At 62.4% G+C, this 55,908-nt stretch carries 57 protein-coding genes and 2 tRNA genes (1 of these 59 cut by a window edge); 29 read left to right on the top strand and 30 right to left on the bottom strand.

The window, feature by feature from the left end:
• Window positions 1–1,647: 1,647 nt before the first annotated feature.
• The 4 genes from HD883_RS07105 to HD883_RS07090 all read right to left on the bottom strand — a co-directional run bounded on the left by HD883_RS07105 (window position 1,648) and on the right by HD883_RS07090 (window position 4,925).
• Window positions 1,648–2,148 (bottom strand): hypothetical protein, encoded by a 501-nt coding sequence (locus tag HD883_RS07105; RefSeq protein ID WP_179586943.1) that lies wholly within the window; start codon window positions 2,146–2,148, stop codon window positions 1,648–1,650.
• A gap of 560 nt (window positions 2,149–2,708) precedes the next feature.
• Window positions 2,709–2,897, bottom strand: a complete 189-nt coding sequence (locus tag HD883_RS07100) for a hypothetical protein (RefSeq protein ID WP_179586945.1) — start codon at window positions 2,895–2,897, stop codon at window positions 2,709–2,711.
• Between the two features lie 1,257 nt (window positions 2,898–4,154).
• Window positions 4,155–4,304 (bottom strand): hypothetical protein, encoded by a 150-nt coding sequence (locus HD883_RS07095; protein ID WP_179586946.1) that lies wholly within the window; start codon window positions 4,302–4,304, stop codon window positions 4,155–4,157.
• A 267-nt stretch (window positions 4,305–4,571) separates the two neighbouring features.
• The gene (locus HD883_RS07090; protein ID WP_257022020.1) at window positions 4,572–4,925 is read right to left on the bottom strand and encodes a type II toxin-antitoxin system HicB family antitoxin; all 354 of its coding nucleotides are present in this window, start codon (window positions 4,923–4,925) and stop codon (window positions 4,572–4,574) included.
• 320 nt (window positions 4,926–5,245) lie between these two features.
• Between HD883_RS07090 and HD883_RS07085 the strand changes: the two genes are divergently transcribed.
• Window positions 5,246–5,548 (top strand): YkvA family protein, encoded by a 303-nt coding sequence (locus tag HD883_RS07085; protein ID WP_179586951.1) that lies wholly within the window; start codon window positions 5,246–5,248, stop codon window positions 5,546–5,548.
• Window positions 5,549–5,732: 184 nt separating this feature from the next.
• On the opposite strand, the gene HD883_RS07080 is transcribed toward HD883_RS07085, so the two are convergent.
• The 5 genes from HD883_RS07080 to HD883_RS07060 form a co-directional block, all read right to left on the bottom strand.
• On the bottom strand, window positions 5,733–7,472 hold the full coding sequence (locus HD883_RS07080; protein ID WP_179586953.1) for a tannase/feruloyl esterase family alpha/beta hydrolase: 1,740 nt from the start codon (window positions 7,470–7,472) through the stop codon (window positions 5,733–5,735).
• Between the two features lie 171 nt (window positions 7,473–7,643).
• Window positions 7,644–7,931 carry a hypothetical protein gene (locus HD883_RS07075; protein WP_229828023.1) on the bottom strand — a complete coding sequence of 96 codons (288 nt, stop codon included), beginning with the start codon at window positions 7,929–7,931 and terminating at the stop codon, window positions 7,644–7,646.
• Between the two features lie 69 nt (window positions 7,932–8,000).
• Window positions 8,001–8,231: a hypothetical protein gene (locus HD883_RS07070; protein WP_179586955.1), complete on the bottom strand. Its 231-nt coding sequence runs from the start codon at window positions 8,229–8,231 to the stop codon at window positions 8,001–8,003.
• 159 nt (window positions 8,232–8,390) lie between these two features.
• Window positions 8,391–8,837 carry a hemerythrin domain-containing protein gene (locus tag HD883_RS07065; protein ID WP_179586957.1) on the bottom strand — a complete coding sequence of 149 codons (447 nt, stop codon included), beginning with the start codon at window positions 8,835–8,837 and terminating at the stop codon, window positions 8,391–8,393.
• A 172-nt stretch (window positions 8,838–9,009) separates the two neighbouring features.
• Window positions 9,010–9,654 carry a hypothetical protein gene (locus HD883_RS07060; RefSeq protein WP_179586959.1) on the bottom strand — a complete coding sequence of 215 codons (645 nt, stop codon included), beginning with the start codon at window positions 9,652–9,654 and terminating at the stop codon, window positions 9,010–9,012.
• Window positions 9,655–9,834: 180 nt separating this feature from the next.
• Here HD883_RS07060 and HD883_RS07055 point away from each other — a divergent pair, with 180 nt between their 5' ends.
• Window positions 9,835–10,167 (top strand): hypothetical protein, encoded by a 333-nt coding sequence (locus HD883_RS07055; RefSeq protein ID WP_179586961.1) that lies wholly within the window; start codon window positions 9,835–9,837, stop codon window positions 10,165–10,167.
• Between the two features lie 25 nt (window positions 10,168–10,192).
• Here HD883_RS07055 and HD883_RS07050 read toward each other — a convergent pair whose 3' ends face one another.
• Complete coding sequence (locus tag HD883_RS07050; protein WP_179586963.1) at window positions 10,193–11,098, bottom strand: manganese catalase family protein; 906 nt, start codon at window positions 11,096–11,098, stop codon at window positions 10,193–10,195.
• A gap of 257 nt (window positions 11,099–11,355) precedes the next feature.
• Here HD883_RS07050 and HD883_RS07045 point away from each other — a divergent pair, with 257 nt between their 5' ends.
• The 3 genes from HD883_RS07045 to HD883_RS07035 all read left to right on the top strand — a co-directional run bounded on the left by HD883_RS07045 (window position 11,356) and on the right by HD883_RS07035 (window position 14,365).
• On the top strand, window positions 11,356–11,682 hold the full coding sequence (locus HD883_RS07045) for a thioredoxin family protein (RefSeq protein WP_179586965.1): 327 nt from the start codon (window positions 11,356–11,358) through the stop codon (window positions 11,680–11,682).
• A gap of 146 nt (window positions 11,683–11,828) precedes the next feature.
• On the top strand, window positions 11,829–12,452 hold the full coding sequence (locus tag HD883_RS07040; RefSeq protein ID WP_179586967.1) for a DUF7822 domain-containing protein: 624 nt from the start codon (window positions 11,829–11,831) through the stop codon (window positions 12,450–12,452).
• A gap of 188 nt (window positions 12,453–12,640) precedes the next feature.
• Complete coding sequence (locus HD883_RS07035; protein ID WP_179586969.1) at window positions 12,641–14,365, top strand: phosphoethanolamine transferase; 1,725 nt, start codon at window positions 12,641–12,643, stop codon at window positions 14,363–14,365.
• Here the strand turns inward: HD883_RS07035 and HD883_RS07030 are convergent, their stop codons facing one another.
• Window positions 14,366–14,662: a DUF2513 domain-containing protein gene (locus HD883_RS07030; RefSeq protein ID WP_179586971.1), complete on the bottom strand. Its 297-nt coding sequence runs from the start codon at window positions 14,660–14,662 to the stop codon at window positions 14,366–14,368.
• A 155-nt stretch (window positions 14,663–14,817) separates the two neighbouring features.
• Here HD883_RS07030 and HD883_RS07025 point away from each other — a divergent pair, with 155 nt between their 5' ends.
• Entirely contained in the window at window positions 14,818–15,054 is a 237-nt protein-coding gene (locus tag HD883_RS07025; protein ID WP_179586973.1) for a hypothetical protein, read from the top strand.
• Window positions 15,055–15,215: 161 nt separating this feature from the next.
• Here HD883_RS07025 and HD883_RS07020 read toward each other — a convergent pair.
• Both HD883_RS07020 and HD883_RS07015 read right to left on the bottom strand, forming a co-directional pair.
• Window positions 15,216–15,300, bottom strand: a tRNA-Leu gene (locus HD883_RS07020).
• A 136-nt stretch (window positions 15,301–15,436) separates the two neighbouring features.
• Window positions 15,437–15,691, bottom strand: a complete 255-nt coding sequence (locus HD883_RS07015) for a hypothetical protein (RefSeq protein ID WP_179586975.1) — start codon at window positions 15,689–15,691, stop codon at window positions 15,437–15,439.
• A 153-nt stretch (window positions 15,692–15,844) separates the two neighbouring features.
• On the opposite strand from HD883_RS07015, the gene HD883_RS07010 reads away from it, so the two are divergent.
• The gene (locus tag HD883_RS07010; protein WP_179586977.1) at window positions 15,845–16,522 is read left to right on the top strand and encodes a DUF4142 domain-containing protein; all 678 of its coding nucleotides are present in this window, start codon (window positions 15,845–15,847) and stop codon (window positions 16,520–16,522) included.
• A 152-nt stretch (window positions 16,523–16,674) separates the two neighbouring features.
• Window positions 16,675–16,917: a DUF1488 family protein gene (locus HD883_RS07005; RefSeq protein ID WP_179586979.1), complete on the top strand. Its 243-nt coding sequence runs from the start codon at window positions 16,675–16,677 to the stop codon at window positions 16,915–16,917.
• Window positions 16,918–16,960: 43 nt separating this feature from the next.
• On the opposite strand, the gene ligD is transcribed toward HD883_RS07005, so the two are convergent.
• A complete protein-coding gene (ligD, locus tag HD883_RS07000; RefSeq protein ID WP_179586981.1) occupies window positions 16,961–19,831 on the bottom strand; it encodes a non-homologous end-joining DNA ligase in 2,871 nt (956 codons plus the stop codon).
• A gap of 6 nt (window positions 19,832–19,837) precedes the next feature.
• Window positions 19,838–20,908, bottom strand: a complete 1,071-nt coding sequence (gene ku / locus HD883_RS06995) for a non-homologous end joining protein Ku (RefSeq protein WP_179586983.1) — start codon at window positions 20,906–20,908, stop codon at window positions 19,838–19,840.
• Window positions 20,909–21,206: 298 nt separating this feature from the next.
• Here ku and HD883_RS06990 point away from each other — a divergent pair, with 298 nt between their 5' ends.
• From HD883_RS06990 to HD883_RS06975, 4 genes are all read left to right on the top strand, one after another.
• Window positions 21,207–22,289 carry a DUF3182 family protein gene (locus HD883_RS06990; RefSeq protein ID WP_218863213.1) on the top strand — a complete coding sequence of 361 codons (1,083 nt, stop codon included), beginning with the start codon at window positions 21,207–21,209 and terminating at the stop codon, window positions 22,287–22,289.
• Complete coding sequence (locus HD883_RS06985; RefSeq protein WP_179586987.1) at window positions 22,276–23,055, top strand: alpha/beta hydrolase family protein; 780 nt, start codon at window positions 22,276–22,278, stop codon at window positions 23,053–23,055. The genes HD883_RS06990 and HD883_RS06985 overlap by 14 nt, the downstream gene beginning before the upstream one ends.
• A gap of 285 nt (window positions 23,056–23,340) precedes the next feature.
• Window positions 23,341–23,733, top strand: a complete 393-nt coding sequence (locus HD883_RS06980; RefSeq protein WP_179586989.1) for a hypothetical protein — start codon at window positions 23,341–23,343, stop codon at window positions 23,731–23,733.
• 61 nt (window positions 23,734–23,794) lie between these two features.
• Window positions 23,795–24,157, top strand: coding sequence for a hypothetical protein (locus tag HD883_RS06975; protein ID WP_179586990.1), 363 nt, complete (start codon window positions 23,795–23,797; stop codon window positions 24,155–24,157).
• A 3-nt stretch (window positions 24,158–24,160) separates the two neighbouring features.
• On the opposite strand, the gene HD883_RS06970 is transcribed toward HD883_RS06975, so the two are convergent.
• Window positions 24,161–24,532 (bottom strand): hypothetical protein, encoded by a 372-nt coding sequence (locus tag HD883_RS06970; protein ID WP_179586992.1) that lies wholly within the window; start codon window positions 24,530–24,532, stop codon window positions 24,161–24,163.
• 141 nt (window positions 24,533–24,673) lie between these two features.
• Here HD883_RS06970 and rraA point away from each other — a divergent pair, with 141 nt between their 5' ends.
• Entirely contained in the window at window positions 24,674–25,159 is a 486-nt protein-coding gene (gene rraA / locus HD883_RS06965) for a ribonuclease E activity regulator RraA (protein ID WP_179586994.1), read from the top strand.
• Between the two features lie 6 nt (window positions 25,160–25,165).
• On the opposite strand, the gene HD883_RS06960 is transcribed toward rraA, so the two are convergent.
• From HD883_RS06960 to HD883_RS06950, 3 genes are read right to left on the bottom strand one after another with little or no spacing between them, the layout of a single operon-like run.
• Complete coding sequence (locus HD883_RS06960; protein WP_179586996.1) at window positions 25,166–26,164, bottom strand: Bug family tripartite tricarboxylate transporter substrate binding protein; 999 nt, start codon at window positions 26,162–26,164, stop codon at window positions 25,166–25,168.
• 56 nt (window positions 26,165–26,220) lie between these two features.
• Window positions 26,221–27,234, bottom strand: coding sequence for an amidohydrolase family protein (locus tag HD883_RS06955; protein WP_179586998.1), 1,014 nt, complete (start codon window positions 27,232–27,234; stop codon window positions 26,221–26,223).
• A gap of 17 nt (window positions 27,235–27,251) precedes the next feature.
• On the bottom strand, window positions 27,252–27,668 hold the full coding sequence (locus tag HD883_RS06950) for a RidA family protein (protein ID WP_179587000.1): 417 nt from the start codon (window positions 27,666–27,668) through the stop codon (window positions 27,252–27,254).
• Between the two features lie 427 nt (window positions 27,669–28,095).
• Here HD883_RS06950 and HD883_RS06945 point away from each other — a divergent pair, with 427 nt between their 5' ends.
• From HD883_RS06945 to HD883_RS06930, 4 genes are all read left to right on the top strand, one after another.
• Window positions 28,096–29,076, top strand: a complete 981-nt coding sequence (locus HD883_RS06945) for an NAD(P)H-quinone oxidoreductase (RefSeq protein WP_179587002.1) — start codon at window positions 28,096–28,098, stop codon at window positions 29,074–29,076.
• A gap of 103 nt (window positions 29,077–29,179) precedes the next feature.
• Window positions 29,180–29,962 (top strand): triose-phosphate isomerase, encoded by a 783-nt coding sequence (gene tpiA / locus HD883_RS06940; protein ID WP_179587004.1) that lies wholly within the window; start codon window positions 29,180–29,182, stop codon window positions 29,960–29,962.
• Entirely contained in the window at window positions 29,962–30,375 is a 414-nt protein-coding gene (secG, locus tag HD883_RS06935) for a preprotein translocase subunit SecG (RefSeq protein ID WP_179587006.1), read from the top strand. Before tpiA ends, secG begins: the two co-directional genes overlap by 1 nt.
• Window positions 30,376–30,439: 64 nt before the next feature.
• Window positions 30,440–30,524, top strand: a tRNA-Leu gene (locus tag HD883_RS06930).
• A 103-nt stretch (window positions 30,525–30,627) separates the two neighbouring features.
• Here the strand turns inward: HD883_RS06930 and HD883_RS06925 are convergent.
• The gene (locus HD883_RS06925; protein WP_179587008.1) at window positions 30,628–31,065 is read right to left on the bottom strand and encodes a hypothetical protein; all 438 of its coding nucleotides are present in this window, start codon (window positions 31,063–31,065) and stop codon (window positions 30,628–30,630) included.
• A gap of 279 nt (window positions 31,066–31,344) precedes the next feature.
• Here HD883_RS06925 and HD883_RS06920 point away from each other — a divergent pair, with 279 nt between their 5' ends.
• Window positions 31,345–32,853 carry an AMP nucleosidase gene (locus tag HD883_RS06920; protein ID WP_179587010.1) on the top strand — a complete coding sequence of 503 codons (1,509 nt, stop codon included), beginning with the start codon at window positions 31,345–31,347 and terminating at the stop codon, window positions 32,851–32,853.
• Window positions 32,854–32,995: 142 nt separating this feature from the next.
• Here HD883_RS06920 and HD883_RS06915 read toward each other — a convergent pair whose 3' ends face one another.
• Complete coding sequence (locus tag HD883_RS06915; RefSeq protein WP_179587012.1) at window positions 32,996–34,249, bottom strand: Hsp70 family protein; 1,254 nt, start codon at window positions 34,247–34,249, stop codon at window positions 32,996–32,998.
• Between the two features lie 134 nt (window positions 34,250–34,383).
• Here HD883_RS06915 and HD883_RS06910 point away from each other — a divergent pair, with 134 nt between their 5' ends.
• The gene (locus HD883_RS06910) at window positions 34,384–35,076 is read left to right on the top strand and encodes a hypothetical protein (RefSeq protein ID WP_179587014.1); all 693 of its coding nucleotides are present in this window, start codon (window positions 34,384–34,386) and stop codon (window positions 35,074–35,076) included.
• 164 nt (window positions 35,077–35,240) lie between these two features.
• On the opposite strand, the gene HD883_RS06905 is transcribed toward HD883_RS06910, so the two are convergent.
• From HD883_RS06905 to HD883_RS06865, 9 genes are all read right to left on the bottom strand, one after another.
• Window positions 35,241–35,621, bottom strand: a complete 381-nt coding sequence (locus tag HD883_RS06905) for a VOC family protein (RefSeq protein WP_179587016.1) — start codon at window positions 35,619–35,621, stop codon at window positions 35,241–35,243.
• 15 nt (window positions 35,622–35,636) lie between these two features.
• Entirely contained in the window at window positions 35,637–36,287 is a 651-nt protein-coding gene (locus tag HD883_RS06900) for a TetR family transcriptional regulator (RefSeq protein WP_179587018.1), read from the bottom strand.
• 109 nt (window positions 36,288–36,396) lie between these two features.
• Window positions 36,397–37,275 carry a sugar phosphate isomerase/epimerase family protein gene (locus tag HD883_RS06895; RefSeq protein WP_179587020.1) on the bottom strand — a complete coding sequence of 293 codons (879 nt, stop codon included), beginning with the start codon at window positions 37,273–37,275 and terminating at the stop codon, window positions 36,397–36,399.
• A 66-nt stretch (window positions 37,276–37,341) separates the two neighbouring features.
• Complete coding sequence (locus HD883_RS06890) at window positions 37,342–38,304, bottom strand: Bug family tripartite tricarboxylate transporter substrate binding protein (RefSeq protein WP_179587022.1); 963 nt, start codon at window positions 38,302–38,304, stop codon at window positions 37,342–37,344.
• A gap of 80 nt (window positions 38,305–38,384) precedes the next feature.
• A complete protein-coding gene (locus HD883_RS06885; protein ID WP_179587024.1) occupies window positions 38,385–39,404 on the bottom strand; it encodes an amidohydrolase family protein in 1,020 nt (339 codons plus the stop codon).
• Between the two features lie 22 nt (window positions 39,405–39,426).
• Window positions 39,427–40,614 (bottom strand): dihydrodipicolinate synthase family protein, encoded by a 1,188-nt coding sequence (locus tag HD883_RS06880; protein ID WP_179587026.1) that lies wholly within the window; start codon window positions 40,612–40,614, stop codon window positions 39,427–39,429.
• An 8-nt stretch (window positions 40,615–40,622) separates the two neighbouring features.
• Window positions 40,623–41,786: a Gfo/Idh/MocA family protein gene (locus HD883_RS06875; protein ID WP_179587028.1), complete on the bottom strand. Its 1,164-nt coding sequence runs from the start codon at window positions 41,784–41,786 to the stop codon at window positions 40,623–40,625.
• A gap of 330 nt (window positions 41,787–42,116) precedes the next feature.
• Window positions 42,117–43,970 (bottom strand): ABC transporter ATP-binding protein, encoded by a 1,854-nt coding sequence (locus tag HD883_RS06870; RefSeq protein WP_179587031.1) that lies wholly within the window; start codon window positions 43,968–43,970, stop codon window positions 42,117–42,119.
• An 83-nt stretch (window positions 43,971–44,053) separates the two neighbouring features.
• Window positions 44,054–44,965, bottom strand: a complete 912-nt coding sequence (locus tag HD883_RS06865) for an SMP-30/gluconolactonase/LRE family protein (RefSeq protein ID WP_179587033.1) — start codon at window positions 44,963–44,965, stop codon at window positions 44,054–44,056.
• Window positions 44,966–45,163: 198 nt separating this feature from the next.
• On the opposite strand from HD883_RS06865, the gene HD883_RS06860 reads away from it, so the two are divergent.
• The 10 genes from HD883_RS06860 to nuoI form a co-directional block, all read left to right on the top strand.
• Window positions 45,164–46,828, top strand: coding sequence for a methyl-accepting chemotaxis protein (locus tag HD883_RS06860; protein WP_179587035.1), 1,665 nt, complete (start codon window positions 45,164–45,166; stop codon window positions 46,826–46,828).
• Window positions 46,829–47,338: 510 nt separating this feature from the next.
• On the top strand, window positions 47,339–47,698 hold the full coding sequence (locus HD883_RS06855; RefSeq protein WP_179587037.1) for an NADH-quinone oxidoreductase subunit A: 360 nt from the start codon (window positions 47,339–47,341) through the stop codon (window positions 47,696–47,698).
• Between the two features lie 36 nt (window positions 47,699–47,734).
• Window positions 47,735–48,211, top strand: a complete 477-nt coding sequence (locus tag HD883_RS06850) for a NuoB/complex I 20 kDa subunit family protein (RefSeq protein WP_179587039.1) — start codon at window positions 47,735–47,737, stop codon at window positions 48,209–48,211.
• An 84-nt stretch (window positions 48,212–48,295) separates the two neighbouring features.
• Window positions 48,296–48,889, top strand: coding sequence for an NADH-quinone oxidoreductase subunit C (locus HD883_RS06845; protein ID WP_179587041.1), 594 nt, complete (start codon window positions 48,296–48,298; stop codon window positions 48,887–48,889).
• Between the two features lie 3 nt (window positions 48,890–48,892).
• Complete coding sequence (locus HD883_RS06840) at window positions 48,893–50,146, top strand: NADH-quinone oxidoreductase subunit D (RefSeq protein WP_179587043.1); 1,254 nt, start codon at window positions 48,893–48,895, stop codon at window positions 50,144–50,146.
• A gap of 35 nt (window positions 50,147–50,181) precedes the next feature.
• Complete coding sequence (gene nuoE / locus HD883_RS06835) at window positions 50,182–50,685, top strand: NADH-quinone oxidoreductase subunit NuoE (RefSeq protein ID WP_179587044.1); 504 nt, start codon at window positions 50,182–50,184, stop codon at window positions 50,683–50,685.
• A complete protein-coding gene (gene nuoF / locus HD883_RS06830; protein WP_179587046.1) occupies window positions 50,682–52,004 on the top strand; it encodes an NADH-quinone oxidoreductase subunit NuoF in 1,323 nt (440 codons plus the stop codon). Before nuoE ends, nuoF begins: the two co-directional genes overlap by 4 nt.
• 83 nt (window positions 52,005–52,087) lie before the next feature.
• Entirely contained in the window at window positions 52,088–54,430 is a 2,343-nt protein-coding gene (gene nuoG, locus HD883_RS06825; RefSeq protein ID WP_179587048.1) for an NADH-quinone oxidoreductase subunit NuoG, read from the top strand.
• Window positions 54,430–55,503 (top strand): NADH-quinone oxidoreductase subunit NuoH, encoded by a 1,074-nt coding sequence (gene nuoH / locus HD883_RS06820; protein WP_179587050.1) that lies wholly within the window; start codon window positions 54,430–54,432, stop codon window positions 55,501–55,503. The genes nuoG and nuoH overlap by 1 nt, the downstream gene beginning before the upstream one ends.
• Window positions 55,504–55,544: 41 nt before the next feature.
• On the top strand, window positions 55,545–55,908 hold the 5' portion of the coding sequence (gene nuoI / locus HD883_RS06815) for an NADH-quinone oxidoreductase subunit NuoI (RefSeq protein WP_179587052.1). It continues 125 nt past the right edge of the window; 364 of the gene's 489 nt are visible here — the first part of the coding sequence; its start codon is at window positions 55,545–55,547; its stop codon lies beyond the right edge, outside the window.

Here is a 55,908-nt window from a genome sequence, read left to right as displayed (position 1 = left end):
GTGTCAGCTTGACCATGATCTCGCCGCGGCAGTCTTGGTCAGTATGGCCGACGTCGTTAGCCAAGCGGACGCTGCTGTCGAATCCGTGCCCACTGCGGCTGTACACCTCGATCGAATAGCCTTCCTGCGGTACGAAGGCTAGGCATGTGCCAATGACAAGTGAGTCGCGGTATCAGACCGTTTGCCCTTCGCCTTCAGGCAAAATGACGTGCGGGTCGAAGCAGGATGCGCCGGCCGACTTGTACTGCAGGAGGATGGCCCGTGGCTCCACGCCTTACCTTGAAATAAACATTAGCGAGTGGGTTGATCGACATAGACGCCTCCGTCGTTCGCGCTGGGCGGCAGTTGGATGAAGTGGGGGCAGCCTTCGGCCCTCATGCCCCAGCTCGATGTGGAGTGGTACGGGCCGACGCAATCGCGGGCGTATGCGGCTTTGTTGAGCCACAGGTATGCGCAGCGAGCAAAGTGATAAGCGCGGTACAAACTTCGCTTGGCAATGTCAATCTGCGTACCCACCGGGATGTCCAACAGCCGCGTGAGCCCGCGAAAGGAGATGGCGGTGGCTCGTATCATGCTGCGACTTTCTGAATTGCTGCTTCCCAGGTGAGGTTGACACGGGTGAGCGCTTTGGACATGAATGGGCAGACGCTGTTGCCGCACATGTGCACCTGGGCGCTCTCGATGAGCGACAGGCCTTGTAACGGTCGTCGCCGATGCTGTAGGTGTCAGGGAAGCCCCGGGGCGGGGAACAACTCGCGTGGCATGAGCATGCGCAAGCCGATGTCCACGATCTGATAGTCCTGGCCGTGCACTGTCACAAGGCCGAAGCGGTCGCGCGCGGTCACCGTGCCAGCGGGCCGTGGATCTGTGGTGCTTGGCCTGTGCGGTAATACGCCATCAGGAAGGCACACACCTTGGCATGGTGATTGCCGCCTGCGCTGACGGTGTGGAACGGCGCGTCTACGGGCAGCCCGTCCGGCCTGGCGCCCAGCAATTCGGCAATGCGGCTAGTGACCAGCGCTGCTTTTCCGCCGCCCTCTGCCGTGACCTTGCCGAGTGCGTCATCTTGCCAAGTGGTCGATGCTGGCGCCCATGGCACACAGCAAATGTGCTGTCACTAGTGAGTGATGATCGATCGCGGTTACGGTCCCGATTGGGTCGTCCAAGTCCGTACCGACAATGCCGGTCTAGTGCCTTGGCAGGATGGCGCCGACCACGCCCATGGCGCCACCGGTACCGGCCGGTCACTGTTACCGCCGCTGGCGGTGATGGTGTGCACAGGCTGATAAGCCATGCTGCCAATGCTGTTCTGGCGGAATAGCTGACCACGACTTAAGGCTAAGGCGCCATCGCCTACGACCACTCGACTTCGGTATTGCCTCGTTAGAATGCGCGACTGCAGATACGCTTACCGAGGCTTGGCACAAAGTCCGGCTGTGAGCAAATAAGGGAAGAGTAAAGGCGTTGCTGTTCTAGATCGCAAATGGATCGGCTCGGTAGAATTCGACGTACTGCTAGAGCATTTGCGCAGCAGTGGAACTGCTTATAGCAGACCGTCCAGCGCATACGAGTTGGGGATGCTGTTATGTGTGAGCTTGAATTGGCGAAAAAATAGCCGAGGGAAATTGTCGTCTTCGTTGCTCGTCTTCAGACGTCGGCACTCTGCTTCGGGAAGTCGATATCTCTTTGCCCAAAGCCGAACTGTGCAGCCGTTCTCCGGCCCCAAGTAAAACGTTTCGGATCGACGGCTCTTCCTTCTGCTGCGTCTTGCTCGTCTTGGCACAACTGACTTAGCCCATGAAGGCTCGGTGGTTCATCACCTGAAACCTTGAAGAACTCGGTTCGCAACTCTGGGATGCTGTTGGCCACTGGAGTTTTAGCTAAGATGTCGCAGAATCTACCCGCCAGCTCTTTATGTTTGGCGGCAAGTCCCGAGCAATCGATCACGATGGTTGCGATCGTGAACCCGGCGCTCAGCATCGCAATACTCCATGTAAACCAATTAACGTCAAAACCAAGTGACGCTAGTGCCAGCAGCGATACCGCCTTCGAAAAGCCCTCTACGCAACGGAAGAAAAACTCACGCTTACGATGGTAGTTAATGCTAATACGAAGGTCATATTCAAGCTCGCTGGCTGGGTCTGACATCACTTTCCTTTGTTTGAAGGATCTTTTTTGTCTCCGCCTCCAGTTGGATCAGTTCTTCTGGGCTGGGTTCTGAAGATCGTGTTCGAATTAACGACGTGGCCATCGGTCGTATCCTTACGTTGGATTTTGTTTACAGTCACGTCCCCATGCTGGGACGGCTTCGGTCTTGTAGGCTTCGAGTTATCAGAATTGCTCATGTGTACCCCGTGTGAAGCTTATTGGTTTGAATGCAGCGTTTGAACGATCTGGAGTGTCAGCCTGAAGGTAAGACCACTTGATCAGTGTTAACGGCCAGTGTGGAGAACATAGTCGGCAAATATCGCTGCTGGTCGTCATTATCCGAGTACAGCTATCAATTTCCCAAGCGCTTTTTTAGCAGTTGATAGTAATCTCGCCTTCATGGTTAATCGCAAAGACTTCGTCAGCTTGCTGAGTTGTGTTATTTCTGCTGAATACGGTGATGTCCTCTTCCTACACTCGCAGCCACGTGCTCATACCTTGAGCAGCCGTGGCATAGTGCGCTTTCCAGCGGTAGCCGTGCTTCTGTACCCACTGTTTGGCTAGAAACTGACTGCCACCGATACCACATCGCGCTGTCGCACGGTATCAAATCCAGCAATGCAGGGCGCGATCTTGACGACAACCGTCCGGATCGCAATGTGGTCCGCATCGTTCGCGGCCGCTGCGCTGGCGTCGCAGACGACCTTGGCGGCCTTGGCGCGGGGGGCCGCCCCAGGCGGATCGGCCACGAGTACGTTCACCCCACCTAAGCAGTGGCCAGGGTCAAAGCTCTATCGATTGTTGTCCGATCGTCTTGCGACAGCGCGTGTACGTCTTCTTCACGTATCCGCGTGAACGGCCATCGACCTGTCCCTCCGGAGTGGTTGGTGGGAACTTCAAAGCTCTTCGCTTCTCGTGCCCGAGCGCTGGCAGGTGCCCCCCGGCAGAAGGGACGCAATTCGATTTATCTGCGCAGCGAAGTCAGGGCTGATATCCGAAGAGGCGCACCTAAAACTTCCGCGAATTTCGCAAGAACGCCGACATTCGGTTGCATCCCACCGTTGAGATACTAGGTAAGCGCGGCTCAAACCAGCGTCTACTACCGATTTTATTGGAGGCCAATTTCCCAAGCGATAGCGCCGAAATCATAACGATTCCCATCCGTGGGCGCTGGATGGATTCCGCTGCAACTAGTCAGAAATGCAAGATCAGCTGGCACGCCTTGCCAGCCTCGCATTGCGTCGTCTGCTACAGATGACTGGAGCAGGCTGAACTTATTTAATCTCACTTTCCTTAGATTCCCTTTGCTGATGCCATGGGTGAGACGTGCAGAAGTAAACGGGGACGCAGCTAAGACTGCGGCTAACTCCCGGTTGTTGCCGGCTAGTAGAAAGATGCACTTAGCACTTGGACTGTGGTGCTTGATAAGCGCCAACCGTACGAAGTCACGAAAGATTCTCGCAGCCGTGCAGTGGCTCGAACCAGCCCACTTCGTCTCAACTACCACCTCTGCGTCGCTAGATCCGAGGCCATTATTAGGCAGCACCAGCACAAAGTCGACAGACGGAGGCCGACCGCGATTCGAACTTCGAGGGAGCCCCGCATGCTTTGCGTCCGCGTAAACACGAGCCCCCTTGATATTCGCCGGCAAAGAGCTAATGACTTGGCCAACCGCCGATTTCAAGGCTGATTCGGAAAATAGTCCCGCGCGGTGGCAACAGAATTCGAAGTGCAGCCAACTTCCTACAGCCTCAGAAAGCCGTCGCGACAGGGACATCTGCATTGAACACTCCGTATAAGGTTGATAAGTTAGGCAGCGGTTCGCAGTGCTTCGCCGTAGAGAGAATTATGCATACTTTCTTTCCTCAGGAGAGTTGTAGCCTTGGCCGCATTAGAAAAGCTTCCCGACGGCCTTTACAAGGTCGGCGGGAGTAATGTGCCCACCCGCTGAGCACGGCTGGGATGTTGCTCATGCAGCTGTAACGGGACTATCCGATAATGACTAACTACTTGCTTTTGCCCTTCACTTTCTGCGTCAAAGCAGAGCCGGATGCCGTTTTCGCGTCTTTCGACGATTTTGGGTCTTTAAGCGTCTTCGATGCAGCAGTGGCTGCCTTTGCTGAGGTGGTTTCGTTGGACTTCTTGGTCGTTGCCATGCTTAATCCTTCAGTGAGGGTGCGGGAACGCGTTGCCCAAGCATGTTGTAGCAGCAAGGCTTACTACCCACCAGTGATTCCCGCGACGTAGCGGCGTCGCGACTTTGGAGGTGCCCGCTGACGCGATGATGTCAAGCTTCAGGCCAAGCCGATTCTTGATGAATACGTGACCACGGCATTGACCGCTGCTTATCGAAAAATGCCGCCACGGAAAAGGTAGGCTCTGTCGCGTGAACAGGTACGCTTTCAGACTGCGACGTTCTGCAGCTAGCTAGGTGATCCCAGCGCCACTTTCGTTAGATCGAGGTCTATGCACACCCAGGCTCCGCCCTTGTAGTCCGGATGTGTTTCCCATGCTGCGGGCTCGCTTGCGAGAGGTATGTCGGGCTCGCCATAACAATGGGCCTCCACCGCCTCCTGAGCTGCTGCTGTCAGGTCCGCCCGTTCGTCGGCCGCAGCGTAGCATCCCGGTAGGTCCGGAAATATCAAGCTATAGGCCGATTCGTTGTCTTGATGCAGATAAGCTGGGTAGAGCAAGTTGATCCTTTGTGACCTCAATCTTGTTTGGAAGACGCGAGTGCATTTGAACCGAAGTGACCAGAATCGCAAGCCTGTGGCCATGACGTGTGCCACGCATTGAATGGATATTCATCATGGAGTCGATGTCCTTCAAGATGCTGCGGTGATCGCGCTCCGATAAGGATCCGATGGACGACATACATAGCTCGGCATTACTTTAACGGGACGTTCTATGTGTTAACCCGTCAGAACGGCTACATTGCCCGTTCGCAACGGTTATCCCTTATTCGAATCCCGCCTGCGCCGATCACAAACTGCCGAACGCAAAATCTACTTTGCCACTCCTAGCCTCTCTCCGAACCTGGGCGCGCCGCATCAAACGCGACGCTGTCACCCTGTGGTTCGCGTCCCGCCACCCGGCCATGCCGTGGCTGCCGAAGGTCGTCGGCATCGTCGCCGTCGCCTATGCCTTGAGCCCGATCGACCTGATCCCCGACTTCATCCCTATCCTTGGCTACCTGGACGACGTGATCCTGCTGCCGGCGATGATCTGGCTGGCGGTGCGGCTGGCACCGGTCGACGTGATTGCCGCGAGTCGGATCGAGGCGGATCGTTGGATGACGGAGCAGGGCAAGAAGCCGCGCAGCCACACAGGTGCCGTGGTGATCGTGCTGCTATGGCTGGTGACGGCGTGGCTGGCATGGCGCTGGTGGGCCTTACGCTGACCTGCGCCGCCGTAGGCGAATGTCCCGTTGCCACTGGGGCGGCCAGTCCCTGTCCTGGCTGAAACACCGGACCGAACGAAGAACCGGACAAGTCAGAAAGCGCTATGAACAGACGACGCGTCCAATAAAAAAACGGCCCATAAAGGGCCGTTTTCCACATCAGCATGTCACGTCAGATCAACCCTCACTGACACACAAAACTCTCCGCCTTTTCCACATTCCCCGCCTTGTACACCGCCGTCTTCGGATAGGCGCACAGCGGCCGGGTGCGGTCGGCCGGGATCGCGGGCTTGACCGAGGTCAGGCCGCTGGCATTGGCCGCGCGGGCCTTGGCCACCATCTGCTCGGGGGCGACGCCTTTTTCCACCCAGTTCACGATCGCCGTCAGCGGGTCGAACGAATCGGTCGACGGGCCGCCCGAACAATGTGTCATGGCGGGGACCATGAACAGTCGCGCAAAGGCCTGGGTGGGCGTGAGGCCACCGTTCAACTGCACCAGCCGGTTGTAGTAGTTGATGGTGTTGGACACGCTGGGGCCGGGGTCGGAAATGCCGTGATAGAAGATCATCTTGCCGCCGCGCGCCTTGTAGGCGGAGATGTCGAGGCGGGTCGACAGCCACGGCGGGTCGATGGTCATGCGGTTGGGGTAGGTGTCCCAGTTGATGCCCAGGGGATCGAAGGTGGGGTCGGGCGGCGTGATGTGCAAGTAGGGCACCTGGACCGCGCCGAATGCAAAGTCGCCGGGCAAGGAGGTGGCCGTGCCGATCAGCCGGGACGGCTGGCCTGATGGCGTCATCCAGCCGGTGTCGACAACGTAGCCTTCGACAGGCGTTTCGCGCGGCAGAGAGTAGCCTGGCACGCGGACCGGCCCGCCGCTGGACGTGATCGGGCCGGCGACCGTGGCCTTAACGGCGGCGACCTGGGTGGGCGTCCAGCAGGTGTCGTTCTTGGCGCCGGTGCATTGCAGGACGGCGGGGTCGAAGCTGCACGCAAACGGGTTCTGGACCATGCCGTCGGCTACGCCGTCGGTGGCGTCGCAGGCCTTGACGTACGCGTCGGTGAACAGTTGCCGGTCGGCGGGCGAGAAGGATTGCGACCACACGATGCCGCCCGTGCTGTCGCGCGGGGCGGCCTTGGCGAACTGCTGCAGGCCCCAGATTTCGGCGGCGGTGATGCTGCCAAGGTCCATGACCGGCGCGCCGGCAACCACGCCATCGAAGGCATCGGGAAAGCGCTGGGTGAACATCATGCCCTGGCGTCCGCCGTTGGAGCAACCCAGGAAGTAGGACTTGTCGGGCGCGGCGCCGTAGCTTCCCTGGATGATGGATTTGGCGGTGACGGCGGTTTTGTCGATCGCGTTATAGCCCCAGTCGATGCGGGCCTGCGGGTCGGCGCCGAACGCGGCGGTGGTGGCTAGCGTGCTGTTCTGGTGACCGCCGTCGGTGGACACGACGGCATAGCCTTGCGACAGCGCCACGTTGTTGCCGCCGTCGGCGCTGTTGATGATGCCGGTGGCGGGCGAGACGGACCCGTCGGTGCCGCCGCCGCCCTGGAAGAAGAAGCGGCCGTTCCACGCGGCGGGCAGCCGCAGTTCGAATTGAATGCCGTAGGGCACGCCGCTTGCGCCGGTGCGCGGCGCGATGGTGCCCTGGACCACGCAGTGGGCGGGCAGGGCAGTCGTGGCCGTGGTGGCGGCCTTTTCGGCGCCGTCGGCAACCCAGCGGCTGGCGCCGAATACCGGGCTGTTCGTGTAGGTACGCGAACCGATGGCGGTACAGGATGCTTCGGACAGGGTGCGGGCACCGCCGGCCGGGGGCGGGGTGGGGGCGTCATCGTCGTCGCCGCCGCCAAAGCACGCGGCAAGCGACAACAGCAGGGCGCCGCCCGCCACCTTCGACATGTGGGACGGGAATCCGGTGTTCATGGGGGTCTCCTCCAGCGCCCGCCACTACATGGCGGCAGGCGTATTTTTATCGATCCGTTTTATTGATCAAGCTTAATTTTGACTATGCTCAATAATGAAAGCGATCCAATCATAGGCATGCCATCCTGAAGGGTCAAGCAGTCCCGGTGTCGCCGTTTGCGAGTCGCAGATTCAGTTGCGGGTGGTGGCCAGGAACCAGTCTGGCAGTTGGTGATACCACTGCAGCCACCACCCCTGGTAGTACCGCGCGCCGCTCAATTCTTCGAACCCGGTTATGACCATGCCTTTTTCGGAATTGAAAGTGAGCATGGCCGGGTCGAGCAGTTGCGGAATGGCCTGGCGGTAGTTGGGTTGGCCGGGATTGCCCTCGGCGGCCAGTTCCATAATGACGACCTGGCGCCGCAGGTCGGCCCGGTATTGCGAATACATATGGACCCGGCCCGAATAGGGGCCGTCCATGCGGCCGATCTCCAGAGGTTGACCCTGCCGGTGGGTACGTTGAACGATGCAATGCATGGCACACCCCGGCTATGGCTGGATGGGGTGCGCGGGCGTCGCGTTTTCGTCGATGAAAGCCTGGGCCCATCGCAGCGCGTGATCGGCGGCGCTGGCAGCCGTGGGCTGCGGTCCCAGGGGAGGGAAATAAATGGCGGCGCGGCGGGGGCGGGCGCCGCCACGGCGCAGGGCCAGGCGGGCGCAATACCCGCCGGCAGTGGCCGTGGTGCGGATGTCAACGGCGTAGTCCTTGTACTGTTCCATCAAAGAACCTCCTTTCAAATACTGTATGGATATACAGTATAGGCAGGCCTTTGCCGGAATGGGAAGCGTCTCGAAATCGCTTTAAGTTCTCGAGGTGTGGCGCGTATTGCACACCGCGCCACGGGCTTTTGGGGTACGCCAGCCCGTACTGATAGCGGGTCAGGCCGCCTTGGCCTTGTCGGCTTCGTAGTCCTTCAGGTAGGCCACGGCCAGCGCATCTTTCTGCTTGTCGGTCAGGATCTTGCCGGCGCTTTGAAAGAAACCATGCTCCTCTTCTTCCAGATGATGGTGCACCTTGTGCGCCAGCTTTTTCGCCAGCGGCAACCAGGCCGGGCTGGACGGCTCGGTCGCTTCCAGGTCTTCCACCATCTCGTCCATTTCATGATGTTCCGCGATGGCATGACGTGACAGGTCGATGCCCGAATCCTCGACCATGAGCGGGGCATAGAAATGCCGTTCTTCCGACAGCGCATGCGCCGCCAGCTCGGTCTTCAAGGACTTGAACAGCGTGGCGCGTTCAGGCGTGTCGCCACTGGTTTCGACCAGTTGGCGGGCAAGTTCGCGTTGCACGTCGTGGCTTTGGCGCAGGGCTTCGAAAATTTTCACGAGGGCAGATCCAGGTAAGGGAAAAAGAAGGGCGCGACAAGACCGCACCGCGGTCTGTGCATGCTCGACAGCATGACGGCCGATGTCGGCCGCTGCAACGCCAGGATGTAAGCCTTTGATGCCGTCGCCGCAACCTCGCAATCCGTGCAGCTGGCCGGCGACGCGTGTCCGGTCAGGACGACCGCGTGCTGCGCAGCCGTATCAGCAACTGCGCATATTCGTCTGGTGGCGACGTGTCGGCGGCGGCGCCGGGCAGGTCCACTTCGTTGTAGTCGGACACCCGCGAACAGATGATGAAGGTGGCGGCCTTGACGTACCGGGTGACGCGCCGCGTGCCGTGCGGAAACGGAATGCCTTCAAAGATGGCACGCTCCTGCAGTTCATCCAGGGGCTGGAAGGTGCCATCCCAACGCTGCGCCACGTCTTCGCGCAAAGGGCGCGCCGGATCGCCGCCAAAGTCCATGGGGCCGACCTGCAGCATGAAATAGGCAAGACGGGGCTTGTGGGCCGGGCAATGAAAGGCAATACGTTCGGGCCAGACCATGGTGACGGCGTCGGCTGCCGATACGCCCTTGGGGCCATCCTGCCGCCACTCCAGGGCACACAGATCGAACGGGGAACGGCGCATGTCCGTCAGGTGCTGGATCCCGCCGCCTGGCAGAAAGATGCGCGCGCAGCTGTTGCGCGCAATATGACGGAGCATGGTGTTGACCGGGCCGGCGCCGTCGCAGGACGCATGAACCGGGATGCCCGCTGGAAAGGTCAGGCGCAGGCTGTTGGCCCATCGAACGGCGCAATCGCGAGTGTCGTCGTCCATCACCGTCTCCTGGTCTGCCGACCTGTTTACGGATTAAATCACGAAATACTCACAACCAGTTGCGTAAAACGTGGCAGAACCGTTGGAGGTGTAGCGGCGCGTTTCTTGCATCCTTGTGCCGGCGCTCCCTCGGTTCTTCCCATCATTCAATGGCAGCACGTCATTCGCCAGGAAACATCCATGAAAAATCTACTCGGTCGCTGCACCGTCGCGCTTGCGCTGGCAAGTGCGCTCCTGATGCCCGCCATGGCGAACGGGCCCGTCCTGCTGGCTGCCGATACCCCGTCCGCCGGTAGCGCGGCATCGTCCCCATCGTCACCCGGTCCACGTCCGTTCTCGAGCTTTCGAACCGGTCCCGCATCCTGTGACGTCGACGCCTTTACCAAAGTGCAGGTCGGCCAGGTGCATACGTGGTGTCCGGGCGTGCAGACCGCGGGCGGCGGATGTTCCGCGCCCGTGATGTGCAAGCGATGCGACGCTGCCGGATCGTGGGGGCAGGAGTACCGCTGCTGACGGCACCCGCTGCAACACGTGCCGATCACACCGACGGCGGTGTGCCCAGACCGGTCTTGACGGTGGCGGACGCGCCCAGTTCAGCGCCTGTGGTGGGATTGACGGTGGGATCCGACATCGTCCGCTGCGCCATGGCTTCCACGGCTTCGCTTTCGTCCGGCGACAAGGTCGTCTCCGCGATGCCGCCGCCGTCGAAGCCGCCCTGATCTTCCCGATTGGATACCACGACAAAGTCATCCGGATTGTTCCAGGGGCCCGAGGCGTCGCCTTCCCCTTGCGACATGTTGAAGTACACGTTGGTGAAGCGTGCATCGCCCGGCAGCTTGCCCGGGGGATAATTCGGCGTCAGGCTGTACAAGGCCTTTTCGAACGACAGCTGGTGGGCCACTTCGCGTGTCATCAGGAAACCCAGCGCGTCCTTGACGCCAGGATCATCGGTCACGTTGATCAGGCGTTCATACACAATCTTGGCGCGCGCTTCGGCTGCGATGTTTGAGCGCAGGTCGGCCGTCGGATCGCCAATCGAATCGATATAGCCTGCGTTCCACAACTGGCCGCCCGAGTTGATATACGCCGGCCCGCCGCCGTACAGCACCTGCGTCACGTGCGACGAATTGCCGCCGCCGCTGATCGTGCGGTACATCTCGGCTTCTTCTTCGATGCCTTCGGACAGTCGGCCTTTGGCGCCCTTATTGAGCATGGCGATCAGATTGCCGATCACCTCCAGATGACTCAGTTCTTCGGTGGCGATGTCCATCAGCATGTCGCGACGGCCTGGATCGTCTTCGGCAATGGACTGGTTGAAGTACCGACACGCGGCGGCCAGTTCGCCTTGCGGGCCGCCAAATTGTTCCAGCAGCAGATTGGCCAGGCCCGGGTTGCTGCCCGAAACGCGAACGGTGTACTGCAATCGCTTGTTGTGCGCGAACATGATGCTTTCCTTTGAAGGGTGACCGCAGCACCCGCGCATCGTGTGTGCCTGACACCGCATGCTTGCGCTTGCCAGGAAACCGCAGGGCGCAGCGCAGCGGCGTGGTAGATCGCGCTCATCGGAAAGGGCCGACGTCCCCGGTCCTGCTCGTCCACGCGCAGGCTTCACGCAATCGGTTACGGCACGCGGTCCGCGGCTTGGCTATCGTTTGCTGATCGCCAGATCACTTGTCTTCAACCTTTTCCAGTGAGGTCAGCATGTCCCGAGTTCCCTATAGCGCAGCCGAGCCGTCCCGTGCCGATGTGGATGCCATGGCGGGTCCGGTCGTTCTGGACTTCGGCACCAACTGGTGCGGCTTCTGCCAGGCTGCCGCGCCGGTCATCGAACAAGGCCTGTCTGACGCAGCCGGCGTGCCGCATCTGAAGGTAGAAGATGGCAAGGGCCGGCCGCTGGGCCGCACCTTCAAGGTCAAGCTGTGGCCCACGCTGGTCTTCCTGAAAGATGGCGTGGAAGTCACCCGGCTGGTGCGCCCGGGCGACCCGGCCGACGTGCGCAACGCGCTGGCACAGATCGGCGCTGCCTGACGCCGTTTGCCGCCGCGATCTCGCAACCGGCGACAACAAACGTTTCAGTGCGTGTTTCACCCCGGCGAACGGGCGTCTGCTTGGTAAGGTGCAAGGACACCGCGCCGTCCGCCGCGCGGTGAACCGCCCGCACGCAAGGAGACGCCGTGGCCAATCGTAGCTATCTGTATTCGACGCATTGCCTGCCAGGAGAAGAGGGGTGCGAGACGGCTGCCCGCATCGGCCTGTCGGAATGGGCGTATGACATCCCGCTTGTGTACAAACTGCTGGTCTCCGGACAGCCGCGTGTGTGTCCGTCATCGATCTGGGAGTCGGACGAAGACATCGCCATCGCGGGCAACTACGCCGAAGGCGTGGCTCGACTGAAGCGATTTCTCGCGCGGATCGACGTGCCCTCGGCGCAGCCCGTGATCCAGCAAACGCTGGCGTTCCTGGATGACACGGCAAACGTCTCGACCTATATCGTGTTGGAAAGCCGGGAGATCTTTGAAATGCAGGGCGACGACCTGGGCGCCCAGAACCAGGACCTGCTGGTGGAGATCGCCGATGCCGGCGCCGAAGAGGACGACATCATTGCCGCGCTGCACGCGCCTGCCGCCGAACCGCACGGCCTGCTTGGCAAGCTGTTCGGCCCCAGCCATGACGACCTGTCGGGCGACCTGCATCCCGAAGTGCTGGACGATATCGGCCTGGGCGCCTGGAGCAACGATCTGTTTTTCGACCTGTCGATGACGGCCGAGCTTCCTGGCGACGACGACATCCGAACCTGACCCCTCCGCGAAATCGGCTAAACTTCGGCCACTTCGCCCAGGCCCTCAAGGCCTGCCGAGCGGCCGGCCCTGTGCCGGCCCTGGCCCCTGTCTTGCCCGTTGCAACCGCCACGTCTTCATTCCACGCGGCGTTTCGTGCCGCCGTCGCGGCTTGCTGCTGTGGGCAAGCCGCCAATGAGTAGACGTCGATGCGACAACATGCTCGCGCCCATGCAGCGCGACTGAATTCCCTTTTCTTTGCGCGTCCGCCTCGCCCCGAGGCCGACGGATCCCCTGACACTGCCCGCCTGACCGATGCCCGCATCGCGTTCGGCGTTGCGGCTTTGACCGTGCTGGCCTTCGTTGCGCTCGGACACGATGGCCGCCGCATTGCGCAATTGATGGCCCTCGCGCTGCCGGCGCTGGCCTGGCTGCTGTGGCCGGTTCGCTCGCGTGGCTGGCGGCGCGTGCGCGCCGCAACGGTGTGGACGCTGGGCATGAGTTTCGTGGTCGACGGCATTGCCCGCGCCTACCTGGCCGACAGCTATCAGGCCGCCGCCGACAGCGGCATGGTCATTGGCGCCGTGGCCAACACCAGTGCCAAGGAAAGCGCCGAATACCTGGCCATGTACTGGCGGCCAGCGGTCGCGTGGGCCGCGGCGCTGTTCGTCGCCGCCCTGTTGATGTGGCATGCCGTCGCGCGCGCCAGTGGCGTTCCGGCGCCCCGCCGTGCCGGCTACGGTCCTTCCATGCTGTCCCGCATTGGCGTCGGCGTGCTTGGCGTCGCGCTGCTGGTCAGCGCCGCGGGCTACGTCAGCAAGCCCTGGCGCCGGCTGCATCCGGTGCTGTTCTGGGCCGGCTGGAGCCAGTCTGTGCAGGAACTGCGCCATAGCTGGTCGCACCACGAAGCCGCGCGCGAACTCGCCTTGCAACGCGCCAGGGATGCCGAGCCGGTCATCGCGTCCGCCGCGCCGTCGACCGTGGTGCTCGTAATTTCCGAAAGCATCAACCGCGACAATCTGGGCATGTACGGGTACCCCCGTGCAACGACGCCCACCATGCGGGCGCGCCACGATGCGCTTGATGCCGAATTCGTTCTGCTCAAGAACGCCTGGTCGGTCGACGCAACGACCTTGCCGGGCCTGCGCAGCCTCATGCTGATGGACAACGCGCAAGGCCAGCCGCCGCAGCATCTGCTGGCCCTGGCCAAGGCCGCCGGCTATCGCGTCTGGTGGATCGGCAACCAGGACGACATCGCCATTGAAAACCTGCACGCCCGATTTGCCGATGAACTGCATCTGGTGAACCGGACGCCGGGGCGCGGCAGCCAGTCCCCGGACACGGCCGTGCTGGAACCGCTGCAGTCGGCCATGGCCGATCCGCATCCGCACAAGCTGATCGTGGTGCACCTGATGGGCGCGCATCCACATTACCGCCTGCGCTTTCCCGACAAGGCCAATCCGTTTGACGATTATTCCGACGGGGTGGACCAGGGCATGCAGCACGCTGGCCGCCCGGGATGGCTGCGCCGTGCGCGGGACGAATACGATTCGGCGCTGCTGACGCAGGACGCCGTCATGTCCAGCCTGCTCGACATGACCCGGAAGGGCGCGGCATCCAACGAATACCGTGCATGGATGTTCGTGTCCGATCATGGACAGGAAGTCGGCCATCAGATCAATCATGCCGGCCATAGCCAGACGACCGCGGCGGGCTATCGCATTCCCGCCATGATCTGGCAGTCCGCGCCGCGCGATACCTTGCCGGCGGACATTGACGATCGGCCGTTCCGCGCCGACTGGGCGGACATGACCGTTGCCCACCTGCTGGATATCCGGTGGAAGGGCTACGAGGCCTCGCGCGATGTGCTCAGCGACGCCTACCGGTGGCGGGCGCCGGCCCTGCCCGCTAAGGTCGAGTCCTTCGTCAAGTGATCAGTCGTCGAGGGTGTCGTCATCCTCGTCGTCATCGCCGCTGTCTTCCACGGCGTTGTAGCCTTCCCAGGCCAGACGCCATTCCGTGCTGGACGTGACCGGACCCGGGTGCTTCGGCTTGACGAGACCGATGTCGCTCATGATTTCAAGATGGTGCTGCGTCCAGCCTTCCGGCACGTCGTCGTCGCCGGCGATATCCGCCAGACCTTCAGACAGCGCCGTGGTGCCGACGTAAGACGTCTCGGCTTCGCGCAGCAGTCGAAGCAGCAGGACGACGGTATGGGAATCACGTTGCATGAGGGGCATCTCCTGAAAGGGAGACTCATCATGACATGCCGATGCCACTTTGCGCAGGGGCAGGGCGCCCGCCAGATGCAACAACGCCCGCGGCAGGGCGGGCGCTTTTGCTTCTTGGCGCGTACTCAGTGAACTGCAGCGCTGCGGGAAGGTTGTTGGACTTGTTGACCGGACTTGCCGGCCATCCCCATCATGCCGCCGCAGAATTCACCAAAGCCGATCAGGAATTGAAATCGTTCCGCGAACGGGCTGGCGGAGGTGCCGACGCGTTGCGCACCGGGCCGTTGTTACGGCTGCGGGTATACGACTTGAGCATGCGCGAGGCCAGGCCAGAGGTGATCGCGAAGAAGATGAGTTTTCTGAGCATATTGTGTGTCCCGGGTTTGTGCTGAAACTGCTTGGCAGGGCAGCATGAAGAGTACGCTGCGGTTATTGTTGCCAGTGTCTTACAGCAAGGGGCGTGCCCGGGTTGAACAGGCAAACGGGGTTGAACAGGCAAAATGACCAGGCAAAAAAATAGCAGCCCGGAGGCTGCTATTTTTCATGAATTTATTGGTGCCCAGAAGAGGACTCGAACCTCCACACCTTTCGGCACACGGACCTGAACCGTGCGCGTCTACCAATTCCGCCATCTGGGCACTGCTTTGTTGCTTTGTACTGCTTTGCTTTGTACTGCTTTGTTTTTGCTACCTGGCTGCGTTTCGCTGCATCCTGTAGCAAGACCAAGAGTATATAGAAGTTTTTGGCACTTTGCCAAGCGTTCGGCAAATTATTTTAAGAAGGCGTGAATTGGCCCGCTTCAATGGCACAACAGACGCGGGTCAGGGTATCCCGATAGCCGCGTTCCCAGTCCCGGTAGGGGCCGCCGCCGCCTTCCATTCGCTTCAATAGCGACCGGACGCCGCGCGTTTCCCGATAGACCTGGACGCGCGGATGGAAGCCGTCGCCGCCGCGGGGTTCCATCGTGATCTCGATCTCGAACCTGTCCGCTGTCGCAGCCGGCCGCCGATACTGGAAAGTGCGCTTCATGAGTGTCCGGAATACTGGAAAGGAAATGGATGATTCCACCCGCCTTGAGTCCAGGAATTTTTACCATGGGGCCTCCGGATTTACCCTCGGCTGAAAGGCTGTCAGGTGTTTGGATAATAGGGATGAACAACAGGGTGCGGGTAATGGGAACCCGTGTCGCTGCTGGAGATGTCCGGGGTGGGGATAGCGCCGGACAGGGCTGGGCACGGCCCTTGCTCATCCACGGATATCAACATCTGGAGGAAGACCATGAAAAAGATCCATCTGGCAGCAGTTTGCGCAGCGTTGCTGGCTGCATTCAGTGTTAACGCCGTGAGCGCCGCTGAACTCGCCCGTAAAGACAAGCAGTTCATTGAAAAGGCTGCCGAGTCCGGCTATCTGGAAATCGAAGCCAGCCGCATGGCGGCAACGAAGGCCTCGCACGCCGATATCAAGTCGTTTGCCCAGATGATGGTGACCGACCATACCGCCGTGGATACCGAACTGAAGAGCCTGGCATCGTCCAAATCGGTCGCTGTGCCGACGCAGCCGACGCGCAGCGTGAAATCCAAGCTGGATAGCCTGGCCAAACGCACCGACGGCGCGGATTTCGACAAGAAATATGCCGACGAGATTGCCGTCGATGCGCATAAGGACGCCGTCAAACTGTTTGAAAGCACCGCCAAGGATGCCAAGGACCCGGATATCAAGGCCTTTGCCGCCAAGACGCTGCCTAGCCTGAAGGCGCACCTGGAAAAGGGTGAAGCCATCAAGACCGCACTGAAAGACGCTGGCAAGGCGCCGGCCCGTTCGTCGTCGACCATGCCAATGGGCGCACCTGCGACGCGATAATCCCGCCCGCAGCGAGATCGGTTTCAACGCCCCCTGTCATGGGGGCGTTGCTTTGTCTACAGCAAATGGATGATGTTCCCGCTAGTGGGAATGTCGCGGTGCCGACCCTATAATCCGCGAGTAGGGAGCCCCACTCGACCTGAGAGCACGGCATGCACACTTTCCCCAAATTCGAATCCGATGGCGACACGCTGAGTTTTCTTGTCAGCGTGGATGGCGAATGGCACAAGGCGCGCATTTCGGGCGAGGCCTTGTGGGCGCGCTTTGGATCGCCGCCCGATGAGGACGGTATGAAACAGTCCTACCTGATCAACGCGCCGCGGATTCACCACGTTGCGCGCCGCAAGATTGAAGATGGGTTGCCGTGCCCGACGCTGGACCAATCCGATTTTTGATTGATCCAGGCGTCCATCGCCGGGGTTTCCTGATGACCGATAGTCAACTTTTGGCAGGCTTGAAGCCCAGAATCTTCATGCCTTGGGTAATGCTTTGCGCGGAATCGGCATAATCGGCCCACGGCGCATTGCCCTCGTCCAGGCGGGACTGGATATTCATCAGATTCCATTGCGACGAACTTTCCAGGGTATCGACGTCTTCCCATCGTAAGGGAACGGATACCCCCAGCCCCGGGCGCGACCGCAGAGACCATGCCGACACGGTCGTGGCCCCGAATCCGTTGCGCAGGTAATCCACAAAGATCTTGCCGACCCGGTTTTTCGGACCGCTTTTGGCTGAAAAACGTTTGGGCAGCGTCTTGGCCAGATGCTGCACGATGGCTTGGGAAAAATCCTTGACCGTGTCCCAGTCATATCGGCGTTGCAGCGGCACGACCACATGCAGGCCCTTGCCGCCACTGGTCTTCACAAAGCATGCGATTTCCAGTTGTTCGAGCATGGCGCGGACCACGTGCGCGGCTTCCTGCATGGCCGGCCACGCCACACCGTCGCCCGGGTCCAGGTCAAAGGTCATGCGATCCGGCTTGGCGATGGCCTGCTTGGTCCCGTTCCAGGTGTGGAATTCAAGCACGTTCATTTGCGCCGCCGACAGCAGCCCCGCTGCGGTCGTGATTTCCATCAGTTGCGCGTGCCCAGGGTCCAGCGCCTTGGGCAGTAGCGTCACCCCGGGCATTTTTGCCGCTTCCATGTGCTTCTGAAAGAACAGCTCGCCGCCGATGCCTTCTGGCGCGCGCACCAACGAGACCGGCCGGTCCACCAGGTGTTCAAGGATCAGCGGCGCAACCAGCGCGTAGTACTTGATCACGTCGAGCTTGGTGGTGCCGGACGACGTATCGATGACCCGGTCCGGATGACTGACCTTGAAGCCTGCCGGAAGGTCGGCGGAATCCGCGTCGGGCTTCGCCGACTTGTTGGTGCTGGCTTTCTTGACGGCGGCTTTTTTGACGGCCGTCTTATTAACGGCCGTCTTATTAACGGCCGTCTTATTAGCGGCTGTCTTTTCAGCGGCTGTATCGTTAACAGCGACTTCTTCTTCGGCGGCTTGTTTCTCAGCCGCTTGTTTCGCGGGCGCTTTCTTTGCCGATGCTTTGTTTGCCACCTTCTTGGCGGCCGTTTTCTTGACTGCTGTCATCGTGTCCTCGGTCTCATTGTCCGTGTCGGAATCGACCGTGTCGGCCTCGGCCGCGGGGGTGGGCGCTTCGCGAACGATCGCCTTGGCAGGCTTGTCGCTGCGAAGGCCGTGAAACACGGCATGACGGATACGGCCGTCCCCCGTCCACTCGCCAAACGACACTTCGGCCAGCAGCGTGGGCTCGACCCAATGGGCCTTGCGGTCGATGCCCGTCGTCGCGGCAAACGGCCGGGTCTTGGTCGCCAGGGCTTCCAGCCGCTTGGTCACTTCGGTCAACGTCTTGTCGTTGAACCCCGTGCCCACGTTCCCGGCATATTGCAGCTTGCCTGCATCATCGTGCACGCCCAGCATCAGCGACCCGAAGCCGGTGCGCGCGCCTTGCGGATCCGTGTAGCCGCCAATCACGAACTCCTGGCGCTTGCTGCACTTGAGCTTGATCCAGTCCCGCGACCGCCGGGACACATAGGTGGACGACTTGCGTTTGCCGATCACGCCTTCCAGGCCGAGCTGGCAGGCGGACGCGACCACATCCACGGGCGGCGCATCGAAGGTGTCGCTGTAGCGCAGCGATTCGGGTGTGTCCTCGGTGAACAGGCTTTGCAGGTAAGCGCGGCGTTCGGTCAGCGGCACCGAACGCAGGTCGTGCCCATCGCAATACGGCACGTCGAACAGGTAGAAAACGATGTCCTTGGTGGCGGCCTTGTCAAACGCATTCTGCAGGGATTGGAAATCCGGCACGCCGCGCTTGTTCAAGACGGTGATTTCGCCGTCGTACCAGCCATCGGGCCAGCCCAGGCCCTGCATCGTTTCGGCAAGCGGCTTGAGCTTGTGCGTCCAGTCATTGCCGTTGCGGGTGAACAGGGTGACCGTCTTGCCTTCGATCCGCGCCAGCATCCGGTAGCCATCGAACTTGATCTCGTACACCCAGTCGCTGCTGTCGGACGGCGGACCGTCGACCAGCGTTGCCAACTGCGGCTGGAAGGTCGCTGGAAGATCCGCAGGCACGGCGTCTTCCGGCAGGGCAGGTCCGCTTGCAGCAGCCTTTTTGCTGCGCCGTTTGCTCGGGCTGGCAACTGCGGCCGGTTTGGCTTCCCGGGGCACGTCGGCTGCCCGTGGTGTTTTGGTTTCCCGCGGCATTTCGAACTTCGCCATCCGCGCCAGGGCCTCGTCGGGCAAGGGCAGGGCGGCGACGCTGTCCGGAAATTCGTCGACCACACTGAAGGTGCCGGCGTCCTGCATGTAGCCGTCTTTCTCCTTGATCAACAGCCACGGTTCCTGCTTTTCGCCGCGGCCCTTCATGCGCACCAATACCCACTTGCCGCGCATCTTGTGGCCGAACAATTCGAACTTCAAGTTGCCGTCGCGGTAGCCCTGTTCCGGATCGCCCAGCGGCGCCCAGACCCCCTTGTCCCAGATGATGACCTTGCCCGCGCCATACTGCTTGGCCGGGATCTCGCCTTCGAACTGGTTATAGGAAATCGGGTGATCTTCGACGTGGACCGCCATCCGCTTGTCCGCCGGATCGTAGCTGGGGCCCTTGGGCACCGCCCAGCTCTTCATGGCGCCGTCCAGTTCCAGCCGGAAGTCGTAGTGCAGGCGCGTCGCCCAATGCTTCTGGATCACGAAAGACCGATGCGCGGCATTGGGCTCGCCGCCTTCCTCGGGTTCGGACGTGATCGCGAAATTGCGCTTGGCGCGGTAGGTCTTCAGCGATTCACTCATGGCGCATCAGGCAGAGCGGCGTTTGGCGGGCGCAGGCTTGGCTGCGGTCTTTTTGGCGGCGGTCTTGCCAGCGGTTTTGCTTGCAGCGGGCTTGCCGGATGCTTTGGCAGCGGTTTTCGTATCCGCCGGTTTCGATGCGGTCTTGCCCGACGCCTTGCTTGCTGACTTACTGGCTCCCTTGCGTGCCGGCGCCTCGTCGCCGTCGTCATCGCTGTCGTCCTCGTCGGCGTCGTCTTCCACAGCCGCCGCCTTGCCGCCCGCCGCGCTCTTGCCCTTTTTCAGACTGCGTTGCAGCAGTTCGGTCAGGTCGTAGATCTTGGCGCCCGCGGCTTCCTCTTCCACTTCTTCGATCGGGCCAACCGTTTCGGTATCGCCCGCCTTGACCTTCTCGTCCACCAGTTTCAGGATCTGCTCCCGGAACGAATCCGTGAATTCATCGGGCTTGAACGAGTCGCTCATGTCCTCGACCAACTGCTCGCCCATCTTCATTTCCTTGGGCGAGATCCCCGCATTCGACACGCCCGCGCCGGGCAGGTCCAGGTCGTCCAGACTGCGGATCTCATCTCCCCAGCGCAGCAGATTCAGCACCAGCGCCTTTTCGGACGGCACCAGGACCGCCAGGTGCTGCTTGGTCTGGATCACCACCTTGGCAATGCCAACCTTGTTCGTCTTGAGCAGGACCTCGCGCAGCAGGGCATATACCTTCGCGCCCTTGTTGATCGGCGAGATGTAATACGGCCGCTCGAAATACACGAACGGGATTTCGCCCGCATCGACAAAGGCTTCGATTTCGATGGTCTGCGTGGTCTTGGGATAGGCGGCTTCGATCTCATCCTGGGACACGATCACATACTGGCCGTCTTCGTACTGGACGCCCTTGACGATGTTTTCCCGGTCGATTTCCTTGCCCGTTTTTTTGTTGATGCGTTTGTACCCGACCGGATCCATGGTCCGTTTGTCGAGCCAATCGAAATCAATGCCTTGTTCGCTGGTGGCAGAGTGCAAGGCAATGGGGATGTGAACCAGTCCGAAAGAAATCGCGCCTTTCCAAAGCACGCGCCTGCTTGATGTCGCCATGATGTCCGCCCCGGGGTTTTTCCTATTGCCCAGCAATAATCATTCCGGATTGCGCAGCCGCGCGTTGCCATGGGGATGCCGAGGGATCGGATCGCGATACCGGTAAATATTTCCTGCGCGACAATACGGAAGGCAGCCAAGCGGAGAAAATTACATTGTTAATCATTTGCTCACCCGAAAGGCTTACCGGAAACACGCCAGAGCAGGTAGCTTCTAAAAAAGGCTCCACCGTCTCGCCCAACTCTGGAGATTTCCGATGGCAACGCTCCATTCATCCGCTTCCCCGGCAGGACAAGTCGTGATCTATCCCGCCCGCAAGAACGTGCCATCCCACGAACGTGCCGTGCATAACGCACTGGCCACGCGCATTGCCGCGCTGCATGGCCGCCAGTTTGGCGGCATCCACGACGGCACGCAAAGCGCCGCTGACACTTACTACATTCCGACCGGCACCATTGTCGGCATCGACATGGCGCGCGGCATCGGCATACGGACCGAAGACGATCTGTTTGGCGCCGTCGTGCCTTACGCCTTTATCGCCACCAAAGCGATCTCGCATCCGCTGGTGCGCGGCGACGCGGCCGCGCCGGAAGGGTGGTCCACCGCCTTTGCCGATGCGGTCCATGATGCGACCTTGCGTGGCCTGACCGCCTTTACGATGGACGACGCACGCGAGGCTGGCCGCCGTTTGCTCGAAGGCGGCGCCATCCGTATCAAGCCCGTGCTGGCAACGGGCGGCCGCGGGCAGACGGTGGTGCATGGCGCCGACGAACTCGACGCCGCCCTGCAAGACCTGGCGTCCGACGAATTGACCAGCTGCGGCGTTGTGCTGGAAGAAAACCTGGACCAGGTCGTGACCTACAGCGTGGGGCAGGTCAGGGTCGCCGGATTGGTGGCCAGCTATTGGGGCACGCAGCGGCTGACACCCGACAACGGCGGTGAAGACGTTTATGGCGGGTCGGACCTGTGTGTGGTGCGCGGCGGATTCGATGCCTTGCTCGCGCTCGAACTGGATCCCCCGGTGCGCAAGGCGGTCGAACAAGGGCGCATCTTTGACGACGCGGCCTCCGAACATTATCCGGGGCTGCTGGCGTCGCGCCGCAACTACGACATTGCCCAGGGCATCGATGCGCAAGGACAGTCGTGCAGCGGCGTGCTGGAGCAGTCGTGGCGCATTGGCGGGGCCAGCGGGGCCGAAGTGGTCGCGCTTGAATCCTTTGCGGCCGACCCCGCGCTGAACGTCGTGCGGGCGTCCACGGTCGAACTGTACGGCCCGTCGCAACACGCGCCCGAAGGCGCCTGTGTCACCTTTCGCGGCGAAGACGAAGACGTCGGTTTCATCACCAAGTTTGTAATGGCAGGCAGGTATGGCAATACGTAATGAGAAGGTCAATATCCCGGTCGATCACGAAGCGATCGCCGGGACATTTCTGGCGCCGGATTCCAAGGTTCCCGGCGTGCTGTTCGTGCACGGTTGGGGCGGCAGCCAGCAAAGCGATCTGGTCCGCGCCAAAGGGGTGGCGGGCCTGGGCTGCGTCTGCCTGACGTTCGATCTGCGCGGCCATGAACGCACGCTGGATCAACGCAAGACGGTGTCGCGCAATGACAATCTGAGCGACCTGCTCGCCGCCTATGATTGCCTGGTCGCGCATCCTTCGATCGACACCGCATCGATCGCGGTGGTGGGCAGCAGCTACGGCGGTTACCTGTCCGCCATCCTGACCACGTTGCGGCCGGTCAAGTGGCTTGCGCTGCATGTGCCGGCCCTGTATCGGGATACCGAATGGGACGTGCCAAAACGGTCGCTGGACCGGGACGACATCGCGCGCTACCGCCGGTCGCCCGTGTCCCCGGATGAAAATCGCGCCTTGTCCGCTTGCGCGTCGTTCGAAGGCGATGTGTTGATCGTCGAATCCGAGCACGACGATTTCATCCCACATCAGACCATCATGAATTACCGGGCGGCCTTCATCAAAAGCCATTCCCTGACGCATCGGATTCTGGACGGCGCCGACCACGCCCTGACCGGGGAGTTGAGCCAGGCGGCCTACAACGACATCCTGCTCAAATGGACGACCGAAATGTTCATTGGCGCGCGGGTCGGGAACAACCTGCACCACTGGACAGCGGACATGGGCCAGCAGTAATCCGTTGGAACCTAGACTGGCCAGTCATGCTGATGCGTGTCATGTCTGCGCAACTTGTCAGGACAAGTCTCACGAAAGGATCACCAACAGGCATTCCCACCGGGCGCAAACGACGCTATACCGTGCGCTCCGGTGTGTATGGACTTGTTAAATGATTGCCGTAATTTGGCGGTTTGCGCTATCTTCGCGCCCACACGATGTAGCAGTTCGCAGCAAGCGGGCTTGTGCCATAAACCTAGTCCGTTGAGCGCTACATGCACGGACAATTCTTATCATGACCGCTCCATGAACGGCTATCCCACTTTCAAGACGCTCAACGACACGTTGACCTTCCAGGTTCAGTATCACGGCAACCTGTTCCTCGCGACCATCTCCGGCGAAGTGCTGTGGTCGCACTTCGGCGGCGGACTGGACGACGCCGGGCTGATGTCCGCGTACTTTGCGAACGAACAGGAAATCCACGGTGTCGCCATTGCGCGCATCCAGGCGGGCAATCTGAATCCCGCGTTGACCATGAAGGACTTCACGTCGGGCCGCGAAGCGGACGACGTGTTGCGCCGCGCGTCGGTCAAGTCCTTGGGCCCCAAATTGTTCCAGCAGGCCGCCCCGGATACCGACGCCAGCACGCAGACCAGCCAGTTGCTGGGTCTGATCGGTGCGCGCGCCGCCCTGCGCTGACAAACCGCTCCCGCGCCTGGGTCCTTACGGGCGCGCTCGCTTTCCACCTGACCAAGGCACGATGAAAAATACCGCTGGCCCTCTCATTCTTGTCCTGCTGGGAATTGCCTGGCTGCTGCACGAACTTGGCTGGCGCATCGAATGGGAAGTGCTGGGCGCCGCCGCGCTCGCGCTAGCCGGCGTGCTCGTTCTGGCGCTCGAAGGGTTTACCAAGTCGTCGGTCGTCAATGGGCCGATGCTGATCTTCGCCGGCGCCGGCTGGTATGCCTACCACGAGCGCTGGTTCAGCTGGAACCTGATCCTGCCGGTCGCCGTGATCCTGCTTGGCATCTGCCTGGTGCTGTCGCGGGTGTCGAACCTGCCCGTGCGCCGGGCGGCACGTGCCGACCGGCGCGCCGCCAACGACGGCCCGCCGCTGCGCTGACCCTCAACGTATCGTCAGCAACAGCGACTGCGTGCCCGCGCGCGCATCCGACGATTGCATCGTCACACGGCAGGTGACCGGGCTGGGCCCGACCGACGTGCCGTTGTGCTCGAATCCCCACCGGTCCCCGCCACGCGGCGTTACCGCATAAACAAAGCGGCACTGATACCGGTCATCCGCCGACGCATACGTTGCGCTGCCTTGCAGCGGTCCGGCATCGCGCGCCATGACGCTATACCGGTCATTGCTGCCCACCCCGATGCGTGAGGCAGGCGCGGTTTCCTGCGCCGTACCGGCGCTGCTCGACACGCGGCTGACAGCGCGCGGGCTGTCGTTCTGCACGGTGACGTGGATGACGGCCTGGGCGTGGGCCACACCCGCAATCAGGCAGGCTGCGGCGCCAGCGGCGACGAAGATAAAACGAGTTGCAAAAGGTCGATTCAAAGACATGGGGACGAAGGCGAGGGGAAGGCGAAACCGCTAGACTAAGGCTTCACCAGATTCTCCGGAAGTCCTATGTCCAGTTCGGCCCGTACCAGCGATATCACCGACATGTACCCCCACGCCGCGTCGTGCGATATCCAGTTCCGCAGCTTCGGCAAGCACCGCATCTTTGAAGGCCGCATCCGCACCTTGCGCACGCTGGAAGACATCGGCCTGATCAGGCAGACGCTGGCGCAGCCGTCAAAAGGCGAAGTGCTGGTGGTGGACGGGGGCGGGTCGATGCGCAGTGCACTGATGGGTGACATGCTGGCCGGCAGCGGCGTCGACAGCGGCTGGGCCGGGGTGGTCGTGTATGGCGCGATCCGCGATTCGATGCTGATCGACAGCCTGGCCATTGGCGTCAAGGCGCTGGGCACCAATCCACGCCGCAGCGCCAAACGCGGCGACGGGATCGTCGACATTCCCGTGTACTTCGGCAGCGTTACGTTCGAACCCGGACACTACCTGTACAGCGACGAGGACGGCATCGTGGTGTTGCCGTCGCCCGCCGATCTGTAATGCCGGTCAGTCGACCTGGACGTTCGCCGACTTGATGATGGCGCCGTACTTGTTCAGGTCCTGCTGCATGAAGGTGCCAAACGCGGCGCCCTGCAGATCGGACTTGACCGCACCCATGTTGCGCATCTGCGTTTGCACGGCCGTGTCGGCCAACGAGGCGCGCGTGTAGGCCTGCAGCTTGGTGATCACGGCAGCCGGTGTCTTGGCTGGCGCAAACAGGCCAAACCAGGCTTCGGTGTCGTAGCCTTTCAGACCGGCTTCGTCCAGGGTCGGCAGATCCGGCAATTGCGGCGAACGCGTCTTGGCGCTGACGGCCAGGCCGCGCAGCTTGCCCGACGCAATGTGCTGCGTCACGGTCGGAATATTGATCATCAACGCCGACACTTCACCGCCCATCAACGCCGTCACGGCAGGCGCCGCGCCCTTGTACGGCACGTGCGTGATCTGCGTGCCGGCCATCGAATTGAACAACTCGGCCGACAGGTGCGACAGGCTGCCATTGCCGCCCGACGCAATGTTCAGCTTGCCCGGGTTAGCCTTGGCGTAGGCAATGAATTCCTGAATGTTCCGGACCGGCAGATTGGGGTTCACGACCAGCACGTTCGGTGCGCTGGCGACCAGCGCGATCGGCGTGAAGTCCCGGACCGGATCCCACGACAGCTTCTTGTACAGGCCCGGCGTCACGGCATGCGAACTGGCATTGCCCATCATCAGCGTATAGCCATCCGGCGCGGCCTTTGCCACCGCGTCGGCGGCAATGCCCCCGCCCGCGCCTGGCCGGTTTTCGATCACGACGCTCTGTCCAAGCCGCTCGCCCAGCACCTTGCCAATGCTGCGGGCAAGAATGTCGGTGCCATCGCCCGGGGGCGCGGGCACGACCAGGCGGATCGCATGGTCAGGGTAGTCGGCAGCGAATGCAGGTGCGGCCGCAACGACCGACAGCGCGGTCAGGCTGACCGACAAGGCAGATCGCGACACACGGCTCAACGAGGGGACAAACTTCATGGTGGTGGTTCCTTGGGTGCAGGGCAGGGTGGGTCAGGAATCTAAGGAACGTCAGGTCAGGCGGCAACGCCCTTTACGTCGATGTTGAAGAAGTCGATGGCGTTGTCGGACCAGATCGCCTTCTTGTCGGCGTCGGTCAGGTCCGGGTGATCGGCCACCAGCTGGCCGATCTGCTGTTCGCCCAGCGGGAACGGGTAATCCGAGCCCAGCATGATGCGGTCGGTGCCCATGACGTCGGCCAGCAGGCGCAGCGCGCCCGGATCGAACACGGCCGAATCCACAAAAAAGCGCTTCACGTATTCCGACGGCGGCTTCGGGCAATCCTTGCGCACGATGTCGCGATGCTTCCACGCGTTTTCCACGCGGCCCAGCAGGAAGGCAAAGCTGCCGCCGCCATGGCCAAAGCAGATCTTGAGCGATTCGGGAATGCGCTCGAACGCGCCCGACAGGATCAGCGACAGGATGCCCAGTTGCGTCTCGGCCGGCATGGATACCAGCCACGGCAGCATCCACTGCTTCATGCGGTCGCCGCCCATCATGTCCCACGGATGGACCAGGATAGGAATGTCTTCATTGGCGCAGTGCTGCAGGAAGGTGACCAGGCCTTCGTCATCCAGGTCGCGATCGCCCATGTGGTTGCCGATCTGCACGCCATGATGGCCGATCGACATGGCGCGCGACGCCTCGCGGCAGGCCGCGTCAATGTCCTGCAGCGGCACCTGCGCCAGCGCGATCACGCGGCCTTTGGTCGGCTCACAGAACTCGATCGCCAGTTCGTTCATGCGCTGCACCCAGGGCATGACACGCTCGGTCGGGTACTCGTAGCCGAACATGATCGGCGTCGAACACGTGACCTGGATGTCCACTTTCTGCGCATCCATTTCGGCCAGCCGCGCATCCACGTCCCACAGGGCGTCGTACACGGGGCGGAAGGGCTGGTCGGCGCGCATGATCTGGCCGGACTTGCCGCCGTCATCCACGCGCAGCCAGGGGCCGCGGACCGGGTCCAGGGCGGCGGCTTCGGCCTGCGTGATCCGCGGAAAGAAGTGGGAATGCATGTCGATTTTCATGGTCGTCACCTGACAGGTCAAAGGGGTTTGTATGCGATCGCCTTGATCTCGATGCGCAGGTGAGGATGCGGAAGCTGATGCACGCCGACCGTGGTGCGGGCCGGGCCCGTGTAGTCGAAGAATTCGCCGTACACCTCGTTGTAGCCGCCGAAGTCATTCATGTCGACGAGGAAGGTGCTGATCTCGACCACGTCGGTCAGCGACGCGCCCGCTGTTGCCAGAATGTCACGAATGTTCTCGATGACGGCCCGCGTCTGTGCGCGAATGTCGAGGCGCGTCGTACCCATCGCGTCCACTTCCACACCAGCAAACGAATTGTCGGCACGGCGCGAACTCGTCCCCGACACGAACAGGAGATCCCCCGCCCGCTTGATATGCGGATACTTTCCGCGAGGAGTGGCCTTGCCTTCGATGACCTGCGCTTGTGTCGTCATGGGTATCTCGTATCCTGAAGTTCCGCGCGCGGCATGCACGCCAGCGTCGCACCGGCAGAGTCTAGGGTTGATACGTACAAAAGAACACAAGCGATTTGGTGTCCAGGTATTCAATATAGGAATGGCGGCCGCCGCGCCGCCGCGGGTTATCAACCCCGCCCCCAATCGAGAGCACAGCGGATCCGGGTCCCCCGGTCCGCCAGTGCTGCCCCCTGGGGGGAGGCGCGCAGCGCCTAGGGGGGGCGTAACCCTTCGGGTCCCCCGGTCCGCTGGTGCTGCCCCTGGGGGAGGCGCGTAGCGCCAAGGGGGGGCGTAACCCTTCGGGTCCCCCGGTCCGCCAGTGCTGCCCCCTGGGGGGAGGCGCGCAGCGCCTAGGGGGGGGCTTTTCCTTGCCGTATGATTGCTCCATCAACTCAGGAGCCCACACATGATCGCGATCGAAATCAGCCAGCCCGGCGGACCGGAAGTCCTCAAGCCTGTCGAACGGCCCATTCCCGAACCCGCTGCGGGCGAGGTCCTGATCAAGGTCGTGGCGGCTGGCGTCAATCGCCCCGACGTCTTCCAGCGCAAAGGCAGCTACCCGCCGCCCCCGGGCGCGTCCGATCTGCCCGGCCTGGAAGTCGCCGGCGTCATCGTCGGCGGCGACGCGGCAGCCGCCGGCTTCAAGGTCGGCGATTCGGTCTGCGCCCTGGTCAACGGCGGCGGCTACGCCGAATACTGTGTCGCCCCGGCCGTGCAATGCCTGCCGATACCTGCCGGCCTGTCCATGATCGAAGCCGCCGGCCTGCCCGAAACGTACTTCACCGTGTACAGCAACGTCTTCATGCGCGGTCGCTTGTCCGGCAAGGAAAGCTTCCTGGTGCACGGCGGCGCGAGCGGCATCGGGACCACGGCCGTCCAGATGGCCACGGCCATGGGCCATGCCACCTACGCCACCGTCGGCAGTGACGACCGCGTTCGCGCCGTCGAACAACTGGGCGCCGTGGCCGGTATCAACTACAAGACCCAGGACTTCGTGGCCGAGATCAAGCGCCTGACCGACAGCAAGGGTGTCGACGTCATCCTGGACATGGTGTCCGGCGACTACATCGCCCGCGACCTGCAATGTCTGGCCGATGACGGCCGCATCGTCATGATCGCGACGCTGGGCGGCACCAAGGCCGAACAGCTCGACCTGAACCTGATGATGCGTCGCCGCCTGACCCTGACCGGGTCAACGCTGCGCCCGCGTGACGCCGCCTTCAAGGGCAGCGTCGCCACCGCGCTGCGCGAGCACGTCTGGCCCTTGCTCGAAGCCGGCAAGCTCAAGCCGATCATTCACGCCACCTTCCCTTTGGCCGATGCCGCCAAGGCCCACGCCATGATGGAAGCGGGTGAACAGGTCGGCAAGATCATGCTCACGATCTAGTTTTTACGACAGGTGCTGTAGCGAGAGGCCAGAAGCCGATACAATCGATCTTTTGCCCAAGCCGTCCGGCTGAACATTCGGGGCAATTTTCGATGTGCACTCGATGACCACTACTCAGCAGAATATTCGCCGTCTCGTCCTTGGCAACTGGAAAATGCATGGCGAGCTTGCCGCCAACGCGCAGCTCCTGTCCGCTATTCGTTCCGGCTGGAACCAGTCTTCGAATGCCGCTGCGTGCGACGTCGGCGTCTGCGTTCCGTTTCCGTACCTGTCGCAAGCCGAATCCGCATTGCACGGATCGGACATCGCCTGGGGCGCGCAAGACATCAGCCGCTTCGACAAGGGCGCCTACACCGGCGAAGTCTCGGGCACCATGCTCGCCGACTTCGGCTGCCGCTATGTGCTCGTGGGCCATTCCGAGCGCCGCAGCATGCATGCCGAATCCAGTGACGTCGTGGCCGACAAGGCCAAGGCTGCCCTGGCCGCCGGCCTGACCCCGGTCGTCTGCATCGGCGAAAGCCTGGAAGAACGCGAAAGCGGCCGCTTCCTTGACGTGATCCACGCGCAGCTTGCTCCCGTGCTCGCCCTGGGCTCCGAAGCCGTCTCGCGCATGGTACTGGCCTATGAACCCGTCTGGGCCATCGGCACCGGCAAGACCGCCAGCCCCGAACAGGCGCAGGAAGTGCACGCCGCGATCCGCGCCGCGCTGGTCGCCGTCAAGTGCCCCGGCGTCCGTATTCTTTATGGCGGCAGCGTCAAGGCAGCCAACGCGGCCACCTTGTTCGCGCAGGCCGACATCGACGGTGGGCTGATCGGCGGTGCCGCCCTGGTCGCCGACGAATTCTTGCGCATCGCCGAGGCGGGCGCGTCAACCCGGAGTCTTTAATGTCTGTTTTGTTTACCGTCCTGCTGGTCGTGCAGGTCATTTCCGCCATCACCATCATCGTCCTGGTGCTCCTGCAACAGGGCAAGGGCGCCGACATGGGCTCGGCATTCGGCGGCGGCTCCGCAGGCAGCCTGTTCGGCGCGACCGGCGCAGCGAACTTCCTGTCACGCGCCACCAAGTGGGCCGCGGTCGTCTTCTTCGTCACCACCGCTGGCCTGGCCTACCTTGGCCGCCCGGCCGCATCCGTTGCGCCTCAAGGCGGCGTGATGGACGCCGTCCCGACCGACCGTTCCGTGCCTTCGGTTCCCGGTTTGCCCCGTCCGCCGGTCCCCGGTAACGACAACTCGGTCCCGGTTGCACCGACCGCGCCTGCAGCGCCAGCCACACCCGCTGCACCCGCAACGCGCAGCTAAAAATGTGGGAAGTCTGGCGACACCCTCGTCAGATTTCCTATATACTAGCGGGCTTGGAACAAATGCCGTCGTGGTGAAATTGGTAGACACGCTATCTTGAGGGGGTAGTGGCGAAAGCTGTGCGAGTTCGAGTCTCGCCGACGGCACCAAGGTACTGAAAAGTACAGCAGCAGTTGCAGTACACATTGAACCCGCGATCATCGTCAGATGCGCGGGTTTTTTGTTGTCTTGAACGGGCGGCTTAAACTTATTTCAAACGACCTTGAACGCTCGCGAATGAATGATCGCAGTGGCGAGAACGCCGTAAAGAGCAAACTGCATGATTGGTGCTGCAACAAATAAAGTCAGCAACAGCCGGTTTTGCTGAATCCAGGCGGCACGAACTGTTCGTAGTAGTCGGAGCAAGAGCTTGCCGTCTGAGTTCCACACCAAGGCAACTTGCCGTGAGAACTCCTTACGGGGCGCGAAAACCGTCTCTATGAACAACGTGGCATTCGCAATCATAGAGCCGAGGAATATCCCGAAGAAAGCCAAGGTGGAGGACGCGAGGATCCAGCTATTTGAATTCCATTGATAATCGGTTGACCCTAGTCTTGAGCCCATACCGATGGTAAGGCTGAAGAAGAATATTTGAGGCGTCAGGTTCCTCAAGTATTCTAAAAATGCTTTTCTGTCATCGCCAAGAAACATAAGACGTCCTAATAATAATGTAGCTTCGCGACCGCGAGACTACGGCGTGTCGGCTGACGCATTTCATCACCTCAAATTCCACCACGCTTGCCGTCTTGACGCTCTGCAACGTCCAAGGTTTAAGGCTTGAACTCGGTTGGCAAGCCGCTCAGCCATTAATCCGTCCACATTCACCGGTATCATGGCCTTGTCGTCGCGACGCGCAAGGCCGCCGACGTGGCCTTTCGTTTCGACGCCGCTATCGCAGCACGCCTGCCGCGTCCAACGTGAAGAATGCCCATGACTAATTCCGTTCCGCTTTCCGCCCCGCCCGCTCATCCTGTCGAGCCAGCACTGCCCACTCCCTGGCCTACCGAATCCTTTCGCGACGCGACCGCTGCCGTGGCGCGGCTGATCGCCATCTACGAGCGCAACACGTCGTGGCTCGTGGCGTCGTTCAAGGACATCGTGGCCGCCCAAGCCGCCGAGGCCGGGCGCGTACGGGCCTGCTACCCCTTCATCCGCATCCGTGTCGACACCTACGATTCGGTGGACTCGCGCCTGTCGTACGGCCACGTGGCTGAACCCGGCGTCTACCAGGCCACCGTCACGCAGCCAGCCTTGTTCGAGGAATACCTGACGGAGCAGATCAAGCTGCTGATCCAGAACCATGGCGTGGCCATCGATGTGGGCGAGTCGGACGTGCCGATCGCTCTGCACTTTGCCTTTCCCGATGGTACGTATGTGGAGGGCGAGCAGATCGAGGCGCTGAAGCGGCCGCTGCGTGACATGTTCGACGTGCCCGATCTGGCGATTACCGATGACGCGATCGTGAACGGCACGTGGTTTGGCAATGACACGTCGCCGCGCCCCCTGGCGCCGTTTACCGCGCCGCGGATCGATTATTCCTTGCATCGCTTGCAGCACTACACGGCCACGGCGCCCACGCATTTCCAGAACTACGTGCTGTTCACCAACTACCAGTTCTATGTGGACGAATTCTGCGAACGGGCGCGCGCGCTGGTGGGTAGCGGCGAGTACGACGCACTGGTGGAGCCCGGCAATCGCATCACGCGTCATGGCGAAAGCGAGCCGAATCGGGTCGCGGTGGGGCGGCTGCCGCAGATGCCGGCGTATCACCTGGTGCGCCCCAATAATTCCGGCGTGACACTGGTCAACATTGGCGTCGGGCCATCCAACGCCAAGACGATTACGGATCATATTGCCGTACTGCGTCCGCATGCCTGGCTGATGCTGGGGCATTGCGCCGGTCTGAGCACGTCGCAGCGCTTGGGCGACTATGTGCTGGCGCATGGCTACGTGCGTGACGATCACGTGCTGGATGCGGACTTGCCGACCTGGGTGCCCGTGCCGCCCCTGGCCGAAGTGCAGGTCGCACTGGAACAGGCGGTGGAACAGGTGGCTGGACTGTCCGGGTGGGAACTGAAGCGCATCATGCGGACCGGCACCGTGGCGACGATCGACAACCGGAATTGGGAATTGCGCGAGCAGCTGGAGCCGGTGCAGCGCTTTGCGCAGTCACGCGCGATCGCGCTGGACATGGAGTCGGCAACGATTGCTGCGAACGGCTTCCGTTTCCGGGTGCCCTACGGGACGCTGCTGTGCGTGTCCGACAAGCCGCTGCACGGCGAACTGAAGCTGCCGGGGATGGCAAGCGCCTTCTATCGCCGGCAGGTCGGACAGCATCTGGATATCGGGATTCGCGCGCTGGAACTGCTGCGCGAAATGCCGCCCGAACGGCTGCATTCACGCAAGCTGCGCAACTTCATGGAAACGGCGTTTCAGTGAAGGAAGCCGGGCGCTGCACATAACCCCAGTGCACTGAATGTCAGTGCACTGCAATGAACAGCAGCACGCTGATCATCAGTGCACTGCAGGCAACTTCGCCGCGCTTGGCAGCAGTGCACTGACGATCAGTGCACTGACTTCCTCAATTGAACTTGCGCATCGCGTCCAGCGCGAGACCCGCGCCGATGCTTCCAAACACGTCACCTTCGACACTGCGGGCGCTGGGCACCACGGCCGACAGCCGTTCCCGCAACAGCGGCAGGCGGCTGGAGCCGCCGGTAAAGAACACCGTGTCGATGTCCGCCGGCGCGACGCCCGCCTTGCGCAGCACGTCCTGCACCGTCACTTCCACCTTGTCGACCAGATGTCCGACCGCCTTGTCGAAGACGGCACGTGTCACGTCCACCGACTGGCCTGGTGCAACGCGGGACAGATCGATCACCGCCTGACCCGCATCGGACAGCTCGATCTTGGCTTCTTCGACCTGCATCGCCAGCCAGTGCCCCGACCGTTCCTTGACCATGCCGAGCAGCAGCGCCAGCTTGTCCTTCTCGGCCGCCTCGCCGTAGATATCGTTCAGGTGCGCCCACGCCTTGCGGCTGTAGGCCAGGTTGATGGTGTGCCAGCAGGCCAGATTATTGAACTGAGTCGACGGCACGTCCTTGCCGCTCGTCAGCTTGCTGCCCAGGCCGAAACGCGGCATGACGGTCGCCAGGCTCAGGTACTTGTCGAAGTCGACCCCGCCGATGTGCACACCGCCGTTGGCCAGAATGTCGTCGCGCCGTTCCAGCTTGGTCGCGCGGTCCGGGCCCAGCCGGATCACCGAAAAGTCCGACGTACCGCCGCCAATGTCGACGACCAGCACGAGTTCTTCGCGGTCGATCTGCGATTCGTAATGGAATGCGGCAGCCATCGGTTCAAACTGGAATTCAATGTGCTTGAAGCCGACCGACGCCGCGATCTCGGCCAGCGTCGTCTGCGCCAGATCATCCGCCACCGGATCGTCATCGACAAAAAAGACCGGACGGCCCAGCACGGCGCTATCAAAGCGGCGGCCCGCGGCGGATTCCGCGCGGTGCTTCAGTTCGCCAATGAACTTGGCCAGCAGGGTGCGAAAGGGCAGGGCACGGCCCTGGACTTCGGTATGGCCTTCCATGAGCGAGCTGCCCAGCAGGCTCTTCATGGACCGCATCAGCCGCCCGTCGTAACCGGCCAGGTAATCGGCCAGCGCGGCGCGGCCGTAGCTGATTTCGGCGTCTTCATCATGGAAGAAGATGGCGGAAGGGAGCGTCGGCTTGCCTTGCTCCAGGTCGAGCAGGGCCGGGTGTCCTGGCCGGCTCCATCCCACGGTGGAATTGGACGTGCCAAAGTCGACGCCGCATGCGGTAGACATCATCAAGGTATACAACTCACGTAAATTCGCGTCGCCTGTCGCGACGGCCCGCCAGTGTAAACGCAAGCTGACCGATGGCGTGGTAAGTCCGGCAAGCTGTCGCATCCATGCGGATACCGGTTCCCACGCAGACAATTTTGCCCAATTTCCACGGCTTTCAGCTCGCCGCATACTCCGCTGCTTCGCTGGTTAGCGTCAATGCGAGTAAGGCTGCGGCTGTGGACTGGGTGCAAATTCGGAAACGAGCGTTTATCCGTGTCGACGGCGTCTACCATTCGCTCGCCCATCTCGCCGGGATGATAGTCGAACTAGTGATCGAGGCCACGCCCCGGCATCCCCAGGTCTCCCTGCAGATTCACGTCGAATTCACGTCCCATTGCGTGTCGTTCGGTCCGAAACACGGACAGCAACTCGACTTTGGTGTGCTTGGAATGGACCGTAAGATCCTCGACCACCGCCGCGTAGCGCGTGCCTTTTGTCCAAGGCGGTATCAGTGGTCGCTTCAGCTTCCCCGAATCGTCCGTTCCCTGGAAAACAGCGTCTGCTACTACACAGGAAGTGCTTCCAAGAACTGGTTGGTCGTGGAGCTAATCGATGACGCGGGCCACCAACTGTCTTACGAAATCTATTTTCAGCTGCGCCGTGATCGGATCAATGCGCTGCGGATGGTGATAGAGAGTGCCTACGTGCGCATGCCGGGAACAACGGGCCCGACCATCCCGCACCACCGAAAGGGCAAAGTGCGGTTCAAAGTGTTGGCCGCTAAAATATCGCGTGGCGATTCCGTCAGGGATCCGCGACCGTCCGGGGGTTGGAAAACCCAAAGCTGAAACGAATGAAGCCCCGTAAACGAGGCTTCATGGCGGGAGCTCTTGATACCAGCACGGCTGGACCCTGCACGCAGGGGGCAGATAGACGCCTTGAAGGCCCCGAATCATCTATCTGTCGCCAAGATATCCCGTTTTGGACAATCCTTCAACCGGGGGCGTACAAATCACGCCATCAGTTCCGAAATCTCGATCAGATTCAGGTCCGGATCGCGCAGATACACCGACCGGATGCGGGACGTGGCGCCGGTGCGTTCGACCGGGCCATCAATAATGGTCGCACCGGCCGCGTTCAGGGCGGCGATCACGTCGTCCAGCGGGCGGTCGGCAATAAAGCAGAGGTCCAGCGCGCCGGGCACGGGCAAATGCGCCTTGGGTTCGAACTCGCTGCCACGGACGTGCAGGTTGATCTTCTGATTGCCGAAGCGGAAAGCCTGGCGGCCGCCGCGGAACGTTTCAAGCTGCATGCCGAGCACGCCGGTGTAGAACGCGATGGTGGCGTCGGGGTCGGTGCAGGTCAGCACCAGGTGGTCGAGGTGATCGATCATTGCGCGTCCTTGGCATCAATCCCGCAGGATATACCCCATGATCACTTCGTTGATGTGCGAGATGCGTTCGGCCTTGGCCTTCGCGGACAGCAGGTCGCGGCCGAAGGCGGACGACAGGGTGTGGTTGTTCGACAGGTAGAAATAGGACAGGGCCGCGATGGACACATACAGCTGCACGGGGTCCACACCGCCCCGGAACACGCCTGCCGCACGGCCCCGTTCCAGGATGCCGGCCAACGTTTCGATCAGGGGCGAGTTGACGTTCTGCACGTTGTCGGACTGCGCCAGATGCCGCGCGCGGTGCAGGTTTTCGCTATTGAGCAGCGTGATGAATTCGGGGTGGGCGAGGTAATACTCCCACGTGAATTCGGTCAGCTTGCGCACCGCGTCGGCCGGCGACAGGTGTTCCAGGTGGAGCTTGCGCTCGGCGGCGCGGATGTCGTCGTAGGCGGCTTCCAGCACGGCCAGGAACAAGGCTTCCTTGTTCTGGAAGTAGTAGTAGATCAGCCGTTTGTTGACCTTGGCGCGTTCGGCGATGCGGTCGACGCGCGCGCCGCCCAGGCCGTATTCGGCAAATTCATCGCGGGCGGCCAGCAGGATTTCTGCCTGGGTGCGATCGGCGTCGCGCGATCGCTGACGGGGGTCTGCCGTGACGTCGCTGGTCATCAGCGTGCCGCGGACGACGGGAAGGGACGGGTGGACATGCGCGACGAGAGGGTCAAATCAAGCTCCGGAATGGCCGCGATTATACAACCCGGCCATGCCGGACCCGTCGTCAAACCGCGCTGCGATGCCGTTCGATGCAGGTGGCCAGGGTCTCGGCGCCCGGACGCTTCCACCAGTTGTCTTGCGAAAAGATCTCGACTTCGCTGTAGCCCGCGAATCCCTGCGCTTCGACCCAGCCGCGGATCAACGGAATATCAATGACACCGTCGCCCGGCATGCCGCGGTCATTCAACAAGTCGGTGGTGGGCGTCATCCAGTCACACACGTGAAAGGCCAGCAGACGCGACTTGCCGGCACGGGCGATCTGTTCGCGCAGCTTCGGGTCCCACCACACGTGATAGACATCGACCGCCACGCCCAGCGCACCCGTCTTGCCCGGGTCCAGGCGATCGCAGATATCCAGGGCCTGTTCCATCGTGTTGACGCAGGCGCGGTCGGCCGCATACATGGGGTGCAGGGGTTCGATGGCGACGGGCATGTGCGCGCCCTTGGCGTACTCCAGCAGTTCGGCGATGCCTTCTTCGACCTGCGCGCGGGCGCGCGTGATGTCGGTGTAGGCCGCCTTGCCGGCCAGTGCGCCCGGCAGCCCGCCCACCACCAGCACCAGGCAAGCCGCGTTCAATTCGGCGGCTTCATCGACGGCCCGCCGGTTGTCGGATCGCGCCGCCAGGTGGCCTGGGGCGTCGGTGTACGTGAACATGCCGCCCCGGCAATAGCCCGACAAGGCCATGCCATGGGAACGGACGGCGCGCGACGTGGCCGCCAGTCCCGCTGCCGCCACCTGGTCGCGCCAGGGTGAAATGGCCCGCACGCCTTGCTTGGCGCATTGGTCCAGGATGTCCAGCAGTGGCACCTCGCGGCCTTCCTGCCGGCGCAGGGTGGCGGTGTTGATGGAAAGCCATTCATGGCTGTCGGAAAAATTGCGCATGGGGTGAATCCGGTAAAAGCGTGTTGTTCAATATTGAGCGGCAATCAAGATCAGCAAGCGCATCCTTCAGTCCACGCGGATGTTCGCTTCCTTGATGACCCGTGCATAGATGGTGGTCTGCTTATCGATAAAGCCGGAAAACTCCTGCGGCGTGCTGCCGTTGGCAATGAAGCCCTGCGGCTTCAGGCGCTCTTCCACCTGGGACGACCGCATGGCCTTGGCGACTTCGGTGGACAGCTTGCGGGTGACATCGGCCGGAATGCCTGCCGGCGCCCACAGGCCATACCAGCTCGACATGTCGAAGTCCGGCAAGCCCGATTCCGCCACCGTCGGCACATTGGGCAGGCTGGCGACTCGCGCGCGGGTGGTGACGGCCAGCGCCTTGAGCTTGCCGCTTTCGATATGCGGATACGACGACGGAATCGCATCGATCAGTGCACTGATCTGTCCTCCCAGCACGTCGTTCAACGCGCCGGCAGTGCCTTTGTAGGCGACGATGGGAATGTCGATCTTGCTTTCGAACTTGATGGCTTCCTGGGCGATGTGCATGGGCGAGCCCAAGGCGGACGTGCCGAACGCATACTTGGACGGCGCTGCTTTAGCCAGCGCGACGAACTCTTTCAGGTTTGATGCCGGCACGCCGGGATAGGCGGCCAGCACCATCGGCACTTCGCCCAACAGCGAGATCGGCGTGAAGTCGCGGCTCACCTGGTAAGGCGTCGCCTTGATCAACAGCGGATTGGCGATCAGGGTGGGCGATTGGACGAGCAGGGTGTAGCCGTCCGGCGTGGCGCGTGCCACGGCCTCGCTGCCGATCGCGCCGCTGGCGCCTGCCCGGTTTTCCACCATGAAGGTCTGCCCCATCTGTTCGGTCAGCCGCTGCGCCAGCACCCGCGCGACCAGGTCGACCGTACCCCCGGGGGAATAGGGCACGATGATGCGGACGGTATGGTTGGGATAGGCCTGCGCATGCGTGGTCATGGGCAGCGCGGCGATTGCCACGGCTACCATCGTGAGTCTCGGGTTCATCAACGTCTCCTGGAGGGCGGCGCTTCTCTGTCGGAAGCGTCCTTGGCAAGACAGCGGGGCAAATCAGCGGGGCAAAACCGTCAGCAGTCGCAGGGCATCTTCAACATGCGCAGCGCGTTCTTGAAATAGATCCCTTCCCGGTCGTCTTCCGACAAATCCAGGCTGTCGATCGCTTCGGGAATCGTGCGCAGGAACATCGGTCCCCCCTCCGGATCGAAGGGGCAATCGGTCGCAAACAGCACATGGTCGGCACTGAAGAATTCCAGGCCGCAGCGGATGCCGGCGCTACCGCCCGCCAGCGCCGTGTCGGCATAGAACATCTTGAAGTAGTCGATCGGCCGCTTTGGCATTGACTTGAGCAGTCCTTCGTAGTCTTCATCGGACGTGCGGCTGCCGAACTGGTCCAGCCCAGGCCCGACCCGCCCGTCAAAGAACGGAATCATGGCGCCCATGTGGTGCGTGATCACCTTCAGGGTTGGCAGCTTGTCGAAGAATCCCGAGAACACCATGCGTGTCATGGCGGCGCTGGTTTCATAGGGCCACCCGAACGTCCACCAGATTTCGAACTTCGACTTGGTCTCGGTCAGGTAGTCGGACATGTTGGCGCCGCGCACAGGATGCATCCAGACAGGCACGTCGTGATGCGACACCGCGCGTTCAAAGATCGGCCAGAATTCCGGATCATCCAGTGGCCGGCCATTGACGTTGGTAAACACCTGGATGCCGCGCGCGCCCAGCACGTTGATCGCGCGGTCCATTTCTTCCAGCGCGGCAGGCACATTGTTCATCGGCAGGGACGCAACGAACGCCGGGAATTTGTCCGGATGCGCATCGCGAATCTTGGCCATTTCGTCGTTGGCCAGCCTTGCCATCTCAGGCGACTGATCCGGCCCGGCAACGAGTTCGATCGGCGGGTTCGACAGCGTCAGGATCTGCTGATAGTCGGGGTGTCCGTCCATCATCTTCAGCCGGGCATCCAGGTCATACAGCACCGGGATGGTCAGCCAGCGTTTGATCGCGCCCTTGTCCTTGGCCATGTCGGCCATGCGGTCGAAATAGGCGCGCGGCAGAATGTGCGCGTAGCTGTCGAGTTGTCTCATGCTGACTCCGATCGCTCGTTCGTTATTCGACGCCGTGCTGGGCCAGCAGCAGCTTCATCCGGTGCACCGCCAGGTCCGGCCGTTCCAGCAAACCGGCGGCGTCGGCCAGGCGGAACAGTTCGGCAAAGTGCGGCAGGGACCGCGCGCTTTGCTGGCCACCCACCATCGTGAAATGGCGCTGATGCCCGCCCAGCCAGGCCATGAAGACCACGCCCGTCTTGTAGTAACGGGTAGGGGCCTTGAAGATGTGGCGAGACAGCGGCACGGTAGGCGCCAGGATTGCGTGGAAGCGGTCGGTGTCGCCCACGGCCAGGGCTTGCAACGCGGCGCTGGCGGCAGGAGCGATGGCATCGAAAATGCCGAGCAGCGCATCGCTCTGACCGTGGTTGGGCGACGCTCCTTCGTTGTCACCCGCAATCAATTCGGCATAGTTGAAATCGTCACCGGTGTACATGCGCACGCCGGGCAGCAGGCGGCGCCGCATGGCGATTTCCTTGTCTTTGTCGAGCAGGGAAATCTTGATGCCGTCCACCTTGTCCGGATGCGCGGCAATGATGCCAAGCGCCGTGTCCATGGCGGCGTCCAGATCATCGGTGCCCCAGTAGCCGGCCAGGGCCGGATCGAACATGCTGCCCAGCCAGTGCAGCACGACCGGCTGCTTCGCCTGTGACAGGATGCGGTCGTAGACCCGTTCATAATCCGCCGGTCCGGTGGCGACCCGTGCCAGCGCGCGGCTGGCCATGACGATCAGCTTGCCACCCAGAGATTCGATCGCTTCCATCTGCGTTTCATAGGCACGGATGACATCGTCGACGGACTTGGCGTCTTCCGGCGCCAGGTGGTCGGTGCCGCAGCCCGATGCCACGAGCGCGCCGGGCACGTCCCTGGCTGCGTCGAGCGACCGCCGGATCAGTTCCAGCGACGTCGGCCAGTCCAGGCCCATGCCGCGCTGCGCGGTGTCCATGGCTTCGGCCACGCCCAGGCCCAGCGACCACAGCCGCTGGCGATAGGCAATCGTCGCGTCCCAATCGATGCGGCTTTCAAGGAAAGGATCGATGGCGGCCAGCGGGTCGGCCACTACGTGCGCAGCCGAATAGGCGATTCGATTGAAGGGCGCGGTGGGCGCCGACGCGCGGATGGGTTCGGCGTCGCGCAGGGTGTAGGGCGTCAACCGCCCATGCAGGTCGGGAAGGGTGAGGGTGGTCGCCATGATCCGGCTCACAGTCCGAGCGAGGGCACGTCGACCCAGCGGCGGTCTTTCCAGCTTTCCAGCGCGGCTTCGACCAGTTGCACGCCCTTGGCGCCTTCGGGCAGGGTCCAGCGGTAGGGTGCGTCTTCCACCACGTGGCGAATGAAGTGTTCCCACTGGATCTTGAAACCGTTGTCGAACGGTTCGGTGTCGGGCACTTCCTGCCATTGGTCAAAGAAGTCCATTTCCTGCTTCTGGTCGGGATTCCACACCGGACGCGGCGTGGTGACTCGCGACTGGATGCGGCAGTCCGTCAGGCCGGCCACGGCCGATCCGAGCGTGCCGTCCACATGGAAGGTGACCAGGTCATCGCGGCGCACGCGGGTCGTCCACGAACTGTTGATCTGTGCAACGACCGGTTCGCCGTTGTGGCCCTTCAGTTCCAGCGTTGCATAGGCAGCGTCATCGGCCGTGGCCGTGTAGGGCTTGCCTTCTTCGTCCCAGCGTTTCGGGATGTGGGTCGCGCCCAGGCACGACACGGATTGCACTTCGCCGAACAGGTTGTCCAGCACATAGCGCCAGTGGCAGATCATGTCCAGGATCACGCCGCCGCCGTCTTCCTTGCGGTAGTTCCACGATGGGCGCTGGATGGGCTGCAGATCGCCTTCGAACACCCAGTAACCGAACTCGATGCGTACCGACAGCATCTGGCCGAAGAAGCCGCTGCGGCGAAGCATGTCGAGCTTGCGCAGGCCTGGCAGGAACAGCTTGTCCTGGACCGCGCCGTGCTTGAGCCCCGATTCCTGCGCCATGCGGCAGACTTCCACGGCCTCGTTCAGGTTGGTGGCGATGGGCTTTTCGCAATACACGTGCTTGCCGGCGCGGATGGCCTTGGCGAGCAGGGTAGGGCGCATCTGGGTCGTGCCAGCGTCGAAGAAGATGGTGTCATTCTTGTTGGCCAGTGCGGCATCCAGATCGGTGCCCCAGCGTTCGATGCCATGGCGGCGCGCCAGCGCGGCGATCTTTTCTTCGTTGCGGCCGATCAGGATCGGGTCGGGCATGACCTTGTCGCCGTTCGAGAGCGTGACGCCGCCCTGGTTGCGAATCGCAACGATCGAGCGGATCAGGTGCTGATTCATACCCATGCGGCCGGTAACGCCGTGCATGATGATGCCGAGTTGTCTGGTGGTCATGTCTGGATGTCTTCTCTTGTCGAAAGGGAGCGCCGGCCTGCTGCGAGCGGTGCGACGCCTGCGGTGCCGGTAGGTGTCCGGCTTAATTAACCATTGAGTGAATTGTGGGCGGCAATGGGGCGCCTGTCAACCGATCGCACGGCTTCCGACGGCTAGGGGTTTCACCAAGGGAATAAGGATGATGGCGCCTGGAAGCCCGCTGGCTTTGCCGGGGGCGCGGGCGCGTCGACAGCGGAGCGCAAGACCGTCATCTCGACTCGTCCAATTAACTGAATGGTGAATATAGCGGCGTGGAGCGACCCATGGAACGAGTCGCACCCCGGATTTACCTCAATCCACGCCCATGAAGCCGCCGGTCTGGTGCTGCCACAGCCGGGCGTACAGTCCGCCCTTGGCGATCAGCTCGGCATGCGTGCCGACCTCCACCACCTTGCCTTGTTCCATCACCACCAACCGATCCATCCGGGCAATGGTGGACAGGCGGTGGGCGATCGCGATCACCGTCTTGCCTTCCATCAGCGTGTCCAGGCTTTCCTGGATGGCGGCTTCGACTTCGGAATCGAGCGCTGACGTGGCTTCATCCAGCACCAGGATAGGCGCGTCCTTCAGCAGCACGCGTGCAATCGCGATCCGCTGGCGCTGGCCGCCCGACAGCTTGATCCCGCGTTCACCCACATAGGCGTCCAGGCCGGTATTGCCTTTGTTGTCGGTCAGGCGATGGATAAATTCGTCGGCGCGCGCCTGCCGCATGGCCTTGATGATGTCGCCGTCGGTAGCATTCGGCCGGCCGTACAACAGGTTTTCGCGGATCGATCGGTGCAGCAGGGATGTGTCCTGCGCGACCACGCCGATCTGTGACCGCAGGCTTTCCTGCGTGACCTTGGCGATGTCCTGGCCGTCGATCAGGATGCGGCCGCCTTGCAGGTCGTACAGCCGCAGCAGCACGTTGACCAGGGTCGACTTGCCCGCGCCCGACGGGCCGATCAGCCCGATCTTTTCGCCGGCCGCAATGTCCAGGCTCAGGCCGCCGATCACGCCGGACGTCTTGCCGTAGTGGAAGTGGATGTCCTCGAACTGCACCCGTCCCTGGTTGACCTTGAGCGTCGTCGCATCCGGCGCATCCACCAGCGTTTGCGGCCGCGCGATGGTGTTGATGCCGTCCTGCACGTTGCCGATGTTTTCGAAGATGCCGTTGATCACCCACATGATCCAGCTCGACATGTTGTTGATGCGGATCACCAGCCCGGTCGCCAGCGTAATTGCACCCAGCGAAATGCGGTCTTCGCTCCACAGCCACAAGGCCAGGCCGGTCGTGCCGGTGATCAGGATGCCATTGAGCGCCGTGATCACCGTGTCCATCGACGTGATGACGCGGCCCGCCAGTTGCGCCTTGTGCGTCTGGTCGGCCATGGCTTCGCGGGCGTGTTCTTCTTCGTGATGGCTGTGCGCGAACAGCTTGAGCGTGCCGATATTGGTGTAGCCGTCAACGATCCGCCCCATCAGCTGCGAGCGGGATTCGGACGAAATCACCGATCGTTCTTTCACGCGCGGAACGAAATAGATCATCGCCAGGGTGAAGCCGACAATCCAGAACAGCAGCGGCAGGGTCAGCCGCCAGTCCGCTTCGGCAAACAGCACCAGCGAGGTGACGGCGTAGATCGCCACGTGCCACAAGGCGTCGACCGCTTGCACCGCCGAGTCACGCAGCGCATTGCCCGTCTGCAGGATGCGGTTGGCAATCCGGCCGGCAAAGTCGTTGTGGAAGAAGGACAGGCCCTGTTTCAGCACATACCGATGGTTCTGCCATCGGATCATGGTGGTCAGGCCCGGGCTGATGGTCTGGTGCACCAGCAGATCATGGAGACCCGTCACGACCGGCCGGATGATCATGGCGACAAACGCCATCCACAGCAGTTCGTTGCGATGCTCGGTAAAGAATTCGCGCCCTGTTGACGCCTGCGCCAGGTCCACGATCCGGCCCAGAAATCCGAACAGGGCCACTTCCACCAGGGCCACTGCCAGCCCCACGACCATCAGCACGACAAACAGCGGCCATACCTGCACCAGGTAGTGCCAGTAGAAGCGGACGACGGACTTGGGCGGCATGCCTTCCGACGCGGGCCGGAAGGGGTCGATGAAGGATTCGAAACGTTCGTAAATGCCGCGGCGGCGGTGTTCGGGCATGACAGCTCAAGATAGGGCGCAGAGCCCGCTACCTTACGCCATCCGGGCGGCGGCGCGCATGTCCGTGGTCTGCGATCCGGTGACTAGGCGTGACGTGCGGACCCGATGCCCGGAAAAGGGGTATCAGCCAGTCCCCGTGCACCGACCTGCAGGGCGATGACGGCGCCGCCCAGCGGGTCTTTGGTCATGTCGCCGTCCTGGGGTCTGGCGGACGTGACGAACAGGGTGCGCATGTCGGAGCCGCCAAAGGCGCACATGGTGGGCTCGCGCATCGGCAGGTCGATCGTGCGATCCAGGACGCCATCGGGCGTGAACCGCAGCAGCACGCCTTCCCCATTGGCGCACGTCCAGTACGCCCCATCACAATCCACGGCGGCGCCATCGGGCCGGCCGGTGCGCGGATGCAGGTCGGTGAACAGACGGCGGTTGGACGGCACTCCATCGTCGCTGTCGTAATCGAACACCCACACCGCCCCACGGTCGGGATGCGAGTCCGACAGATACATGCGATGGCCGTCGGGACTGAAGGCCAGGCCGTTCGGGATCATCAAGTCGTCAAGCACCGGCGTCGACAGTCCGTCCAGGTCATAACGGTACAGCTTGCCGGCGTTGGATCGGGCGTCGGCGTCCATGACCATCGTGCTGCACCAGAAGCGCCCCTGGCGGTCGGTGCGGCCGTCGTTGAAGCGCATGCCGGGCGCGGCGTGGTTGACGTCGGCGACCCGGTGCAACGTGGCCGCATCGGCGTCGGGGGCCAGGTGCGGGGCGGCAAACAGTCCGGTCTGCGCAGCCAGCAGCCAGGCGTCGTCGCCCGTGGCCGCAATGCACCCGGCCATTTCGGGCAGGGTCCAGCTGCGTGTCTGGCCGCTGGCCGCATCCCAGCGCCACAGGCATCGTGAAGGGATATCGGTCCAGTACAACGCCTGTTCGCCGGGATGCCATACCGGGCATTCCCCCGTCGCGTTATGCAGGGTTCCAACTCGTTCGAATGTCATGACGGTCTCCGAAAGGCGGCCCGGGCCGGCAGGGGCCCGAGCGCTGCACGGCTCTCCGCTGCATGGGTCGTGCCTGCTGCAACAAAAGCTTCATTCAAGTTATCTACGTATAAACCCGATATAGCGACGGCACCACGGCGACAGGGCTTTACGCATGTCGCCGTTTCCATTTCTGCTTTGTAAAGTCATCACGCCGTCATGACCATCAGGTATCGCTTGTTCATCCTCGGCTCCGCCGCCATGTTCGCCTTGCTGGTTGTCGTGGCAGCCAGTCTGTTCGGCTTGCACCAGTTGACCCGCACCGTGAACAGCCTGGCCGTTCAACGGATTCCCGCGCTCGTGGCGCTGGGCGCGATGCGGGAAGGCCAGGTGCAGGTCGCCCGCCATACGCTGGAACCGCTGCAATGGGCCGCCGAGTTTTCGGTCGAGGCCCAAAATGAGTGGACGCGCATGCTGCAGTCCAAGGCGCGCAACTGGCAGGCCGTCGACGCCGCGCGCCAGACATTGGCGGGACTGCCGCATACCGAGGATGAACAGGCTGCCCTGGATGCCTTCGATACCACTTTCGCGGCGTGGGCGGCCCGCGATGCCGCGCTGACCGACCTGCTGACGCAGCTTACGTCGGTGGCGTCAGCGGCCGACCAGGCGTTCCTGTTCATCAAATACCAGGCGGCCTATTCGGCCCAGGAACCTGCCTATGACCAGGCCCAGGCCGCCATGCGCACGCTGGCCGACGTGCTTGCCGCCGGGGCCGCGCAGGAAGCGGCGGGGCTGGATGCCACCAGCCTGCGGGTCCGCCTGTTAATCGCGGTGATCGGCGCGGTGGCCGCCGCCTGTCTGCTTGCCTGGGCCTGGCATTCGTCACGCGCCATCAGCGGCTCCATTGCCCAGTTGCGGTCGGTGCTGATGGCCGTCGCGGCCGATCTGGACGTCACGCGCCGCGCACCGGTGCGCGGCAACGACGAAATCGACGACATGGCGCGGGCGCTCAATACCTTGCTCGATCGCCTTCGCCATGCACTGGGGGCGGTGCAAAGCCTGTCGCAGGGCATGCAGGCCTCGGCTCAGGAAGTGACCCGGGCCGCCGACGCGGTGGCAGAGCGATCACGCCAGCAGACCGCGTCGGCCGGCAGCATGGCCGGCGCGGTAGGCGGACTGACCGCCGTCCTGGCCGAAGTGGACGCGTCGGTGGACCGGGCGGCCGATACGTCACGCCTGGCCAGCGGTCAGGCGGAAGAGGGCAGGGAACTGATCGCCCGAATCGGCAGTCGCATGCAGGAGGTCACTGATCGGGTCGGCCATGCCGCCGACACCCTGGCGGCCCTGGATGCCCATGGCAAGACCATCCGGGACGTGTCCGGGCTGATTTCCGACATTGCCCGGCAGACCCACTTGCTGGCGCTGAACGCCGCGATCGAGGCCGCCCGCGCCGGCGATGAAGGGCGCGGATTTGCCGTGGTTGCAAACGAGGTGCACCGCCTGGCCGAGCAAAGCGGACAGTCGAGCCGCATCATTTCCGCAACGGTCGAACAGGTGGCCGCCGACACGCAGTCGGCGATTGCCGTGATGCAGGCGGTCGTGGCCGAAGTCGGCGCCAGCCGTGAACTGGCCGGGCAGGCGGGCGGTTTCATGCAGTTGCTGCGCACCGGGGCCGAACAGGCCGCCGTGACCGTGGCGGGTATTCATGTGCTGGTGCGCCAGCAGGCCGACGCGAACGGCGAAGTGGCTGCCAACGTCGACACGGTCGCCGCCATGGCGGGCCATAACGGCGCTGCGGCTGAAGCAACCGCCGGCTGCGCCCAGCGCATGCGCGACGCGGCCCGCGAAGTGGATGAGCAGCTGCGTTTGTTCAGGGTCGCGTAAGGGGAATTGGCGGTGGGTTCTCCTCGTAACCCGAGTGGTTTCCGGCTTTGGGTCGGCCGCCGGATTGCGCTATACTCTTGGTCGGGTAAACGTTAATTTTTGGCTGCATGCCATCAGGCCCGCGCCAGAATAAAACGAAGAAATCAAGACGAAGCAATAAAGACGAAGCGATAGAGACCACGCAACAACGACCGAGCTGGATCCGCGTTGTGGTTCCCTAGCCAGCAGTACCGACAGGCCGCGACTGTCGGCGTAATGGGATATCCGTAAAGATAGTTGTGGGGTAGTCGTCCCGCCCATTGCGTCCGCAAACATTCACCCTTGTATGTATCCTGGTAACCCGCGCTACGTGTTGCGACGGTGGCTGCCGTCTCGTGTAGTCCTGTAGTGCCCTTGCCCTGTTTTACCGCACCGCCTGCCCGGCCTGTTGGCCAGTCATAACGTGTATTCCTGCCAATTACCGATCGCGCCGGCCCCTCTGGCCACGCGGTCCAGCAAACAGGTCTCCTGATGGAACTCGAGAGTTATCTTCCCGTCCTGCTGTTCATCGTCATGGGCTGTGTCGTCGGGTTTGCGTTGCTGTTCCTGGGGTCGACCATCGGCCCCAACCGGCCCGACGCGGAAAAGCTGTCTCCCTATGAATGCGGCTTCGAAGCTTTCGAAGACGCGCGCATGAAGTTCGACGTTCGCTACTACCTCGTGGCGATCCTGTTCATCTTGTTCGATCTGGAAATCGCCTTCCTCTTCCCCTGGGCCATGGCCAACAACCAAGTTGGATTGCTCGGATTCGGAACGGTGATGGTTTTTCTCGCCATCCTCGTGGTGGGCTTCATCTACGAGTGGAAAAAAGGCGCGCTCGACTGGGAATGATCCCGTCGGCATACCGAAGGACACTGGGTTTTAGCAATGGCAATCGACGGAATTCTGAACGAAGGCTTTATCACCACCACGGCGGATAAGGTCATCAACTGGGCCAAGACAGGTTCGCTCTGGCCCATGACATTCGGCCTCGCCTGTTGCGCGGTCGAAATGATGCACGCCGGCGCGGCGCGATATGACCTCGACCGGTTCGGGATCATCTTTCGCCCCAGCCCGCGTCAGGCCGACCTGATGATCGTGGCCGGCACGCTGTGCAACAAGATGGGTCCGGCACTGCGCAAGGTGTACGACCAGATGCCCGAACCGCGCTGGGTGCTGTCGATGGGCTCCTGTGCCAACGGCGGCGGCTACTACCACTATTCGTACTCGGTGGTCCGCGGCTGCGATCGCATCGTGCCAGTCGACGTCTACGTGCCGGGCTGCCCGCCTACGGCCGAGGCCTTGATCTACGGGCTTCTCCAGCTGCAGAACAAGATCCGCCGCACGAACACGATCGCCCGTTGACCGGACGATGCGTGTCGCCCCTGTTTCGTTTGACCTTGTCCGCCCCACCACCGGGCGGGCTGCCATCTTTCGCTCGGACGCTTCATGACCAAGCTTGAAACCCTGAATCAACGCCTGCTGAGCCTGTTCGGCGACACGGTCCGTGTCAGCGCTGCCCTGGGCGAGCTGACGCTCGAAGTGCCGCCTGCGCAATACATGCAGGTGTGCCTGACCCTGCGCGACAACCCCGACCTGGGTTTCGAAAGCTGCGTCGACCTGTGCGGCGTGGATTATTCGGCGTACGGCAACGACGTCAATGAAGGTCCGCGCTTCGGCGTGGTGCTGCACTTGTTGTCCTACAAGAACAACTGGCGCCTGCGCGTGCGCACCTTTGCCGACGATCCGGACCTGCCGGTGGTGGCGTCGCTGGTCGACGTCTGGCCTGGCGTGAACTGGTACGAGCGAGAAGCGTTCGACTTCTTCGGCATCCTGTTCGAAGGCCATCCCGACCTGCGCCGGATCCTGACCGACTATGGTTTCATCGGCCATCCGTTCCGCAAGGACTTCCCGGTGACCGGCAACGTTGAAATGCGCTACGACCCGGAACAACGCCGGGTCATCTATCAGCCCGTGACCATCGAACCGCGTTTGATCATCCCGCGTGTGATCCGCGAAGACGGCTACGGAGCAGGACGGTAAATCATGGCAGAAATCAAGAATTACACGCTGAACTTCGGCCCCCAGCACCCGGCTGCGCACGGCGTGCTGCGCCTGGTGCTCGAGCTCGACGGCGAAGTCATCCAGCGTGCCGACCCGCACATCGGCCTGCTGCATCGCGCGACCGAAAAGCTGGCCGAGCACAAGACCTTCCTGCAGGCGCTGCCCTACATGGATCGTCTCGACTACGTGTCGATGATGTGCAACGAGCACGCCTACGTCATGGCGATCGAAAAGCTGCTGGGTCTGGAAGTGCCGCTGCGCGCGCAGTACATCCGCGTCATGTTCGACGAGATCACGCGCATCCTGAATCACCTGATGTCGCTGGGCTCGCACGCGCTGGACGTGGGCGCGATGGCTGTGTTCCTGTACACCTTCCGTGAACGCGAAGACCTGATGGACTGCTACGAAGCGGTCTCGGGCGCGCGTATGCACGCGGCCTACTACCGTCCGGGCGGCGTGTACCGCGACCTGCCCGACGCCATGCCGCAGTTCCGCGACAGCAAGTACCGCAGCGCCAAGGAAGTGCGGGCGATGAACGACGAACGGTCGGGGTCGCTCCTGGACTTCATCGAGTCGTTCACCAACCGCTTCCCGGGCTATATCGACGAATACGAAACGCTGCTGACCGACAACCGGATCTGGAAACAGCGTCTGGTCGACGTGGGCATCGTGACGGCCGACCGTGCCAAGGCGCTGGGCTTTACCGGCCCCATGCTGCGGGGTTCGGGCGTCGAGTGGGACCTGCGCAAGACGCAGCCCTACGAAGTCTACGACCTGATGCAGTTCGACATTCCGGTGGGCGTCAACGGCGACTGCTACGACCGCTACCTGGTCCGCGTCGAAGAAATGCGCCAGTCCAACCGCATCATCAAACAATGCGTGGAATGGCTGCGGAACAACCCGGGTCCGGTCATCACCTCGAACCACAAGGTGGCGCCGCCATCGCGTGCCGAGATGAAGACCAGCATGGAAGAGCTGATCCATCACTTCAAGCTATTTACCGAAGGCTTCCATGTGCCGCCGGGCGAAGCCTATTCGGCGGTCGAACACCCGAAGGGCGAGTTCGGCATCTACCTGGTGTCCGACGGCGCCAACAAACCTTATCGGCTCAAGATTCGTGCACCGGGCTTTGCCCACCTGCAGGCCCTGGATGAAATGGCGCGCGGTCACATGATCGCCGACGCCGTCACCATCATCGGCACGCAGGACATCGTGTTCGGCGAGATCGATCGCTAATTCACGACACTACCGAGTCAATACCGGATCACACCATGCTGCTTTCCGAACAGGCCTTCAAGAAGATCGACCGCGAACTGACCAAGTTCCCGGCCGACCAGAAACAGTCCGCCGTCATGGCTGCGCTTGCTATCGCGCAGGACGAGAAGGGCTGGCTGTCGCCCGAGGTGATGGAAGAAATCGCGATCTACCTGGACATGGCGCCGATTGCCGTGCAGGAAGTCGCGACCTTCTACAACATGTACAACCTCAAGCCGACCGGCAAGTACAAGATTTCCGTCTGCACCAATCTGCCCTGTGCCTTGCGTGACGGCGAACGCGCCGCGCATTTCCTGAAAGACAAGCTGGGCATCGACTACCGCGAAACCACCGCCGACGGGGTATTCACCCTGGTTGAAGGCGAGTGCATGGGTGCGTGCGGCGATTCTCCAGTGCTGCTGGTGAACAACAAGCGTATGTGCATTCAGATGTCCGACGATCGCCTGGAAGCCCTGGTGGCCGAGCTGCGTTCGGACGCGACTGCAGGAGGTGCCCAATGAGCACGACCGAAATTCTGCCTATCAGTACGGCGTTCCACGACCGCCACATCGACCCCCAGATCATGGCGGGTCTGGATGGCAATAACTGGCGCATTGACGACTACGTGCAGCGTGGCGGCTATGAAGCCCTGCGCAAGATCCTGACGTCGGGCATGACGCCCGAGCAGGTCATTGCCGAGGTCAAGTCGTCGGCCCTGCGCGGCCGGGGCGGTGCGGGTTTCCCGACCGGCCTGAAGTGGAGCTTCATGCCCCGGACGTTCCCGGGCCAGAAGTACCTCGTCTGCAATTCGGACGAAGGCGAGCCGGGTACCTTCAAGGACCGCGACATCCTGCGCTACAACCCGCACATCGTGATCGAAGGCATGGCCATTGCCGCCTACGCAATGGGCATCACCGTGGGCTACAACTACATCCACGGCGAAATCTTCGAGGTCTATGACCGGTTCGAAGAAGCCCTGGAAGAAGCCCGCGCGGCCGGTTTCCTGGGCGACAAGATCCTGGGTTCGGGTTTCAGCTTCCAGTTGCACGCCTTCCACGGATATGGCGCGTACATCTGCGGCGAAGAAACCGCGCTGCTCGAATCGCTGGAAGGCAAGAAAGGCCAGCCGCGCTTCAAGCCGCCGTTCCCGGCCAGCTTCGGCATGTACGGCAAGCCGACCACGATCAACAACACCGAAACGTTCGCGGCGGTGCCGTGGATCATCCGCAACGGCGGCGAAGCCTATCTGAACGTGGGCAAGCCGAACAACGGCGGCACCAAGCTGTTTTCGGTGTCGGGCGACGTGGAGCGTCCAGGCAACTTCGAGATCCCCATGGGGACGCCTTTTTCGAAGCTGCTGGAGCTGGCCGGTGGCGTTCGCGGCGGGCGCAAGCTCAAGGCCGTGATCCCTGGCGGGTCGAGCGCGCCGGTGCTGCCTGCGCACCTGATGATGGACTGCACGATGGACTACGACTCGATCGCCAAGGCGGGATCGATGCTGGGTTCGGGCGCGCTGATCGTCATGGACGAGACCCGTTGCATGGTCAAGTCGCTGCTGCGCCTCTCGTACTTCTATCACGAGGAAAGCTGCGGTCAGTGCACCCCTTGCCGTGAAGGCACGGGCTGGATGTACCGCGTGGTGAACCGTATCGAAAACGGCAAGGGCCGTCCGGAAGACATCGACCTGCTGGACTCGGTCGCGGGCAACATCATGGGCCGCACGATCTGTGCGCTGGGTGATGCCGCGGCGATGCCGGTGCGGGGCTTCCTGAAGCACTACCGCGACGAGTTCGTCCACCATATCGAACACAAACATTGCGTGGTGCCGCACTACCTGTAGCCGAACGGCGAAGCAGGGCGCGCGACCGCAAGGTTTTCAATAAATGATCACGACTGGCCCTTGACGGGACATACGGAAAGAAGATGGTTGAAATCACGATCGACGGCAACAAGGTGGAGGTGGCGGAGGGCAGCATGGTCATGCATGCCGCCCAGAAAGTCGGCCTTTACGTGCCGCACTTCTGCTATCACAAGAAGTTGTCGATCGCGGCCAATTGCCGCATGTGTTTGGTTGATGTCGAGAAGGCGCCCAAGCCGCTGCCTGCCTGTGCGACACCGGTCAGCAACGGCATGGTCGTGCACACACAATCCGAGAAGGCCATCAATGCCCAAAAGGGCGTGATGGAGTTCCTGCTCATCAATCACCCGCTCGACTGCCCGATCTGCGATCAGGGCGGCGAATGCCAGTTGCAGGACCTGGCCGTCGGCTACGGCAGCTCGGCTTCGCGCTATAGCGAAGAAAAGCGGGTGGTGTTCCATAAAAGCCTGGGCCCACTGGTATCGGCCGAGGAAATGGCGCGCTGCATCCACTGCACGCGTTGCGTCCGCTTCGGCCAGGAAATTGCCGGCGTGATGGAACTGGGCATGTTGAACCGCAGCGAACACGCCGAGATCACCTCGTTCGTGGGCCGCGCGGTCGAATCCGAACTGTCGGGCAACATGATCGACGTGTGCCCGGTGGGCGCCCTGACGTCGCGTCCGTTCCGCTACAGCGCCCGTACCTGGGAGCTGTCGCGCCGCAAGTCGGTCAGCCCGCACGACAGCGTCGGCGCGAACCTGATCGTCCAGGTCAAGAACGACCGCGTCATGCGTGTCGTGCCGCTCGAAAACGAAGACGTCAACGAGTGCTGGATCAGCGACCGTGACCGTTTCTCGTACGAAGGCCTGAACAGCGACGATCGCGCGACCACACCGCTGATCCGCGGCAACGACGGCGTCTGGAAGGAAGCCGACTGGGCCGAAGCCCTGGACTTCGCTGCTGCTGGTCTGAAGCAGGTGCAGGCCAGCGCCGGCGCCGACCAGATCGGCGCGCTGTCGGCACCGTACGCCACGACCGAAGAATTTGCTTTGCTGGCCCGCCTGGTGCGCGGCCTGGGTTCCGACAACATCGACTTCCGCCTGCGTCATACCGCAACGGACGTCGACGCTGCCCGCACGGGCGCACCGTGGCTCGGCATGCCGCTGGCCGACCTGGCCACGCTGGACCGTGTCGTCGTCATCGGTTCGTTCCTGCGCAAGGATCATCCGCTGATCGCCCAGCGTCTGCGTCAGGCCGCCAAGGCCGGCACGCGTGTCGTGCTGATCGACGTGTCCGGCGACGATCCGCTGCTGCCCGTCACGCAGCGCATCACCGTCAAGCCGAGCGAACTGGCTGGCGTGCTCGCCAAACTGGCGGTTGCGGTGGCAGGCGCCAAGGAAGTGGCTGTGCCGGCTGAACTCGGTCAGGTCGAAGCCGACGACGCCTCGACCCGCATTGCCGAGCTGCTGCGCACGGGTACCAACTCTGCCGTGCTGCTGGGCAACCTGGCGATCCAGCATCCTGATGCACTCGCCATTGCGGCCAATGCGCAGTTCATCGCCACCACGACGGGCGCCAAGCTGGGCGTGCTGACCGAAGGCGGCAACTCGGTGGGCGGCTATCTGGCCGAAGCCGTGCCGCAGCAGGGTGGCAAGACCGCCGCCGCCATGATCGCCGAGCCGCTCAAGGCCTATGTGGTCCTGCACGCCGAACCGACGTTCGACTGCGACAACGGTCCGGCCGCACTGGCTGCACTGAAGTCGGCCAGCTTCAACGTCGCACTGACGCCGTTCGTGTCCGACGCCAAGGAATGGGCCAACGTGATCCTGCCGGTCGCGCCGTTCACGGAAACGTCCGGTACGTTCGTCAACGCCGAAGGGCGCGTCCAGGGCTTCAAGGGCACGGTCCGCCCGCGCGGCATGACGCGTCCGGGCTGGAAGGTGCTGCGCGTGCTGGGCAACGCCCTGCAGCTGGCGAACTTCGACGACGAAACCTCGGAATCGGTGCGCGACAGCGTGCTGTCGGGCGACATCGCCTCGCGCCTGTCGAACACGCTGAACGTCGGCGTGTCGCTGGGCAAGGCCGGTACCGCGGTGGCCGCCGGCGCCCTGGAACGTGTTGCCGACGTGCCGATCTACCGCACCGACGCCATCGCGCGCCGCGCCGAAGGCCTGCAGGCCCATCCGGCGTCCGATGCGCCCGATGCCCGGGCGCACTCGGCAACGTTAGAACGCCTGGGCATGGTCGCGGGCGACCGCGTCCGCGTCACGTCGCCGTCCGGTGTCATCGAGCTTTTCATTCAACAAGACGACACGGTTGCCGATGGGGCCGTCCGTATTTCGGCCGCCCACGCAACGACCGTGGCACTGGGTGGCGCGTTTGAACAAATCAGCGTGGAGCGTGCCTGATGTCGTGGACTAACTCCCTTCAGGCCTGGGGAACCGGACTCATCGGTGCAGGCGCCTGGTCGGTGGTGTGGAATCTGGTGCTGATCGTCTGCATCCTGCTGCCGGTCATCATCGGTGTGGCCTACCTCACCTTGTGGGAACGCAAGATGATCGGCTGGATGCACGTGCGCGTGGGTCCGAACCGCGTGGGTCCGCTCGGTCTGCTCCAGCCGTTCGCCGACGTGCTCAAGCTGCTGACGAAAGAAGTGATCGTTCCCAGCAGCGCCAACAAGGTGCTGTATGTGATCGCACCGGTCATGGTCCTGATGCCGGCACTGGCCGGCTGGGCCGTGATCCCGTTCGGTCCGGAAACCGTGCTGGCCAACGTCAACGCCGGTCTGCTGTATGTCATGGCCATCACCTCATTGGGTGTGTACGGCGTGATCATCGCCGGCTGGGCATCGAACTCCAAGTACGCCTTCCTGGGCGCGCTGCGTGCCTCGGCACAGATGGTGTCGTACGAACTGGCGATCGGCTTCGTGCTCGTGACGGTGCTGCTGGTGTCGGGCAGCCTGAACATGAGCGACATCGTCCTGAAGCAAAACGCCGGCTGGTTTGCCGACAAGGGCCTGAGCTTCCTGTCGTGGAACTGGTTGCCGCTGCTGCCGCTGTTCGTGATCTACGTGATCTCGGCCGTGGCCGAAACCAACCGCCACCCGTTCGACGTGGTGGAAGGCGAGTCGGAAATCGTTGCGGGCCACATGGTCGAATACTCGGGGATGGCGTTCGCGCTGTTCTTCCTGGGTGAATACGCCAACATGATCCTGCTGTCGTGCCTGGCGTCGGTCATGTTCCTGGGCGGATGGGCGTCGCCGCTGGACTTCGCGCCGTTCACCTGGATCCCGGGCTGGGTCTGGCTGTTCTTCAAGACATTCTTCGTGGTGTCGCTGTTTGTGTGGTTCCGTGCGTCGTTCCCGCGCTATCGCTACGACCAGATCATGCGTCTGGGCTGGAAGATCTTCATCCCGCTGACGCTGGTGTGGCTCCTGGTGATTGCGGTCTGGATGCAGACGCCTTGGAACATCTGGAAGTGATGCCGGTTTCGGCCGAGCAATCAAATAGGTAGGACAGAATCATGAACGCAATCAAGGATTTTCTCGGCAGCCTGCTGCTGACCGAGTTGTTCAAGGGCATGCGGCTGACGGGCAAGTACATGTTTGCCCGGAAGATCACCGTGCAGTACCCGGAAGAAAAGACGCCGATGTCGGGCCGCTTCCGTGGTTTGCACGCGCTGCGCCGCTACCCGAACGGCGAAGAACGCTGCATCGCCTGCAAGCTGTGCGAGGCCGTGTGCCCCGCGCTCGCCATCACGATCGAATCTGAAGTGCGCGACGACGGCACCCGCCGTACCAACCGCTACGACATCGATCTGACCAAATGCATTTTCTGTGGCTTCTGTGAAGAAAGCTGCCCGGTGGACTCCATCGTCGAAACGCACA

The sequence above is a fragment of the Pigmentiphaga litoralis genome (assembly GCF_013408655.1).
GTDB classification, from domain to species: domain Bacteria; phylum Pseudomonadota; class Gammaproteobacteria; order Burkholderiales; family Burkholderiaceae_B; genus Pigmentiphaga; species Pigmentiphaga litoralis_A.
The sequence above is the reverse complement of the archived record's forward strand: the minus strand, read 5'-3'. Positions and strand labels throughout refer to the sequence as shown.

Bases quoted from the DNA above. Each gene is read 5' to 3' on its own strand.
- HD883_RS07105 (WP_179586943.1), bottom strand. From the start codon at position 2,148: ATGTCAGACCCAGCCAGCGAGCTTGAATATGACCTTCGTATTAGCATT.
- HD883_RS07095 (WP_179586946.1), bottom strand. From the start codon at position 4,304: ATGGCAACGACCAAGAAGTCCAACGAAACCACCTCAGCAAAGGCAGCC.
- HD883_RS07090 (WP_257022020.1), bottom strand. From the start codon at position 4,925: ATGGCCACAGGCTTGCGATTCTGGTCACTTCGGTTCAAATGCACTCGC.
- HD883_RS07085 (WP_179586951.1), top strand. From the start codon at position 5,246: ATGCCGTGGCTGCCGAAGGTCGTCGGCATCGTCGCCGTCGCCTATGCC.
- HD883_RS07080 (WP_179586953.1), bottom strand. From the start codon at position 7,472: ATGAACACCGGATTCCCGTCCCACATGTCGAAGGTGGCGGGCGGCGCC.
- HD883_RS07075 (WP_229828023.1), bottom strand. From the start codon at position 7,931: ATGGACGGCCCCTATTCGGGCCGGGTCCATATGTATTCGCAATACCGG.
- HD883_RS07070 (WP_179586955.1), bottom strand. From the start codon at position 8,231: ATGGAACAGTACAAGGACTACGCCGTTGACATCCGCACCACGGCCACT.
- HD883_RS07060 (WP_179586959.1), bottom strand. From the start codon at position 9,654: ATGGACGACGACACTCGCGATTGCGCCGTTCGATGGGCCAACAGCCTG.
- HD883_RS07055 (WP_179586961.1), top strand. From the start codon at position 9,835: ATGAAAAATCTACTCGGTCGCTGCACCGTCGCGCTTGCGCTGGCAAGT.
- HD883_RS07050 (WP_179586963.1), bottom strand. From the start codon at position 11,098: ATGTTCGCGCACAACAAGCGATTGCAGTACACCGTTCGCGTTTCGGGC.
- HD883_RS07045 (WP_179586965.1), top strand. From the start codon at position 11,356: ATGTCCCGAGTTCCCTATAGCGCAGCCGAGCCGTCCCGTGCCGATGTG.
- HD883_RS07035 (WP_179586969.1), top strand. From the start codon at position 12,641: ATGCGACAACATGCTCGCGCCCATGCAGCGCGACTGAATTCCCTTTTC.
- HD883_RS07030 (WP_179586971.1), bottom strand. From the start codon at position 14,662: ATGCAACGTGATTCCCATACCGTCGTCCTGCTGCTTCGACTGCTGCGC.
- HD883_RS07015 (WP_179586975.1), bottom strand. From the start codon at position 15,691: ATGAAGCGCACTTTCCAGTATCGGCGGCCGGCTGCGACAGCGGACAGG.
- HD883_RS07005 (WP_179586979.1), top strand. From the start codon at position 16,675: ATGCACACTTTCCCCAAATTCGAATCCGATGGCGACACGCTGAGTTTT.
- ligD (WP_179586981.1), bottom strand. From the start codon at position 19,831: ATGAGTGAATCGCTGAAGACCTACCGCGCCAAGCGCAATTTCGCGATC.
- ku (WP_179586983.1), bottom strand. From the start codon at position 20,908: ATGGCGACATCAAGCAGGCGCGTGCTTTGGAAAGGCGCGATTTCTTTC.
- HD883_RS06985 (WP_179586987.1), top strand. From the start codon at position 22,276: ATGGCAATACGTAATGAGAAGGTCAATATCCCGGTCGATCACGAAGCG.
- HD883_RS06980 (WP_179586989.1), top strand. From the start codon at position 23,341: ATGAACGGCTATCCCACTTTCAAGACGCTCAACGACACGTTGACCTTC.
- HD883_RS06975 (WP_179586990.1), top strand. From the start codon at position 23,795: ATGAAAAATACCGCTGGCCCTCTCATTCTTGTCCTGCTGGGAATTGCC.
- rraA (WP_179586994.1), top strand. From the start codon at position 24,674: ATGTCCAGTTCGGCCCGTACCAGCGATATCACCGACATGTACCCCCAC.
- HD883_RS06960 (WP_179586996.1), bottom strand. From the start codon at position 26,164: ATGAAGTTTGTCCCCTCGTTGAGCCGTGTGTCGCGATCTGCCTTGTCG.
- HD883_RS06955 (WP_179586998.1), bottom strand. From the start codon at position 27,234: ATGAAAATCGACATGCATTCCCACTTCTTTCCGCGGATCACGCAGGCC.
- HD883_RS06950 (WP_179587000.1), bottom strand. From the start codon at position 27,668: ATGACGACACAAGCGCAGGTCATCGAAGGCAAGGCCACTCCTCGCGGA.
- HD883_RS06945 (WP_179587002.1), top strand. From the start codon at position 28,096: ATGATCGCGATCGAAATCAGCCAGCCCGGCGGACCGGAAGTCCTCAAG.
- tpiA (WP_179587004.1), top strand. From the start codon at position 29,180: ATGACCACTACTCAGCAGAATATTCGCCGTCTCGTCCTTGGCAACTGG.
- secG (WP_179587006.1), top strand. From the start codon at position 29,962: ATGTCTGTTTTGTTTACCGTCCTGCTGGTCGTGCAGGTCATTTCCGCC.
- HD883_RS06925 (WP_179587008.1), bottom strand. From the start codon at position 31,065: ATGTTTCTTGGCGATGACAGAAAAGCATTTTTAGAATACTTGAGGAAC.
- HD883_RS06920 (WP_179587010.1), top strand. From the start codon at position 31,345: ATGACTAATTCCGTTCCGCTTTCCGCCCCGCCCGCTCATCCTGTCGAG.
- HD883_RS06915 (WP_179587012.1), bottom strand. From the start codon at position 34,249: ATGATGTCTACCGCATGCGGCGTCGACTTTGGCACGTCCAATTCCACC.
- HD883_RS06905 (WP_179587016.1), bottom strand. From the start codon at position 35,621: ATGATCGATCACCTCGACCACCTGGTGCTGACCTGCACCGACCCCGAC.
- HD883_RS06900 (WP_179587018.1), bottom strand. From the start codon at position 36,287: ATGACCAGCGACGTCACGGCAGACCCCCGTCAGCGATCGCGCGACGCC.
- HD883_RS06895 (WP_179587020.1), bottom strand. From the start codon at position 37,275: ATGCGCAATTTTTCCGACAGCCATGAATGGCTTTCCATCAACACCGCC.
- HD883_RS06890 (WP_179587022.1), bottom strand. From the start codon at position 38,304: ATGAACCCGAGACTCACGATGGTAGCCGTGGCAATCGCCGCGCTGCCC.
- HD883_RS06885 (WP_179587024.1), bottom strand. From the start codon at position 39,404: ATGAGACAACTCGACAGCTACGCGCACATTCTGCCGCGCGCCTATTTC.
- HD883_RS06880 (WP_179587026.1), bottom strand. From the start codon at position 40,614: ATGGCGACCACCCTCACCCTTCCCGACCTGCATGGGCGGTTGACGCCC.
- HD883_RS06875 (WP_179587028.1), bottom strand. From the start codon at position 41,786: ATGACCACCAGACAACTCGGCATCATCATGCACGGCGTTACCGGCCGC.
- HD883_RS06870 (WP_179587031.1), bottom strand. From the start codon at position 43,970: ATGCCCGAACACCGCCGCCGCGGCATTTACGAACGTTTCGAATCCTTC.
- HD883_RS06865 (WP_179587033.1), bottom strand. From the start codon at position 44,965: ATGACATTCGAACGAGTTGGAACCCTGCATAACGCGACGGGGGAATGC.
- HD883_RS06860 (WP_179587035.1), top strand. From the start codon at position 45,164: ATGACCATCAGGTATCGCTTGTTCATCCTCGGCTCCGCCGCCATGTTC.
- HD883_RS06855 (WP_179587037.1), top strand. From the start codon at position 47,339: ATGGAACTCGAGAGTTATCTTCCCGTCCTGCTGTTCATCGTCATGGGC.
- HD883_RS06850 (WP_179587039.1), top strand. From the start codon at position 47,735: ATGGCAATCGACGGAATTCTGAACGAAGGCTTTATCACCACCACGGCG.
- HD883_RS06845 (WP_179587041.1), top strand. From the start codon at position 48,296: ATGACCAAGCTTGAAACCCTGAATCAACGCCTGCTGAGCCTGTTCGGC.
- HD883_RS06840 (WP_179587043.1), top strand. From the start codon at position 48,893: ATGGCAGAAATCAAGAATTACACGCTGAACTTCGGCCCCCAGCACCCG.
- nuoE (WP_179587044.1), top strand. From the start codon at position 50,182: ATGCTGCTTTCCGAACAGGCCTTCAAGAAGATCGACCGCGAACTGACC.
- nuoF (WP_179587046.1), top strand. From the start codon at position 50,682: ATGAGCACGACCGAAATTCTGCCTATCAGTACGGCGTTCCACGACCGC.
- nuoG (WP_179587048.1), top strand. From the start codon at position 52,088: ATGGTTGAAATCACGATCGACGGCAACAAGGTGGAGGTGGCGGAGGGC.
- nuoH (WP_179587050.1), top strand. From the start codon at position 54,430: ATGTCGTGGACTAACTCCCTTCAGGCCTGGGGAACCGGACTCATCGGT.